The 40444-nt window shown below is 66.4% G+C and carries 41 protein-coding genes; 19 read left to right on the top strand and 22 right to left on the bottom strand.

What is annotated here, in order from left to right:
* Positions 1-121: 121 nt before the first annotated feature.
* The 3 genes from VB777_RS11655 (at position 122) to ald (ending at position 3724) form a co-directional block, all read left to right on the top strand.
* Positions 122-715 (top strand): nicotinate-nucleotide adenylyltransferase, encoded by a 594-nt coding sequence (locus VB777_RS11655; protein WP_197156819.1) that lies wholly within the window; start codon positions 122-124, stop codon positions 713-715.
* Between the two features lie 116 nt (positions 716-831).
* A complete protein-coding gene (locus VB777_RS11650) occupies positions 832-2517 on the top strand; it encodes an NAD+ synthase (protein ID WP_197156820.1) in 1686 nt (561 codons plus the stop codon).
* A 67-nt stretch (positions 2518-2584) separates the two neighbouring features.
* Positions 2585-3724 carry an alanine dehydrogenase gene (ald, locus tag VB777_RS11645; RefSeq protein WP_197156822.1) on the top strand — a complete coding sequence of 380 codons (1140 nt, stop codon included), beginning with the start codon at positions 2585-2587 and terminating at the stop codon, positions 3722-3724.
* Between the two features lie 7 nt (positions 3725-3731).
* On the opposite strand, the gene VB777_RS11640 is transcribed toward ald, so the two are convergent.
* The 13 genes from VB777_RS11640 to VB777_RS11580 all read right to left on the bottom strand — a co-directional run bounded on the left by VB777_RS11640 (position 3732) and on the right by VB777_RS11580 (position 13596).
* Positions 3732-4793: a DUF3326 domain-containing protein gene (locus VB777_RS11640; protein ID WP_323249101.1), complete on the bottom strand. Its 1062-nt coding sequence runs from the start codon at positions 4791-4793 to the stop codon at positions 3732-3734.
* The gene (locus VB777_RS11635) at positions 4787-4975 is read right to left on the bottom strand and encodes a hypothetical protein (protein WP_322758421.1); all 189 of its coding nucleotides are present in this window, start codon (positions 4973-4975) and stop codon (positions 4787-4789) included. Before VB777_RS11635 ends, VB777_RS11640 begins: the two co-directional genes overlap by 7 nt.
* 11 nt (positions 4976-4986) lie before the next feature.
* On the bottom strand, positions 4987-5349 hold the full coding sequence (locus VB777_RS11630) for a 2Fe-2S iron-sulfur cluster-binding protein (RefSeq protein WP_197156826.1): 363 nt from the start codon (positions 5347-5349) through the stop codon (positions 4987-4989).
* Positions 5333-6010 (bottom strand): putative 2OG-Fe(II) oxygenase, encoded by a 678-nt coding sequence (locus tag VB777_RS11625; RefSeq protein ID WP_370594779.1) that lies wholly within the window; start codon positions 6008-6010, stop codon positions 5333-5335. The genes VB777_RS11630 and VB777_RS11625 overlap by 17 nt, the downstream gene beginning before the upstream one ends.
* A 350-nt stretch (positions 6011-6360) precedes the next feature.
* Positions 6361-7314 carry a F0F1 ATP synthase subunit gamma gene (locus tag VB777_RS11620; protein ID WP_197156829.1) on the bottom strand — a complete coding sequence of 318 codons (954 nt, stop codon included), beginning with the start codon at positions 7312-7314 and terminating at the stop codon, positions 6361-6363.
* A gap of 13 nt (positions 7315-7327) precedes the next feature.
* Entirely contained in the window at positions 7328-8845 is a 1518-nt protein-coding gene (gene atpA / locus VB777_RS11615; protein WP_197156831.1) for a F0F1 ATP synthase subunit alpha, read from the bottom strand.
* Between the two features lie 60 nt (positions 8846-8905).
* Complete coding sequence (gene atpH, locus VB777_RS11610; RefSeq protein ID WP_197170596.1) at positions 8906-9454, bottom strand: ATP synthase F1 subunit delta; 549 nt, start codon at positions 9452-9454, stop codon at positions 8906-8908.
* Complete coding sequence (locus tag VB777_RS11605) at positions 9454-9978, bottom strand: F0F1 ATP synthase subunit B (RefSeq protein ID WP_197170597.1); 525 nt, start codon at positions 9976-9978, stop codon at positions 9454-9456. The genes atpH and VB777_RS11605 overlap by 1 nt, the downstream gene beginning before the upstream one ends.
* On the bottom strand, positions 9975-10448 hold the full coding sequence (locus VB777_RS11600; protein WP_197170598.1) for a F0F1 ATP synthase subunit B': 474 nt from the start codon (positions 10446-10448) through the stop codon (positions 9975-9977). The genes VB777_RS11605 and VB777_RS11600 overlap by 4 nt, the downstream gene beginning before the upstream one ends.
* A gap of 127 nt (positions 10449-10575) precedes the next feature.
* A complete protein-coding gene (atpE, locus tag VB777_RS11595) occupies positions 10576-10824 on the bottom strand; it encodes an ATP synthase F0 subunit C (RefSeq protein WP_010315318.1) in 249 nt (82 codons plus the stop codon).
* Positions 10825-10997: 173 nt separating this feature from the next.
* Positions 10998-11726 carry a F0F1 ATP synthase subunit A gene (gene atpB, locus VB777_RS11590; RefSeq protein ID WP_197156839.1) on the bottom strand — a complete coding sequence of 243 codons (729 nt, stop codon included), beginning with the start codon at positions 11724-11726 and terminating at the stop codon, positions 10998-11000.
* Between the two features lie 87 nt (positions 11727-11813).
* Positions 11814-12260, bottom strand: coding sequence for an ATP synthase (locus VB777_RS11585; RefSeq protein ID WP_231598006.1), 447 nt, complete (start codon positions 12258-12260; stop codon positions 11814-11816).
* A 79-nt stretch (positions 12261-12339) separates the two neighbouring features.
* The gene (locus VB777_RS11580) at positions 12340-13596 is read right to left on the bottom strand and encodes a class I SAM-dependent methyltransferase (RefSeq protein WP_323249094.1); all 1257 of its coding nucleotides are present in this window, start codon (positions 13594-13596) and stop codon (positions 12340-12342) included.
* A 217-nt stretch (positions 13597-13813) separates the two neighbouring features.
* On the opposite strand from VB777_RS11580, the gene VB777_RS11575 reads away from it, so the two are divergent.
* The 7 genes from VB777_RS11575 to VB777_RS11545 all read left to right on the top strand — a co-directional run bounded on the left by VB777_RS11575 (position 13814) and on the right by VB777_RS11545 (position 22216).
* Complete coding sequence (locus tag VB777_RS11575) at positions 13814-16834, top strand: phycobilisome rod-core linker polypeptide (RefSeq protein WP_323249092.1); 3021 nt, start codon at positions 13814-13816, stop codon at positions 16832-16834.
* Between the two features lie 519 nt (positions 16835-17353).
* Positions 17354-17839, top strand: a complete 486-nt coding sequence (locus VB777_RS11570; RefSeq protein ID WP_197156845.1) for an allophycocyanin — start codon at positions 17354-17356, stop codon at positions 17837-17839.
* Between the two features lie 42 nt (positions 17840-17881).
* Positions 17882-18370 carry an allophycocyanin subunit beta gene (gene apcB / locus VB777_RS11565; protein WP_197156846.1) on the top strand — a complete coding sequence of 163 codons (489 nt, stop codon included), beginning with the start codon at positions 17882-17884 and terminating at the stop codon, positions 18368-18370.
* Positions 18371-18404: 34 nt separating this feature from the next.
* Positions 18405-18605 (top strand): phycobilisome linker polypeptide, encoded by a 201-nt coding sequence (locus VB777_RS11560; protein WP_197156848.1) that lies wholly within the window; start codon positions 18405-18407, stop codon positions 18603-18605.
* Between the two features lie 249 nt (positions 18606-18854).
* Entirely contained in the window at positions 18855-20018 is a 1164-nt protein-coding gene (locus VB777_RS11555; protein ID WP_231605678.1) for an FtsW/RodA/SpoVE family cell cycle protein, read from the top strand.
* A 48-nt stretch (positions 20019-20066) separates the two neighbouring features.
* A complete protein-coding gene (locus VB777_RS11550) occupies positions 20067-20807 on the top strand; it encodes a cytochrome c biogenesis CcdA family protein (RefSeq protein WP_323249089.1) in 741 nt (246 codons plus the stop codon).
* On the top strand, positions 20807-22216 hold the full coding sequence (locus VB777_RS11545; RefSeq protein ID WP_197156851.1) for a cytochrome c biogenesis protein ResB: 1410 nt from the start codon (positions 20807-20809) through the stop codon (positions 22214-22216). The genes VB777_RS11550 and VB777_RS11545 overlap by 1 nt, the downstream gene beginning before the upstream one ends.
* On the opposite strand, the gene queF is transcribed toward VB777_RS11545, so the two are convergent.
* Positions 22204-22644 carry a preQ(1) synthase gene (gene queF, locus VB777_RS11540; RefSeq protein ID WP_323249105.1) on the bottom strand — a complete coding sequence of 147 codons (441 nt, stop codon included), beginning with the start codon at positions 22642-22644 and terminating at the stop codon, positions 22204-22206. The two genes, VB777_RS11545 and queF, sit on opposite strands and share 13 nt — an antisense overlap.
* Before the next feature lie 244 nt (positions 22645-22888).
* On the opposite strand from queF, the gene VB777_RS11535 reads away from it, so the two are divergent.
* A complete protein-coding gene (locus VB777_RS11535; protein ID WP_197156852.1) occupies positions 22889-23227 on the top strand; it encodes a P-II family nitrogen regulator in 339 nt (112 codons plus the stop codon).
* A gap of 223 nt (positions 23228-23450) precedes the next feature.
* On the opposite strand, the gene VB777_RS11530 is transcribed toward VB777_RS11535, so the two are convergent.
* Positions 23451-24305, bottom strand: a complete 855-nt coding sequence (locus VB777_RS11530) for a TlyA family RNA methyltransferase (RefSeq protein WP_322758417.1) — start codon at positions 24303-24305, stop codon at positions 23451-23453.
* 536 nt (positions 24306-24841) lie between these two features.
* On the opposite strand from VB777_RS11530, the gene VB777_RS11525 reads away from it, so the two are divergent.
* Both VB777_RS11525 and purB read left to right on the top strand, forming a co-directional pair.
* A complete protein-coding gene (locus VB777_RS11525; protein WP_323249086.1) occupies positions 24842-25360 on the top strand; it encodes a hypothetical protein in 519 nt (172 codons plus the stop codon).
* Positions 25314-26609 carry an adenylosuccinate lyase gene (gene purB / locus VB777_RS11520; protein ID WP_197156856.1) on the top strand — a complete coding sequence of 432 codons (1296 nt, stop codon included), beginning with the start codon at positions 25314-25316 and terminating at the stop codon, positions 26607-26609. Before VB777_RS11525 ends, purB begins: the two co-directional genes overlap by 47 nt.
* A gap of 28 nt (positions 26610-26637) precedes the next feature.
* Here the strand turns inward: purB and rfbC are convergent, their stop codons facing one another.
* From rfbC to VB777_RS11490, 6 genes are all read right to left on the bottom strand, one after another.
* A complete protein-coding gene (rfbC, locus tag VB777_RS11515) occupies positions 26638-27210 on the bottom strand; it encodes a dTDP-4-dehydrorhamnose 3,5-epimerase (protein WP_197156857.1) in 573 nt (190 codons plus the stop codon).
* 154 nt (positions 27211-27364) lie between these two features.
* Positions 27365-28441, bottom strand: coding sequence for a dTDP-glucose 4,6-dehydratase (gene rfbB / locus VB777_RS11510; RefSeq protein WP_197156859.1), 1077 nt, complete (start codon positions 28439-28441; stop codon positions 27365-27367).
* A gap of 114 nt (positions 28442-28555) precedes the next feature.
* Positions 28556-29446 (bottom strand): dTDP-4-dehydrorhamnose reductase, encoded by an 891-nt coding sequence (gene rfbD / locus VB777_RS11505; protein WP_323249084.1) that lies wholly within the window; start codon positions 29444-29446, stop codon positions 28556-28558.
* 53 nt (positions 29447-29499) lie between these two features.
* Positions 29500-30402, bottom strand: coding sequence for a glucose-1-phosphate thymidylyltransferase RfbA (gene rfbA / locus VB777_RS11500; protein ID WP_197156862.1), 903 nt, complete (start codon positions 30400-30402; stop codon positions 29500-29502).
* Between the two features lie 218 nt (positions 30403-30620).
* Complete coding sequence (locus VB777_RS11495; RefSeq protein WP_197156864.1) at positions 30621-33482, bottom strand: DEAD/DEAH box helicase; 2862 nt, start codon at positions 33480-33482, stop codon at positions 30621-30623.
* A 9-nt stretch (positions 33483-33491) separates the two neighbouring features.
* Positions 33492-34538, bottom strand: coding sequence for a bile acid:sodium symporter family protein (locus VB777_RS11490; protein ID WP_322758412.1), 1047 nt, complete (start codon positions 34536-34538; stop codon positions 33492-33494).
* A gap of 91 nt (positions 34539-34629) precedes the next feature.
* Between VB777_RS11490 and VB777_RS11485 the strand changes: the two genes are divergently transcribed.
* From VB777_RS11485 to bioA, 5 genes are all read left to right on the top strand, one after another.
* Positions 34630-35856: an aminotransferase class I/II-fold pyridoxal phosphate-dependent enzyme gene (locus tag VB777_RS11485; RefSeq protein WP_416223867.1), complete on the top strand. Its 1227-nt coding sequence runs from the start codon at positions 34630-34632 to the stop codon at positions 35854-35856.
* A complete protein-coding gene (locus VB777_RS11480) occupies positions 35853-36653 on the top strand; it encodes an alpha/beta fold hydrolase (protein ID WP_323249081.1) in 801 nt (266 codons plus the stop codon). The genes VB777_RS11485 and VB777_RS11480 overlap by 4 nt, the downstream gene beginning before the upstream one ends.
* Positions 36650-37459 (top strand): methyltransferase domain-containing protein, encoded by an 810-nt coding sequence (locus VB777_RS11475; RefSeq protein ID WP_323249079.1) that lies wholly within the window; start codon positions 36650-36652, stop codon positions 37457-37459. Before VB777_RS11480 ends, VB777_RS11475 begins: the two co-directional genes overlap by 4 nt.
* Before the next feature lie 84 nt (positions 37460-37543).
* A complete protein-coding gene (gene bioD / locus VB777_RS11470; RefSeq protein WP_323249077.1) occupies positions 37544-38272 on the top strand; it encodes a dethiobiotin synthase in 729 nt (242 codons plus the stop codon).
* Positions 38273-38551: 279 nt separating this feature from the next.
* Complete coding sequence (gene bioA, locus VB777_RS11465) at positions 38552-39868, top strand: adenosylmethionine--8-amino-7-oxononanoate transaminase (protein ID WP_323249075.1); 1317 nt, start codon at positions 38552-38554, stop codon at positions 39866-39868.
* Between the two features lie 15 nt (positions 39869-39883).
* Here bioA and VB777_RS11460 read toward each other — a convergent pair whose 3' ends face one another.
* On the bottom strand, positions 39884-40150 hold the full coding sequence (locus VB777_RS11460; RefSeq protein ID WP_197156874.1) for a DUF3143 domain-containing protein: 267 nt from the start codon (positions 40148-40150) through the stop codon (positions 39884-39886).
* Between the two features lie 62 nt (positions 40151-40212).
* On the opposite strand from VB777_RS11460, the gene VB777_RS11455 reads away from it, so the two are divergent.
* The coding region (locus VB777_RS11455) for a hypothetical protein (protein WP_323249073.1) at positions 40213-40444 on the top strand (232 nt) is incomplete at its 3' end.

Below are 40444 nucleotides of genomic sequence, written 5' to 3'. Positions count from 1 at the left end.
CCCTGCTGCAGCGCCTCTGCGGCCAGGATCCGGAAGTGCGCCGCTGGTTGGCCAGCTGGCAGCAGGCTCCCGTCGCCCTGCCACCGCGGCCTGCCAGCCTGCTGCCCTGAGCCGGCCACCGATGCCCGCCGTTGCCCTGTTCGGCACCAGCGCCGATCCACCCACCCTCGGCCACCGCGCCCTGCTCGAGGGGCTGCTGACCCTCTACCCAGAGGTGGCGACCTGGGCCAGTGACAATCCCCTCAAGCACCATGCGGCCCCGCTGCCCATGCGGGCAGCCCTGCTGGAGGCCCTGGTGGCAGCGATCGGCGATCCGCGGCTGCACCACCGGCAGGAGCTCAGCAGCCCCTGGACGATCGAAACCCTGGAGCGCGCCGCCCGGCAGTGGCCCCAGCACGAACTGGTGTTTGTGGTGGGGAGCGATCTGGCTCCCCAGATCCCCAGCTGGAAAGCCGCCGATGCGATCCTGCGCCGCTGCCGCCTGGCGATCGCCCCGCGCCGGGGTTGGCCGCTCACGGCGGAGCAGCAGCAGGCGCTGCGAGAGCTGGGGGCGGAGCTGGAGCTGCTGCCTCTGGAGATTCCCGCCACGGCCAGCTCAGCGGTGCGCCGCTGCCCCGATCCGGCCCAGGTTCCGCCGGAGCTGCACCCCCTGCTGCTGCAGCACAATCTGTACGGCTTCCAAGGGGGTGGTCCTGCGGCAGGCCGAATCGGCTGATGCAGCCTGATCGGGCTGCAGATGCACCAGCCTGATTGGGCTGCAGATGCAGCAGCTTGAGTCGACTGCGACCACTTCCGCCTCCTTCCCTTCCCCTCACGCCGTTCCCGCTGCCGATGCGTCTTGCTCTGGCCCAGATCGATCCCCTGGTGGGCGACCTGCGAGGCAACGGCGCCCGCATCCTGACGGCCTGCCGGGAGGCGGCGAGCGCTGGCGCCGAACTGGTGCTGACGCCGGAACTCTCGCTCTGGGGCTATCCGCCCCGCGACCTGCTGCTGCGCGCCAGCCTCGTGCAGCGCCAGGGCGAAGAGCTCGACCGACTCGCCGCCTCACTGCCCGCGGAGCTGGCGGTGCTGGTGGGGGTGGTGGAACCGGTGGAGGATGCAGGGGTGCCGGGCCTCTACAACAGCCTGGCCCTTGTGGAGCCGGGCCAGTGGCGCTTCGTGGCCCGCAAACGGCTGCTGCCCACCTACGACGTCTTTGACGAGCAGCGCTATTTCCGCAGCGGCACCAGCGCCGCCGTGCTGGAGCTGGTGCGCAGCGGCCGCCCGTGGCGCCTTGGGCTGACGATCTGCGAAGACCTCTGGGTGGACGAGCAGCTGCAGGGCCACCGCCTCGCCGGCGCGGATCCGATCGCGGCACTGCTGCCGCATCGGCTCGATCTGTTGCTCAACCTCTCGGCCTCCCCCTTCGGCCAGGAGAAGGTGGCCCTGCGGCAAACCCTGGCCTCGCGCGCCGCCAGGCGCCTGGGCTGCCCGGTGGTGTACGTGAACCAGGTGGGCGGCAACGACGAACTGGTGTTCGACGGCGTCAGCTTCGTGGTGGATGGCGAAGGGACGCTGGTGGCTCGCCTGCCCTGCGCCCGTGAAGCCCTCGGTTTCTGGGACGCCGCTCGCGACCAGGCCAGCGCCATCGCGCCGTTGCCCGAGCGGCTGGAGCAGATCTTCCGCGTGCTGGTGCTGGGGGTGCGCGACTATGCCGGCAAGTGCGGCTTCCAGCGGGCGCTGCTGGGCCTGAGCGGCGGCATCGATTCGGCCCTGGTGGCAGTGATCGCCGCCGCGGCCCTCGGCCCCGAGCAGGTGCGGGTGCTGCGGATGCCCTCCCCCTGGAGCTCCGCCGGGTCCCTCAGCGACGCCACAGCCCTGATCGAACGGCTGCACCTGCCCAGCAGCACCCTGCCGATCGCTGCGCTGATGGACAGCTTCGACACGGTGCTGACCCCAGCGCTGGGAGAAGCCCCTCGCGGGATCACGGCGGAGAACCTGCAATCCCGCATCCGCGGCACGCTGCTGATGGCCCTGGCCAACCAGGAGGGCCGGCTGCTGCTCTCCACCGGCAACAAATCCGAACTGGCGGTGGGCTATTGCACCCTCTACGGCGACATGAACGGCGGCCTGGCCGTGATCGGCGATCTCTACAAGAGCACCGTGTTTGCCCTGTGCGCCTGGCTGGACAGCCCCGCCGCAGGCCCCTGCCGCCGTGATCTGGGCCTGCCCGAGTGCGGCGAGCTGGTGGGCAGGGCCATCCGCGACAAGCCCCCCAGCGCCGAGCTGCGGCCCGACCAGCGCGACAGCGACTCCCTGCCGGACTACGCCGTGCTCGATCCGCTGCTGAAGGCCTACATCGAGGAGCTGCGCACCCCCGAGCAGCTGATCGCTGCCGGCACCGATGCCGCCCTGGCCGAACGGGTGCATCGGCTGCTGCGTCTGGCCGAATTCAAGCGGCGCCAGGCTGCACCACTGCTGAAAGTGAGCGCTCGGGCCTTCGGCAGCGGTTGGCGGATGCCGATCGCCGCACGCTGATCCCGTCACGAATGCGTGGCAGTTCCGCCCCGGCCCCGCCAATCTGGTGCAAGCCCTGCAGTGGTCCATGACAGCACCCGGCCTGACGGCCCCGATGGCCAGCATCGGCGTGCCTACGGAAATCAAGCAGGACGAGCAGCGGGTGGCGCTCAGTCCTGATGGGGTGCGCGAGCTGGTGGGCCAGGGCATGGAGGTGCGGGTGCAGGAGGGCGCCGGGCTCGGCGCCGGCATCGCCGACGATGACTACGCCGCGGCCGGGGCCCTTCTGGTGAGCTGCGAGGACGCCTGGGGCGCCCATCTGGTGGTGAAGGTGAAAGAACCGCAACCGGAGGAGTTTCGCTATCTGCGCAGCGACCTGGTGCTGTTCACCTACCTCCATCTGGCCGCCTATCCCGAGGTGGGCGAGGCCCTGCTGGAGGCCGGTACCACCGCGGTGGCCTACGAAACCGTGCAGCTCGAAGACGGCAGCCTGCCGCTGCTGGCGCCCATGAGCGAGATCGCCGGGCGCATCGCCGCCCAGGTGGGCGCCCATCTGCTGGAAAAGCCCCACGGTGGCCGCGGCGTGCTGATCGGCGGCTGTACCGGCGTGCGGCCGGCGCGGGTGGTGGTGCTGGGGGCCGGAACGGTGGGCTGGCATGCGGCACGGCTGGCGGCGGCGATGGATGCGGAGGTGTTCCTGCTGGATCACTCGCCCCAGCGCCTGCGCCGGCTGGAGGCCGACCGCAAGGGCCGCCTGGTGAGCCTGGTGAGCAGCCGCGGCCTGATTGAGCGGTTGGTGCCGGGGGCGGACCTGCTGATCGGCGCCGTGCTCACCCCCGGCGGCCGGGCCCCCACCCTGGTGGAGGAAGACCTGGTCCAGCGCATGAAGGCCGGCTCGGTGATCGTGGACGTGGCGATCGATCAGGGGGGCTGCATTGCCACCAGCCGCGAGACCACCCACACCGAACCGGTGGTGACGATCCATGGCGTGCAGCACTACGCCGTGGGCAACATGCCCGGCGCGGTGCCTTTCACCTCCACCGAAGCCCTGGTGAGTGTCACCCTGCCCTACATCCTGGTGATGGCGGGCCGCGGGCTGGCCGAGGCGGTCACCGACCGGCCCGAGCTGCTCTCGGGTCTGAACACCGTCAATGGGGCCGTCTGCCATCCGGGAGTGGCCAAGGCCCTGGGGGTGTCGCCGCGCCACCCGATGGCCTGTCTGCGCTGAGCTCCGTTCAAGCGAGGCGCCCCAGGGGCCGGCGCAGGCTGGCAGGGTCGATCCCCTCCCGCAGAGCCAGCACCAGACCAGCCGCTTCGGCGTAGGTCGTCACCTCCAGCACCTCAAGGCCCAGCGCCGCCCCGTCGACCGCCAGCACACAGGGATTGCCGCGCACGGCGATCAGCGGCACTCCCCGCTCCGCGCAGGCCAGCACGGCCTCTCCCCCCAGGGCCGCCGCCGGCGCCACCACGGCACCGATGTCTCCGGAGCGGATCAGGCCGGCCGCCCTGGAGGCAGCCGGTTCGCTCACCAGATCGGGGGCCCGGCTCAGGCCCACCAGAACGCAGGGCAGGAAGGTGTGGCCCAGCTCCTCCGCCGCGGCCCGCGGATCAAGGCTGGGATCGAGCGGCAGCGGCGCCAGGGCCGGAGCGTGGGCGCAGGGGCAACCCAGATGACGACTGAGCAGATGGCTGATCACGGCCTCGGCACCGGCCAGCCCGTCGACCCCCGCCCCCTGGCGGTAGGCCGCCAGGGCCTCACTCTCGGGCTCATCGGGGAAACGGGCCACCACGGCGATCGCCGTGGCCCCGGCCGCCACCAGCTGCTCTCCCGCCCGCAGCAGCAGATCCGGGCGCACCAGGCTGCCCCAGCTGGCACCACTGGGGCCAAGCGACAGGCTCACGTGCAGCGGTGCCTCGGTGGTGCGCACCGGGCCGATCGCCAGGCCAAGGCTGGCGCGGCAGGCATCGGCCGCCTGCAGATGGCGCTGACGCAGGGGCTCCTCGATGCCGGCATCCAGCAGCAGACCCACCCGCCGCGACGGGACCGGCGCCAGGGCCAGCTCACCGGCAGCGAAGCGATTCAGGCTCCAGCCCTCCACGTAGTGCAGCCGTGGATCGCTCCAGTAGAGCGCCGCCGCGTTCATCACGTTGGGATGGGTGATCAGGCAGCCACTGGCGGCGGCGAGCAGCCGGGCCGCCGGCAGGCCATCGCCCGCGTAGCCGCCCACGGCACAGCCCACGCCGGTGGGGATCACCAGAAGGGTGGGCAGCGGCGGCGCCGCACAGCCGCTCAACACGGCGGTTTGGTGCTCAACAGCCAAACCCCTTCGACCCTCAGCCCCCGATCAGGATCCACCGCCGTGATCGCCCAGCGCAGGGGCTCGGCGCCGCCGGGTTGGTCGGCCAGGGCGGCCCGGATCTGTGGCAGCAGAGCACCGGGCGCGGGCTTCAGCCACAACTCCAGTGGCTCGAGGCGCATGGGCGCAGCACTCACTTCTGAAACTGACCGAACTGAAGCTCGTAGAGCGCATCTTCCTGGCCGGCGAGCAGATCGAGGTCACTGCGGGGGAATGACACACACAACAGGGCATAGCCCTGCTCCTGCAGCTCCATCTTCACCCCCATGGCATCGGGCTGGTGCACACGGCCGCTGCGGAGCAGGGCTGCACAGGTGGTGCACACCCCCGAACAGCAGGAACTGGGCAAGGGCACGCCCGCTGCTTCAGCCGCGGCCAGCACGGTCTGGTCGGATCGGCACGGAAAACTGTGTCGCGTGCCGTCGATCTCGGCGGTGACGCTGAAGCTGGAGGAATCGGACACGAGCGGGATCGGACGGTCAGGCGCGCAGCCCATCTTCCCCGATGGCCTGCCACTGGCTGGGATGGGGCGCCAGGTACTCCGGCGGCCTGGAGCCAGGCGCGGCGGGCGGTGCGGTGAGCACAAAATCAAGACTGATCGAAAAGCGGTGATCGTCGGGCTCGTGGTTCTCCAGCACGGCGTGATCCAGGCAGGAGGGGAACAGCAGCAGCAGACCGGCTCGCGGCGCCACATCCAGCCAGGCCGCATTGAAGGGAGAGGCGACGCCGATCGGGCCGCCATGGCCCACCGCCAGGCCGGGCACCAACTCGTTCACCTGGCGGACCGGGAAGAGACGCAGACAGCCATGCCGGCCACTGCCATCGCCATTGAGGTAATACACAGCACTGAGGTGTGCATTGGGATGGTGATGGCGGCCCACCACCTGCCCGGTCTCGCTCACCACCGGCCAACAGCGCTGCAGATGCAGCGCCACCGCGGAATCGCAGAAGCCCAGGGCGCCGAGATAGGTCTGGGCATGGGCTGCGATCTCCGCCACCAGCGGCGCAAAGACCGGGTGGCGGTGCAACTGCCACACCCCATTGAGGTCTCCGGTCCAGGCGCAGCCGGGATCGGGGTTGGAGGCAGACTCACCGCGCAGCTCACAGATCGCCTGAATCTGCAGAGCCGTGTCGAGCGGATCGACCGCTCGCTGCACCTGACCGAGCGCCGTGGGGAAGAGGGCTTGGATCTCCAGGCCTCCCAGTGGGGTCGCCCCATGTTGTGGGGATCCAGCATGAGGGCCAGATCCTGAAGCCACACCACCGTGCTCCCTCATCAACGAGACCTGTCGCACACGCCCGGATCCTGCCAAGCCCCACGTTCGGACTGCAAACAGACGGGCACAGAAAGCCTCCGGGCACAAAAACATCGCTCAAAAAGCCGTTTCCGAGATTCGGAAACGGCCAGCTGAACAGCAGTTGCGGGACAACGAATGCGGGCCTGCAGGTGCCAACGAGCCGAGAGAAGATCTCCGCTCAGAAGGCAACTGATCTGGCCGTCAACAGATCAGGCCATCGCCACGGAGCCACCGACCACCTCGAGGATCTCCTGGGTGATCGCCGCCTGGCGGGCTTTGTTGTAATCCAGCGTCAGGCTCTTGGCGAGGGCCTTGGCGTTGTCGCTGGCGTTGTTCATGGCCGTCATCCGGCTGGCCAGCTCAGACGCCGCCGCCTCCTGCAGGGAGCGGAGCAACTGATTCTCCAGATACAGAGGCAGCAGGGCATTGAGCAACTGCTCCGGGCTCTGGTCGAAGACGATGTCCGAGGGGATCTCGGGCTGATCGTTGGCAACACCGCCGGCATCCACAGCCACGGTCAGGCGACCCTCGCGGGTGGTGAGACGGAAGATCTCGTCCTCGGGGGTGGCGATTCCCTGGGGATCCAGTGGCAACAGGGTCTGCACCACGGGCTTGGAACTGACCAGGTTGATGAACTTGGTGAAGATGATCTCGACCCTGTCGGTACTGGCAGAGAGAAACTCAGCCAGTACTTCAGTTGCGATACCACCGGCTTCGCTGGCGTTGGGAACCTGCTCGAGACCGGTGAAGGTGGCCCGGATCGGGTAGCTGCGGTTCTGGAAGTAGGTGATCGCCTTACGGCCGATCAGCACCAGATCCACGCTGTAACCCTGCTGCTTGAGCTCAGCGAAGCGTTGCTCGGTGCGTTTGATGATGTTGGCGTTGTAGCCACCGCAGAGACCACGGTCACCCGTCACAGACAACAGCGTGATTGTACGCAGATCGCGGGATTCGAGCAGGGGCGAATCGGCATCCTCGAAGCGCATGCGCGACTGAAGATTCTCCAGCACCCGTGCCAGGCGATCAGCAAACGGACGGCTACGCAACACCTGCTCCTGGGCACGCCGCACTTTGGCGGCCGCCACGAGACGCATGGCCTCGGTGATCTTGCGCGTGTTCTTGACCGAACTGATGCGGTCGCGGATTTCCTTGAGATTAGCCATCAGTACGCCCTCCTCAGACGGTGGCGAGCATGGACGATTTGACCTCGTTGATCGCATCCTTGAGCATGGCTTCAGCTTCGTCGCTGAGCTGCTTCTCGGTCTGGATCTTGGAGATGTACTCGGGCTTGTTGGTCTTGAGATACTCGCGCAGTTCACGGCAGAACTGCACCACCGATTCCACCGGAACCTCGTCGATCAGACCCTTGACGCCGGCGTAGACCACCGCGACCTGTTCAGCCAGGATCAGGGGGCTGAACTGGGGTTGCTTGAGGATCTCGCGCAGCCGCTTACCGCGAGCCAGTTGCTTCTGGGTGGCGGCGTCGAGATCCGAGGCGAACTGGGAGAAGGCAGCCAGTTCGTCGAACTGAGCCAGCTCCAGCTTCAGGGTGCCGGCGATCTTCTTGATGGCCTTGGTCTGGGCGGCTCCACCCACCCGGCTCACGGAGATGCCCACATTGATGGCGGGCCGCAGACCGGAGTTGAACAGGTCGGAGCTGAGGAACACCTGACCATCCGTGATCGAGATCACGTTGGTTGGGATGTAGGCAGACACGTCGCCGGCCTGGGTCTCGATGATCGGCAGGGCGGTCATGCTGCCCTTGCCCATGGCATCACTCAGCTTGGCGGCGCGCTCCAGCAGACGGCTGTGGCAGTAGAAGACGTCGCCGGGATAAGCCTCACGACCGGGGGGACGACGCAGCAGCAGCGACATCTGGCGATAGGCCTGGGCCTGCTTGGTGAGGTCGTCATAGATCACCAGGGTGGCCTTGCCCTTGTACATGAACGACTCGGCCAGGGCCGCGCCGGTGTAGGGAGCCAGGTACTGAAGAGCTGCTGCTTCAGAGGCGCTGGCCGCTACCACGATGGTGTAATCCAGGGCGCCCTTCTCGCGCAAAACCTCAACCACGTTGGCGACGGAGGCGGCCTTCTGGCCGATCGCCACATAGACGCAGACGACGTCCTGACCCTTCTGGTTGATGATCGTGTCAATGCCGATCGCCGTCTTGCCGGTCTGACGGTCGCCGATGATCAGCTCACGCTGGCCACGACCGATCGGGATCATGGCATCGATGGCTGTGATGCCGGTCTGCATGGGCTCATGCACCGACTTGCGCTGGATGATCCCAGGCGCCATCGATTCGATCAGACGGGTCTCGGTGGTGGCGATCTCACCCTTGCCGTCGATAGGCTGACCCAGGGAGTTCACCACCCGACCCAGCATCGCCTCGCCGACGGGTACTGCGGCGATCTTGCCGGTGGCCTTCACCGTGCTGCCTTCGCGGATGCCGAGCCCCTCGCCCATCAGCACAACGCCGACATTGTCGTCCTCCAAGTTGAGGGCAATGCCTTCGGTGCCGTCCTCAAATTCCACCAACTCGCCGGCCATCACCTGTTGGAGGCCGTAGACGCGGGAAATCCCGTCACCAACCTGCAGAACGGTTCCGACGTTGCTGACCGAGACGGATTTGTCGTAGTCCTCGATCTGCTGCTTGAGGATCGCGCTGATCTCGTCGGGGCGGATGGAAACCATGGGTGGAAATCCCCGGCAGGGGACACGAGGGGAAAAAGGCGGAAGGAGAAACGGGGGGAGCTAGCTCACCTTGGCCAGGGCCAGACCGAGGCGACGAACCTGTCCGGACAGGCTGGCGTCGATCACCTGCGAACCGACACTGACGGTGAAGCCGCCGATCAGAGCGGGATCGACCTTCTGGACGACCTCAACCTGCTCGGTGGCCGCCACGGTTTTGATCCTGCTGGTGATCTGGGCCAGCTGCTCGGCAGCCAACGTGGTGGCCGAGGTGACCGTCGCCAGGGCGATCCCGTTCTGCTGGCGGTAGAGGTCAAGCAGACGCTCCAGCACTGCATCCAGAACTTCGATGCGCTGGCGATCAGCCAACAGCTTGAGAAGATTCAGAAAGGTGGGCGTCACCTGCTCCGCGAACAGAGCCTGGAGGGCACCCTTCTTGGCTTCGATCTCGATGACCGGCGAGGTCAACGCCTGGCGCAGATCATCGGATTCATTCCAGAGCGCCAGGATCTGACGGGCCTGGTCCACAACCTGTTCCAGTTCGTTGTGGGCTTCCGCCACCTGCAGGAAGGCTTCTGCGTAGGGCGTGGTGATGGAGTTGAGCAGCGGCATCAGGCGTTACCCATCGATTGGATGGCCTGCTCGATGAAACGGGCCTGGGCCTGGTCATCGAGCTTGCCAGGAAGGCTTGAGAGGGCCTTGTCAATGGCCAGCTGGGCGGCCTGGCGTCGCAGCAGGGTGGTGACCCTGGCCGCTTCGGACTCGAGATCATTGCTGGAGCTCTGCTTGATCCGCGCCATGTCCTCGATGGTGCGCTTCTCGATCTCGAGGCGGATCGACTGGGCACGCTCCTTGCCTTCAGCGCGGATCTGATCGGCCTTCTTCTGGGCCTGACCAAGATCCTGCTGGGCCGTGGCAAGCGAGGCCGTGGCCTTGGCCAGGCGCTCCTCTGCGTCCTTGAGATCAGAAAGGATGAGGGCCCGACGGCGCTCAAGGATGCCACCGAGGAAGCTGGGGAGGAACTTCCAGAGGCAGGCGATCACGATCGCCAGGTTGATGATGTTGGATTCGAAGATGTTGAAGTTGAGGCCGAAGCCTCCCTCCGAAGCCATCACCAGGGGAAGGGGAAGATTCATTTGGTGGCAGCCAGCAGACGTTCGACGATCAGATCACCGAGTTGGTCGGCATCTCCCTGAAGCTGTGTCATGGCCGATTCCCGCTGGGAATCAATCTCACGACGCGCCTGTTCGCGCGATGCGTTGGCTTCGGCCGTCGCAGTGGCCAGGGCGTCGCGATAGAGGCGATCGGATTCCTGTTCAGCGTCGAGGATCAGCTTCTGGGTGTGGAGACGGGCCTCCTTGAGCTGCTCCTTCAATTCAGTCTCCAGACGCTCCACCTGGGCCAGCTTCTGCTTGGCCTCGGCACGACTGGTACTGATGTAATCCTCTCGCTCTTCCACGACCCGACCGACCGGGCGGAAAAACAGGGCATTGAGAATGAAGGTGAGGACGACAATCTGCACTGCCATCAGCGGCAGAGTGGCGTCGAGGTCGAACAGACCTCCTTCGGGTGCACCTGCTTCGGCAAGCAGAAGCCAGCTGGTCATGGGGCGGGAGTGGCGAGCGGACGTCCGGAGAAAAACCGGAGGGAGAACGCGGAGCGAACGGACAACGATGCGGACGAGGCCCAGGAAACCATCGGTTCCAGGGACCTCGGATCACATCCAGTTCCGATCAGCCGGCGAAGGGGTTGGCGAACAGCAGCACCAGGGCCACCACGAGGCCGTAGATGGTGAGAGCTTCCATGAAGGCCAGGGAAAGCAGCAGGGTGCCGCGGATCTTGCCTTCAGCTTCAGGCTGACGAGCGATGCCTTCGACAGCGCCGCCGGCAGCGGTGCCCTGACCGATACCGGGGCCGATGGCGCCAAGGCCGACGGCGAGACCAGCGGCCACGACGGACGCAGCGGAGGTGATGGAATCCATGGTGGAAGGGGGGATGTGGAGCGCTGGGGTAGCGCTGGTTGAACCTGTCGCCAGCGGACGTCTCCTCCTTGGAGACGGGCCCGGACTGCAACCGGACCTGCGAGCAGGAGATTTAGCAGATCGGCTGAAAGGAGCGGCACGTTGCCGTGCGCTCAATCCAGGCCGAGGGAGCTTCAGTGATGCTCTTCGTGAACAGCCTCGCCGATGTAATAAGCGGCGAGGGTGGCGAAGATCAAGGCCTGAATCGCACTGGTGAACAAGCCCAGGAACATGGCCGGCAGAGGAACGACCAGCGGCACAAGAAAAGCGAGCACCGCAACCACCAGTTCATCAGCCAGGATGTTGCCGAACAAACGGAACGAAAGGCTGAGGGGCTTGGTGAAGTCCTCGACGATCTTGAACGGGAGCATGATCGGAGTCGGCTCCACGTAGTACTCGAAGTACCGGAAACCCTTGCGGCTAAGGCCTGCATAGAAGTAGGCCAGTGAGACCAGCAGAGCCAGGGCGATCGTGGTGTTGATGTCCGCCGTTGGGGCGCCGAGCTCACCACTGGGCAGATGGATCAGCTTCCAGGGGACCAACGCACCACCCCAGTTGCTCACGAAGATAAACAGAAAGAGGGTGCCGATGAAGGGAAGCCAATCGCGGTAAGCCTTTTCACCGATCTGCTCGCGGGTGAGATCGCGGATGTAGTCCCACAGGAACTCCAGCAGGTTCTGGGTTCCCTGGGGATCGCGGCTGAGCTTGCGGGTTCCGGCAACCACGAGGGCCAGCAGCGCGCCGATCACGACCCAGGAGCTCAGGAAAACCTGACCGTGGATCTTGAAATTCCCCAGCTGCCAATAGAGGTGTTGACCAACCTCCAGTTCGGCGAAAGGGAGAACAAGTGGTAAGGCGACCATCTGGCTGGTGGGTTTCGGTGCCGCGCAGGCGGCGTTTCGGAAAACGACGGCGGAGCCGTCAGGCTTGAGCTAGTTCGGTCATGATCTTCAGCTGTCGAAGACAGCATTCAGAAGAATGGCCGGCTTGTAGAGCAGAAAGCCGATCAGGGCAGGCAGCAACTGCAACTCGGGCAGGCGCGCCGCAGCGAGCACAAGCACCACAGGCACCAGAAGCTGAAACTTGCCCACAGACTTCGATCCATTCCCGACTCGCTCAACACTGCGAGCAAGAAGCCGCAGGTAAAGCAAGCCGGCCATGGCGCCTACCAGCAGACTGCCGGCAGTGGCCAGATCAAAGCGGAGAGAGGTGATCACAACAGCCACTGCCGAAACGAGCAGCGTGGCCAGGATCAGGCGCTGCCGAAGCCGCGCGTAATCGTCCATTCCGTTGGAAGCCTTGGCCTCCGGGGCATCGGACGTGAGAACAGAGGCCTCGACACCGGCTGCGGGATGTCCCGGATCCGTGTCCTGAGGGACGGAGTCGTGAAGAGACACCGTCTCAGGGTGAGAATCCAGTGAGTCCTGCAAGCCCGCCGAAACTCTGTTATGGCGCGCGGAATCTATCACGAGGGCCTCAGTCGCCAGGCAGCAGCAGCAGCAGGCGCTGCTCCAGCAACAGCCTGGCCGTGCTCAGCAGTTGGGCGCGGGACCAGTCCGGCAGCAACCGCTCCAGGGGCTGCTCCGGACCGGCCGCCTCAAGGGCCTGGAGCAGCAGAACACCCTCCTCCGAGAGGTCAAGCGGTGCCATGTCCGAATCCAGCAGGCTGGTACCAGGCCAGCCCCAGAGGCACGGGTTGCGCACGCCGCGGGCTTGCAGCAGAACCGTGTCATCGGACCAGTCCGGTCGGAGGATCGGCCCCTTGGAGAGAAAGAACTCAAAGTGGCTGATGTCGGGATCCAGCTCCTGCACCAGTTGCCATTGCTGCCGTTCACTCAGGGCACGGGCTCGCTCGAGCAACTCGCCCTGCAGCAGCCTGGCCGGATCCCAGACGGCCGGATTGGAGAAGCCGGCGAAAGTCAGATCCGCCGAGGCCACGAAGGCGAAGAGACGATCCAGGTCGTAACTGGTCTCCTGCGGGTGCAGGTACATGTCGGCGAAGTTGGCATCGGCGGCCGTGTCCATGGCCCAGCGCTGCTCGTGATGGCGGCGCAGGCGATTGGAGGCAGGCAGGTCGGCGAACAGCTGCCGGCCGAGCCTCAGTCCGTCGGCGCCGCTGCCCGCACCCAGCAGGCCGAGGGCGCGCTGGGTGCGGTGGATCTCCCAGCGTCCGCCATCGGCATAGAGAAACAGGTGCAGGAGCCCCCCGGGCTTGAGCCGTGAGGCCAGGGCCGCCAGGCCTGCCGCCGGCTGGCGCAGATGGTGCAGCACCCCCACGGAATTGATGTAGTCGAAGCTGCCTTCGTCGGCCAGGTCCAGCAGGCTGCGGTTCTCGATCCGCACCTGGGAACGCTCGCCGCCGCCGGAGCGACGCAGCCGCTCGCGGGCCACGGCCAGGGCACCGCTGGAGATGTCCACCGCCAGGATCTCGGAGCCGGGGTTGAGATGGGCCAGGTAATCGGTGCTGACACCCGTGCCGCATCCGGCGTCCAGCAGCCGCAGCGGTCGCCCGCCCGCAGCCGCAGCGGGCAGGGCCCCGGTACAGGCCGCATAAGCCGCGTTGACACACCAACGCCAGTTGTATCCAGGCGGCGGGCCGTCCTGGAGCGGATCGCCCGGGTAGGGAAACCGGTCATAGAAGGCACTCACCACCGGGGTGGCGGCATCGGTGCTGGCACCGGGAGCGGCATCGGTGGCAGCCGGAGGAACCGATGGCGAGCCTGCGGAGGTCATGCGGAGAGCCGGGGGGTGGGGCCGAGCTTTTCATGGCGTCCAGCCCGGACGGAAGGGATCGCATCGGGTTCGTCACGGGCCGGAGGGGCGCCGTGAGCGCCTCTGGACATCCGTCCCTCCATGGGGTCGAACCACGGGGCTGCAAACATTTGTTCATGGGCTCCCGAACGCCCGCAAGGCCAGCCGTAAGTTGTCCCAGCCCGGCTCGCTCTCGTTCATGACCGTGACCGCCAGCAGCGGCAGCACCAGGGTCACACCCCAGCTCTACGACACCCTGCCGCTCTCCAGCGTCCGTCAGGCGGAGCAGCAGGACCGATTCCCCGACGGCGGGGAACTCGACAGCCTGATCACCTTCTTCCAGAGCGGTCAGACCCGCGTGGCTGTGGCCCGGCGCATCGCCGCCAATGCTCAGACGATCGTGGCCAAGGCCGCAAACCGCATCTTTGCGGGCGGCACGCCCCTCTCCTATCTGGATGCGCCCCTCAGCAGCGGAGGCGACGAGACCCCTCTCGCCGCCGACCAGGCCGCTTTTCAGCGTTCCGTGCAGACCTTCACCGGTGCCGGAGCCGCCGCCAGCCGAGGCAACCTGATCCGTCGGCTGCTCGACGGCGCCGGCGGCGACGCCGACGTGCGCGTGATCCTGCCGACCGGTTTCAACCCGATCTCGGTGGCTGTCTACGGCACCGAGCGGATGAAGAAGTCGGTCCGTGACATGGCCTGGTTCCTGCGTTACGTCGGCTATGCCGTGGTGGCCGGAGATCCCAGCATCCTGGCGGTGAACACCCGCGGCCTGCGGGACATCCTGGAGAAAGCCTGTTCGCTGGCGGCCACGAATGTGGCCCTGCAGGAGATGCGAGCCGCCGCCGCCGGCCTGTTCAAGGGCGAGCCGGAGGCCCGCCAGCTGGTGATCGATTACTTCAACGTGCTGCTCAAGGAGCTTGAGGTGCCGACGCCCTCGGCGCGTCAACGGCTCGGCAGCCCCGAGAACCAGGGACTGCAACTGCCCGCCATCTATGCGCTCTCCGCCGAAGGTGCGCAGCGCTTCAACATGAAGCCCGGCATGAGTGGTGCCCAGAAAGCCGAGGTGATTCGCGCCGCCTACCGCCAGGTGTTTGAGCGCGACATCGTCAAGGGTTACAGCCAGGTGGTCTGCCCTGTGGAAGCAACCCAGGTGCGGCAAGGCCAGATCTCGATGCGCGAATTCATCCGTGCCCTGGGCCGCAGCAAGGAATATCGCCAGCAGTTTTATGGCCGCTTCTCCAACAGCCGTGCGGTTGAACTGGCATTCCGCCACTTCCTCGGCCGGGGCCTGAGTTCCAAGGAGGAATTCACCCGCTACTTCGACATCGTCAGTGCCCAGGGTCTGAACGGCCTGGTCGATTCGCTGATCAATACCCAGGAGTACGCCCGCGTCTTCGGCGAAGAGACCGTGCCTTACCTGCGCGATCTGGGCGAGGAAGCCCAGGAGAGCGCCGGTTGGGGGTCGAACCGGAAGCTGTTCCGCTTCAGCGCTCCGTTTGAAGGAGCGCCGCAGTACATCACCCTCTACTCGTCTTACCGCCAGCCCTTCGGCGATCAACACGCCTACGGCGGTGGTAACGATCCGCTCGGTCTCAACTACGGCGCCATCTTCCCGTCCGGCACGGCCAACGTGGCCACGCGTCCGGCTCCGTATGGTTATGACGCGCGCCGCATCCTGATCGGCAATGGCATGAGCCAGCCTGGTCAGATGGACAGCCCTCAGTTCCGCAAGGCCAAACCTCGTCGGGTCGGGCCCAAGGTGGTGCGGCTGCAGCAGATCGCCACCGGAGGCAATTCCGTGCCCCTGCGCGGTGGACAGCCCAGCATCCGCGGCACTGAATCCAGCACCCAGGCCGTGATCCGGGCGGTCTACGTCCAGATCCTCGGGACCACGGGCTATGCCGGTGAGTCCACCAAGGTGGAGGAGATCAAGCTCGAAAACGGTGACATCAGCCTGCGCGAGTTCATTCGCCAGGTGGCCCGCTCGGATGCGTTCCGGCGCCGTTACTGGAGCGGGCTCTACATCACCAAGGCCATTGAGGTGATGCATCGCCGCATCCTCGGCCGGCCCACCTTCGGCCGCTGGGAGATCAACGCCTACTTCGACACGGCCGCTCGCAAGGGTTTCTACGGCGTTGTCGACGCCATGATCAATTCCCCTGAATACAGCCAGAGCTTTGGTGAAGACACCGTTCCCTACGAACGCTTCATCACAGCGGCCGATGTCAATGCTCGCCGTGTTCCGGCCCTCAGGCGAGCCTTCAATGCTGCCGCGGTGGCTGATCTCACGCTGGCCAGGCGCCCTGACGTGGCACAGCCCCAGCGCCTGCAGACCGTGGGCGATCTGGTGCCTCGCAACCTGCCCGGTCGCCGCCAGGTGATCGTCGGTGGCTGGAGCGCCACTGTGGCCGGCGGTGAAAGCATGGCCAGCAGCCGTGTGGTCGAAGGCCCTGAAAGCATCCGCAAGGATCCGGAACCCACCCGTCGCTGGAGCCAGCCACGTTGGCAGCCCGGCGGTGGTGTCCCGATGCCCTGGCGCAGCGGCGTCGTCCCCGGCCCCGTCAAACCCCTGGGGACACCAAGCGTTGGAGGTCCGAGCTGGTCTGCCACGGTGTCCACCACGCTGGTGGCTTCGCCCGCACGCCAGCCCGGTGCGGCGATGCGACAGGCCCTGCGCCCTGGCCGTCCCCAGGGGTACGGCCGTCGCCAAAGCCTCGGCATGCCTGTGGTGCTGACCAGCCTGCGCAGCGAAGACAAGCTGCAGCAGGTGATTGAGGCCAGCTACCGGCAATTGCTCAATCGTGTTCCCTTCTCTGCCGAACGGCTTGGGGATGCGGAATCCCAGTTGCGGGATGGCCAGCTGAGCGTCGCCGATTTTGTCGGCCAGATCGCCTCCAGCAGCCTGTTCCTGGATCGGCTCAACCGCATGGCCCCGCTCCGAGCTGCCGCGGCCGCGCACCTGGCTCTGCTGGGCCGCGCCGCCCAGCCCGAGGAATCCAGTCGTTTCCTGGCTACCCGAGTGCGCAGTGGTCTGCTCAGCGCTGTGGAGGCTCTGCTCTCCAGCGACCATTACGCCCAGGCGTTCGGTCGCGACACGGTGCCCTACATCCGAGGATTGGACACCAGTGACGGCATCCCGCTGGAGACCGTGAACCGCACGGCAGCCCTCTATGCCGGCAATGCCGGCCTGACTCCAGCGCCGAAAGGGGCGATCTGAGCGAGCCTCCTCACTACTGAGATCGGCTCTCGGCCCCTGCCCTTTTTCTCGTTTCATCAGAAGCGCCTTTTGCACAGGAGGGAACCGGGGCAGACCGACCAGACGAGCGGACCAGGAGGCAAAGACCAGTTGGCCCACCCCTTGCAGGGGGTGGGCTTTTCTGTGCCCTTGAAAAAGGGAAGAGCATGCGATGACGAATTCAAGCCAGATTGCTGTCGAGAAGAAACACATCCATGCACACACGCATATCAACAACTCCGCCGAAAGCCCTTACGGGCCAAGGGATCTGCGAAATCAAGCCGCCGTGAAGAACTGTTACCGGGACCCGGAAACACTGGGAGGCTTGCCGCAGAATGAGCGGGCGGTCAGGCAATCTGGCCGCACCCACATGGCTGCGAATCTCAGACCAGCAAGGCCCCTGAACCCGGTCTGCCCTGAATTTCTGCCGTGTGGACTCCCAACCCACCCACCGGATACCGGTCTCCTCTCAGGCGACCGCTTGTTTCGAGGCAGAACTGCATGAGCATCGTCTCCAACTCGATCATCAACGCGGACGCCGAAGCCCGCTACCTCAGCCCTGGCGAACTCGACCAGATCAAGGCTTTTGTAGGCGGCGGTCAGCGTCGTCTACGCGTAGCCCAGGTCCTCAGCGAGAGCCGTGAGCGCATTGTCAAGCAGGCCGGCGGCCAGCTTTTCCAAAAGCGCCCCGACTGCATCTCCCCTGGCGGAAGCGCCTATGGCGAGGAGATGACCGCCTCCTGCCTGCGCGACATGGATTACTACCTGCGCCTGGTGACCTACGGAATCATCGCGGGTGATGTCACACCGATTGAAGAAATCGGCATCATCGGCGCCCGTGAAATGTATCGGTCCCTGGGCGTCCCCCTCGATGCCATGGCGGAATCCGTGCGCGAGATGAAGGCCGTCGCCGCCAGCATGCTGACGGGCTCCGATGCCGAAGAAGCTGGCACCTACTTCGACTATGTCGTCGGCGCCCTCTCCTGAGGCTGCATCCGTCCTTCATCCACCGCTTCACACTCAGGATTCATGCAAGACGCGATCACCAACGTCATCAACCAAGCTGACGTCCAGGGGCTTTACCTTGACGGCTCCTCCATGGGCCGCCTGGAGCAGTACTACGCCAGCGGTGAGCTGCGCGTCCGTGCCGCCGCCACCATCAGCGCCAACGCCTCCGGCATCATCAAGGAAGCCGTCGCTAAATCGCTGCTCTATTCGGACATCACCCGTCCGGGTGGCAACATGTACACCTGCCGTCGGTATGCAGCCTGCATCCGCGACATGGATTACTACCTGCGCTACGCCACCTACGCCATGCTGGCCGGTGACACCTCCATTCTGGATGAGCGCGTTCTCAATGGACTGAAGGAGACCTACAACTCCCTGGGTGTGCCCATCGGAGCCACCGTCCAGGCCATTCAGGCCATGAAGGAATCCACTGCTGCACTGGTGGGTCCCGACGCCGGCCGTGAAATGGGCGTGTACTTCGACTACATCAGCTCCGGCCTGGGTAACTGATCCCTGCTGCGGAACACCCTCGCGAGGATCCCCCATGCGTCTGTTCAAGATCACAGCCTGCATCCCCTGCCCCGAAAAGGCACGCAGTCAAAGGGAACTGCAGAACACCTACTTCACCAAGTGGGTGCCCTTCGAGAGCTGGTTCGCTGAACAGCAGCGAATCATGAAGCAGGGGGGCAAGATTCTGAAGGTCGAACTGGCCACCGGTCGTCGTCAGCAGAACGTCGGCAACTGAACACCAGGACCGGCACCATCCCTTTCACTCAGCCTCAGCCCGGCCAATGCCGGGCTTTTTTCATGGTCCAGGAACGGCTTTGATGGACAGATCTGTAGTCATGCTCTCGACAAACCGGGGGGTGGCCCGGCTGAATGGGGATCCTGCATCGCTGAAACGTTGACCGGTTCCCGTTCCAGAGCATCCCGCCGCAGCAGCGGCGAGGGTGGCAGTGGCGGCAGCTCCCTTCCAAGTGCTGCCGCCACTCGGATCGGCCCACGCGGGTTGCTCCCCCTGCCATGGTCCCAGTGGCCAGCGGAAGCGCGTCTGGTGCTTGGTTTGGTGGCCCTCTGGAGTCTGGTGGGAGTGTTGGTGCTCACCTCGGCCAGCTGGTGGGTTGCAGAACGGGAAATGGGAGACGGCGCCTTCTATGTCAAACGCCAGGTGATCTGGATGGTGGCCAGCTGGGGGCTTCTGTACCTCGGCATCTGCACCAACCTGCGCCGCTGGCTGCGACTGGCCGCTCCGGCCCTGCTGATCGGTGGTCTGCTGATCGCCGCCACGCTGGTCGTGGGCAGCACGGTGAACGGGGCCAGCCGCTGGCTGGTGATCGGGCCTCTCCAGATTCAGCCCTCGGAACTGGTCAAACCCTTCGTGGTGCTCCAGGGCGCCGCCCTTTTCTCGCACTGGCGCCGCATCGGGGCCGATCAGAAGCTGCTCTGGATCGGAGTCTTCGGAGTCCTGATCCTCCTGATCCTCAAGCAGCCCAACCTCAGCACCGCTGCCCTGCTGGGCCTGCTGCTCTGGTTGATCGCCCTGGCAGGTGGCCTTTCGCTGCAGCTGCTGGTCGGTGCCGCTGCTGCAGGAGGCCTGGTGGGCACCGCCAGCATCCTGGTGAACGAGTACCAACGGCTTCGCGTCACCTCCTTCCTGGATCCCTGGAAAGATGCCCAGGGCGATGGGTATCAGCTGGTGCAAAGCCTGATGGCGATCGGCTCAGGCGGGGTGCTGGGCGAGGGCTACGGTCTCTCCACCCAGAAGCTGCAGTACCTGCCGATTCAATCCACTGATTTCATCTTCGCGGTATTCGCCGAGGAATTCGGCTATGTGGGATCAGTGGTCTTGCTGCTGTTTCTGCTGCTGTTCGGTTTCGTGGGGCTCCGCGTTGCCCTGAGCTGCCGCAGCAACCAGCAACGGCTGGTGGCGATCGGTTGCACCACCCTGCTGGTGGGCCAGTCGATTCTCAACATCGCCGTGGCCAGCGGCGCCATGCCCACCACCGGTCTGCCGCTGCCGATGATCAGCTACGGCGGCAACTCGCTGCTCTCCAGCCTGCTGGTGGCGGGCCTGCTGATCCGCTGTTCCCTGGAAAGCAGCGGCCTTGAAGCCCCGCGTCGCAGGCGGCGGGAGCGTCAACCTGCCCCGATAGGCTGAGATCAAGATCCGTAGCCGAGGCGGGGCAGCCCCGCCCTTTCCACCCGTATGACCAGCCTCGGGCTGACTCTGGCCGACTGGGCTCGTGCCAGTGAAGATCTGCTCAGCCACTCCCTCGAGCAGCCCGGGCCCTTTACCCTTGCCCTTGTCTTCGGAGCGGGCCTGCTGACCAGCCTGGGGCCCTGCTCGCTGTCGTTGCTGCCGGTCACCCTCGCCTACCTGGCAGGGTTCGGTGCGCCATCGGCCAACCCGCTGGCCCGGCCAGCTCTGCCGGTTCTGCGCAGCGTCAGCTTTGCCAGCGGCATCGTGGCGTCCCTCGTGTTGCTGGGCCTGGCCAGCGGTCTGCTGGGCCGTCTCTACGGCCAGTTGCCCAGTCAGCTGCCCCTGTTGGTGGCGGTGGTGGCCCTGGTGATGGGCCTGAATCTTCTTGGACTGGTGAAGCTGCCGATGCCGGCCGGGCCTGATCCGGATCGCTGGCGCCGTCGTGTGCCGGCTCCGCTGGCCCCCCTGGCTGCCGGCCTCGCCTTTGGCCTGGCTGCCACCCCCTGCACCACGCCCGTGCTGGCGGTGCTGCTCACCTGGATGGCCCAGAGCGGCCGTCCCCTGGCCGGCATGCTCATGCTTACCTGCTTCGGAGCCGGACAGGTGCTGCCGCTGCTCCTGGCGGGCACCGCCGCGGCCAGCCTGCCGGGCCTGCTGCGGCTGCGGCGCATCGGTCAGTGGATTCCGACGATCAGCGGCGTGCTGCTGATCACCATCGGCGGTCTCACCCTGCTGAACCACCTCTGATGACCAGCAGCTCCGCCACCTCCTCGGGTCCGACCCGAACCCTGCAACGCCTGATCGCTGCACTGGCCGATCTGCGGCTGGCGATCGCCCTGCTGGTGGTGATCGCCATCGCCAGCGGCATCGGCACCGCCATCCCACAACAGGAAAGCGCCGAGCTGTATCACCGGATCTACGACAACCAGCCCTGGCTGGGGCTGCTGGACGGCGACGGCGTCCTGCGCCTGCAGCTCGATCACGTGTATTCCAGCAGCTGGTTCCTCGCCTTGCTGGCCTGGCTGGGCCTGGCCCTTCTGTTGTGCAGCTGGCGGCGCCAATGGCCGGCCCTGCAGGCGGCCCTGCGCTGGATCGATTACCGCTCGCCCCGGCAGCTGAGCAAGCTCAGCCTGGCGGAAACCGTGAGCCTGGCCCAGCCGCAGCAAGGCCTTGATCGCCTGGCCGATCTACTTGCCCAGCAAGGCTGGCAACTGCAACGTCATCCAGACCGCCTGGCGGCCCGCAAGGGGATCCTGGGACGGATCGGCCCCCTTCTGGTGCATGCGGGCATGGTGGTGCTGATGGTGGGCGCCGCCTGGGGCTCCCTGGGGGGGCACCGGCAGGAACAGTTCCTCGCACCGGGAAGGGAACTGGAACTGCTCGACAGCCGAGGCCGCAGCCAGCTCACCCTCGCCCTGGATCGCTTCGCGATCGAGCGCGATCCAGCCGGCCGCCCGGAGCAGTTCCGCTCTCAACTGCGCCTGCTCAACCCCGCCGATCCAACCACCGGCGAGCCCAGTGTCAAGAAGGCCGAGATCAGCGTCAACCATCCGCTGCGCTACCGCGGCATCACCCTGTATCAGGCCGACTGGGCCCTGGCCGCCATCACCGTGCAGCTAGGCCGCAGCCCTCTGCTGCAACTGCCGCTGCAGAGCTTCCCGCAACTGGGTGAACAGATCTGGGGCCTGGTGCTGCCCACCCGTCCGGATGGATCAGAGCCGGTGCTGCTCAGCCTCAGCAGCGAGGACGGACCGGTGCAGGTGTTCGGGCCCGACGGCCAGAGCCTGGCCCAGCTGGTGCCCGGTGGCCCCGCTCAGGAGGTGAAGGGACTGCCGGTCCGCGTGGTCAGCGTGTTGCCGGCCAGCGGCATCCTTCTGAAACGAGACCCTGGTGTGCCGCTCGTCTACACGGGCTTCGCCATTGCCCTGGCCGGCGGCGCTGCCAGCCTGATCGCCACCCGGCAGCTTTGGGCCATCGCGGAATCCTCAGAATCGGCAGACAGCATCGAAAGCTCAAACGGGCTCAGCAGCGACCGTCCAGGCCGTCTGCACGTGGCCGGACTTTGCAACCGAAACCTCACGGCCTTCTCTCAGGAGCTGCCGTCCCTGCTGGCCCAGCTGGACCTGGAGAGGTCCACCGGCGCTCAGCAGGCCTGACGGTTGCCATGGGACACCCGCACCACGGTGTGGACATTGCCTCGGGGGTTGAAATCGGCCAGGAGCTCCATCCAGACCGGCTCGGCCGCAGCCACAAGGTCGTCGAGGATGCGGTTGGCCACCTCCTCGTGGGAAATGGCGCGATCGCGGTAAGCGTTCACGTAGAGCTTCAGGGCCTTGAGTTCCAACACCCGGGGGCCGGGCTGGTAGAGCAACCGCAGCACGGCGAAATCGGGATAACCGGAAAAGGGGCAAGTGCAGGTGAACTCCGGCAGCTCGATCGAGACCTCATAGGTCCGCCCCGGGCGAGGGTTTTCAAAGCAGATCAGCTCAGCCTCGGCAATCGCCCGCTCGCCGTAGCGAGGGGTACGTGTCTGGTTTTCCGGGGAGGGGGTTGCGGCACTGCCGGCAGCAGAGCCACTGGCGATCGCATTGGACGAGGCGGCGGTCACGGGGCTCAGGCGGAGAAAGACAGACTCCTTCACTGGGCCTGTCAGGGGTTTCGGATGATACCGATGCGACCCGCCCGGTCGCGACCCACGCGAGGCCACGCCCCAGGTCACGCCCGTAGCCGTTGCTACGACGAACCCACCAAAGCTCGGGTCTGATGGACAGGTTTCCTCCTCTCCGGGGCCTTTCCTGAGAGACTTCAAACAGCCCCAAGCAGCTTCCATGAAAAAAGTCGAGGCCATCATTCGTCCCTTCAAGCTTGAGGACGTCAAGATCGCCCTGGTCAATGCCGGCATCGTCGGCATGACCGTGAGTGAAGTCAGGGGTTTCGGCCGGCAGAAGGGTCAGGTGGAGCGTTACCGCGGCTCTGAGTTCACAGTGGAGTTTCTGCAGAAGCTCAAACTTGAAATCGTGGTGGATGACGGCCAGGTGGACACCGTGGTGACGGCGATCCAGGATGCGGCTCGTACCGGCGAGATCGGCGACGGCAAGATCTTCGTGAGCACGATCGATTCTGTGATCCGCATCCGCACCGGCGAGCGGGACAGCGGCGCCATCTGATCCCCTGGGACCAGCACGGCCGCTGGGCAACAAGCTCAAGTCAGCCCTTCAGCCATCTGAAGGGCTTTTTTGTTTTCTTTCCTCGCGAGAGTTCCAGCCTCTGCGGGGATCCGACCGCATCCCATCGTGGCGGATCTATCGGACGCGCCAAATGGCTTCAGTCCGCCAGGAGACCTTCATCCGCACCGGCCAAGGCAACGCTCCTTGAGGTTTCGGCCCCCCTTCAGGTTGTGGAGAGAGTGGCTGACACCACCTGCTCCAAGGCCGTTCGACGCTCCTGCTCGGTGCCCGCCAGCAGAGCTGCGGGATCAGAGCTCCCGCCATTGGCCACAGGGGCTCCGCATAGCCATAACAAATATTCATGATTACCAGCCGGTCCCGTGATCGGCGAAGCCACCAAGCCAAGAGGACGCAGGCCCTCCCGAGCAGCCGCGGTGATCACCCGATCAATGGCGTCGGCATGGGCTAAGGCATCACGCACCACCCCACCCTTGCCAACCCGTTCACGGCCAACCTCAAATTGCGGTTTGACGAGCACCACAAGTTCAGACGTGGGGCTCAGGAGACGACCCAATGCCGGCAACACCAGCGAAAGCGAGATGAAGGAGACATCCGCCACCGCCAGATCCGGCCAGGGATCCTCTGGTGCATACAGCTGATCGGGATGGAGGTGGCGCAGATTGGTGCGCTCCTTGAGCACCACCCTTGGATCTGTGCGCAGGCTCCAAGCCGTCTGGCCATAGCCAACGTCCACGCCGTACACCCGCGCGGCTCCGTGCTGGAGAAGGCAATCAGTAAATCCACCGGTGGAGATGCCCCCATCAAGACAGACACGCCCAGCCACCCGGATCGGAAAGTTTTCCAGGGCAGCTGCTAGCTTCTCGCCGCCACGGGACACATAGCGTGGAGGCTGCTCCACTTCCAGAGCGCGATCCAGTGCAACCGGCAGACCAGGCTTGTCCAGGATCTGGCCACCGCTGCGAACCCGTCCGGCACGAATAAGCTGCTGCGCCTGCTGGCGTGTAGCAGCAAGGCCCCGTTGCACAAGCTCCTGATCCAGCCTCTGCTTACCTGCCATGGATCGCGACCAATTTCGATAACGCCAGGCAGCTTCGTTGGAGGAATGCGCCCTCTTCAAGCATACGACCTCAACTGCTTGACACACTCAAAGACCGGCACGACAATCCGTCCCATTTCAATAGCGCACCCTGAATTCAAGAATTCAGGAATTCTTTCCCAGGTCAACTACGACAAGAGCAACCGCGCGTTGCATCCAGTCCTTTCCAAGAGATCTTAACGCCTCCTTCCACTCCTTACGCCCATGCCATCGACAGATTAGCATGATTAACACGAAAGAAAGGTGAAGACGACCTTGCAGCCTCTGTGAATTCGCCTGCCCATGCGAGCCAACTTCTCCGATCAACCTTTCACCCATGCATGGCCAGGAAGACACAGCCAGCTCCATGGATGGCAATGAATCAGGCCTGTAGCAATCTTCAAGATTTCACCGACATTCAACTCCCTGGATGAAAATTCTATTTCACAACCATTCCAGGAGCATTGTCGTGATTACTCTCCGCTGACCCGTTTCGACATTTCATCAAAAGCGCAGGCATGGCGGCCATTATCTTCACATTTGCCCGTCTGCCATTCCACATGATCCTCAGAGAGAATTTTTTGCATGCCGTGGTGATGAATCTGCCGCCTGGAAAGACGAGCATTGACCAAAGCGGCGACAGAGGCACAACCAGATTCTCCAACGCTCCAGGAACCGAAAGCCGCACTGGCAGCAGTAAAGAACCGAATACCATCGTCCTCGAAGATCGAGTCAACCTTGGCAAGTCAGGCAACTCCATCCCTGAAGCAAAGCATCACTCTGGTGAGAACGTCCCTGTTCCACGACATCGTGAACGGCATCGGCGCGACTTCACCACACCTTCCCCCTTTGAAACCTCTGGATGTTCCATGTCATCGCTGCCGAAAAACCCTCGTGATTCTTGCTCACAGCCAGCCAATGAAGGGCATCATCGGCTGGCTGTCGCCCGCTTCGCCATAGATTGGGACGGTCGTCGCCACGCGCTGGCCCTTGATCGAGCGTTACACCCTGCCCGCCATGGGCCAGATCTGGAGTGAAGAGGCGAAATTCCAGAGCTGGCTGGATGTGGAGATCGCCGCTACTGAAGCCAATCATCGCCTCGGTCGCGTTCCTGCCGAAGCCCTCGCCACCATCAAAGCCAGAGCTCGCTTTGAGGTGCCCCGCATCCTCGAAATCGAGGCGGAGGTGCGTCACGATGTGATCGCCTTTCTCACCAACGTGAACGAGCACGTGGGGGATGCCGGCCGCTACATCCATGTGGGGATGACCAGCTCCGATGTGCTCGACACCGGCCTGGCCCTGCAGCTCAAGGCCTCTGCTCAGCTGCTGCGTCAGGAGCTGGATGCTCTGGCCTGCGCCCTTCGGGCTCTGGCCCAGGAGCACAAAGACACCGTGATGATCGGCCGCTCCCACGCCATTCATGGCGAGCCGATCAGCTTCGGCTTCAAGGTGGCGGGCTGGCTGGCGGAGGTGGTACGCAACCAGGAGCGGCTCGAACGTCTCGAGCAAGTGGTGAGCGTGGGCCAGATCAGCGGCGCCATGGGGACCTACGCCAACACAGATCCCCAGGTGGAAGCGATCACCTGCGAGATCCTCGGCCTGGTGCCCGACACGGCCAGCACCCAGGTGATCGGCCGCGACCGCCACGCCGAATACGTCCAGACCCTAGCCCTGGTTGGAGCGGCCCTGGAGCGCTTCTCCACCGAGATCCGCAACCTGCAGCGCACGGATGTGCTGGAGGTGGAGGAGAACTTCGCCAAGGGCCAGAAGGGCAGTTCCGCCATGCCCCACAAGCGCAACCCGATCCGCAGCGAGCGCATCTCCGGCCTGGCCCGCGTGCTGCGCAGCTACGTGGTGGCCGCCCTGGAGAACTGCGCCCTCTGGCATGAGCGCGACATCAGCCACAGCTCGGTGGAGCGCATGATGCTGCCCGATTGCTCGGTCACCCTGCACTTCATGCTGCGGGAAATGACCGACGTCGTGAAGGGGCTGGGGGTCTACCCGCAGAACATGGCCCGCAACATGAACGTCTACGGCGGCGTGGTGTTCAGCCAGCGGGTGCTGCTGGCCCTGGTGGCCTCAGGACTGAGCCGCGAAGAGGCCTACCGGATCGTGCAGCGCAACGCTCACACCGCCTGGAACACCGAAGGTGGCAATTTCCGCGCCAACCTCGAGGCCGATGCTGACGTGACAAGCCGCCTCAACGCGGAGCAGCTGGCCGCCTGCTTCGCCACCGACCTGCACCTGGCCAACCTGGGGGTGATCTGGGAGCGGCTGGGGATCTGAGGGCTGCAGCGATTGAGCACGCAGCTCCTCAGGCCTTCTGGCCTGAAGCCGGCAGCAGCGCCGGATCCTGGCCCGCCAGGGTTGGATTGGCCAGGTCCTTGACCGAGAGCTGCATCTCCACCCCTGGCGGCAGGTCGGGCCAGACAATGCCAACGGTGGGATCGTTCCAGGCGATCCCCTGTTCCGATGCCGGATGGTAATAATCCGAGCAGAGATAGCAGAAATCAGCCAGCTCACTGAGCACCAGGAAGCCATGGGCGAAGCCCGGCGGCACCCAGAGCTGCTGGTGGGTCACGTCGTCGAGCACCGCACCCACCCACTGGCCGAAAAAGGGAGAGCCGCGGCGCACATCCACCGCCACATCGAACACCGCCCCGCGGGAGCAGCGCACCAGCTTGCCCTGGGTCTGCACCAGCTGGTAGTGGAGACCGCGCAGCACCCCCTGGCGGCTGCGGCTCTGATTGTGCTGCACCAGCGGCGGAATTCCGGCCTGATCCAGCACGGTCTGGCGTGCCGTTTCCACAAAAAAGCCGCGGGCATCCCCGAAGACCTGCGGCTGCAGCAACAGCACCTCGGGGATGGACTGGGGAATGATCTGCATCACGGTGAAACGCAGCCGGGGTAGAGAAGAGAACCGAGACAGGAAAGAACAGAACTGCAATGCGTCCAGACAAGAACGGTCCAGGACAACAACGAATCCAGAGGGAGACAACATCAGGGAACCCCAGGGCTGGGGAATCCCGAAGCCTCAGGGCTCAGGCTCCCAGGGAGGCTCCGTACTGCGCTTCCAGGTAGCCGCTGTACTCCGGCGAGAGCAGCGGCTCCCACCAGCCACGGTTGGCCAGGTACCACTGCACCGTGCGCCGCAGGCCTTCCTGCACCGTCACCTGGGGCTCCCAACCCAGCGTGCGGCGAATGTGGGAAGAATCAATGGCGTAGCGACGGTCATGGCCGGGGCGATCCGCCACGAAGCGAATCAGCTCGCGGCAGGGCCGCACCGGCAGATCCGGCGCCAGCTCCTCCATCAGGTCGCAGAGGAGAGACACCAGATCGAGGTTGGCCACCTCGTTGTTGCCGCCGATGCAGTATGTGCTGCCAGGCTCGCCGGCCAGCAGCACCCGCTCCAGGGCCCGGCAGTGGTCGTGCACGTACAGCCAGTCGCGCACATTAGAGCCATCGCCATAGACCGGAATCGGCCGGCCGAGCAGGATGTTGATGAGCGTGAGCGGGATCAACTTCTCAGGAAAGTGATAAGGCCCGTAATTGTTGGAGCAGTTGCTGACCAGCACCGGCAGCCCGTAGGTGTGCTGCCAGGCCCGGGCCAGGTGATCGCTGGCGGCCTTGCTGGCGGCATAAGGCGAGCGGGGCGAATAAGCGGTGGATTCGCTGAAGGGAGGATCCTGCGGCTCAAGGCTGCCGAACACCTCATCAGTGCTCACATGCAGGAAGCGCCAGTGCTCGGGTGAGCCGTTGGCCAGCCAATGGGCCCGGAAGGCCTCCAGCAAGGTGAAGGTGCCGCCCACGTTGGTGCGCAGGAAGGCACCGGGGCCGCTGATCGAGCGGTCGACGTGGGATTCAGCCGCCAGATGGGCCACATGGCTGATGGCCTGCGCCTGGAGCACCTGGGCCACCAGCGCCGCATCGCCGATGTCGCCATGCACGAAGTGAACCCGGCCCGCATCGATCAATGGCGCAATCGTGGCGCGGTTGCCGGCGTAGGTGAGGGCATCAAGCACCACCAGTCGATCCTGTGGATGGGCGACGGCCCAGTGATGCACCAGGTTGCCGGCAATGAAGCCGGCACCGCCGGTGATCAGCAGATGGCGGGTCATGGGGAAGACAACAACACAGAAGCTTTGCGGTCGAGACAAAGGGTGGTGGCAGTGCCATCCAGCGGACCTGGTGCGGCAGGGAGCCTCATCGCAGCCAGGTCATCGCAAGCCCCCTCATCGCCAGGCCTTCAGGCAATGCCGCAGATCCTCGTGCCAGTTCGGCAGGGGAAGACCAAAGGTCGCCTCGAAGCGGGAGCCATCCAGCCGTGAGTTCGCCGGTCGGGCCGCTGGGGTTGGATAGGCACTCGACGGGATGGCACTGAGGGCGGGGGCGCGCTCCAGCAGGCCGAGGTCCACCGCCTCCGCGAAGATCGCCGCAGCAAAATCGTGCCAGCTCACGGCGTGTTGGCCGGCGTAGTGATAAGTGCCCCAGGGCAGCCCTGTGGCGATGGCTGGCTCGGCCAGGTGCAGCAGGGTGCGGGCGATCGCTTCGGCACTGGTGGGGCCACCGATCTGGTCATCCACCACAGACAGGGCCGGACGATCCCTACCCAGCCGCAGCATCGTGCGAACGAAACTGGAGCCCTGGATGCCGAACACCCAGCTCACCCGCAGCAGCAGGTGGGGACCACCGGCCGCCCGTAGCGCCTCCTCCCCGGCCAGCTTGGTTGCGCCATACACCCCCAGGGGGCCGGTCGGATCATCTTCCCGCCAGGGCGACTCACCACAGCCGTTGAACACATAATCGGTGGAGAGGTGCATCAGGGGTAGATCCCGCGCCGCACAGGCCTGGGCCAGCACACCCACACCAACGGCATTCACCGCGTGGGCGAGCTCGGGCTCACTTTCGGCCCGATCCACCGCCGTGTAGGCGGCGGCATTGATCACCAGGGCAGGCGCCAGCTGATCGAGCATCGCTTCCAGCTGCAGGGCCAGTTTGTCCGAAGGAGCCGCCAGATCGATCGCAGGCCGCCCTCCCGCCACCAGGGAGCGATCGGGCAGCAACACCGGTGCCAGGGCCTGCAGGGCGCTTGCCACCTGGCCGCTGCGACCGATGAGCAGCACCGGGGCCGAAGAGAACGAGGTCGTTCGAGAAGAGCTGGCAGGAACAGGAGTGCTCATGCGCAGCGCTCCGCCAGGAGGCCTTCGAGATAGGCGCCATAGCCGCTTTTGTGGAGCGGTGCCGCCAGCTGTGCCATCTGGTCATCACTGATCCAGCCCTGCCGCCAGGCCACTTCTTCGGGGCAGCCGATCTTGAGGCCCTGGCGTTTTTCGAGGGTGCGGATGTAGCTGCCCGCCTCATGCAGGGAATCACAGGTACCGGTGTCCAGCCAGGCCATGCCGCGGCCCAGCAGTTCCACCTGCAACTGCCCCCGCTCCAGATACAACCGGTTCAGGTCGGTGATCTCCAGCTCACCACGCGCCGACGGCCTCACCTGATGGGCCAGCTCCACCACCTGGGCGTCATAGAAATACAGACCGGTCACGGCGTAGTTGGAGGCTGGCACCGCCGGCTTTTCCTCCAGGGAGGTGACACGGCGCTGGGCATCGAACCCCACAACGCCGTAGCGCTCCGGATCCGCCACCCGATAGGCGAACACCGAGGCACCATCACCTCGAGACGCTGCAGTCTGCAGGGAAATCGAGAGATCGTGCCCATAGAACAGGTTGTCGCCCAGAACCAGGGCCGCCGGATGCCCGTCCAGAAAGGTCTCCCCGATCAGGAAGGCCTGGGCCAGGCCATCGGGGCTGGGCTGCTCGGCGTAGGAGAAGCGCACACCCCAGCGGCAACCATCGCCGAGCAGATCCTGGAAGCGAGGCAGATCATGCGGGGTGGAGATGATCAAAATGTCCTGGATGCCCGCCAGCATCAAGGTGGTGAGCGGGTAATAAATCATCGGCTTGTCGTAAACCGGCAATAGCTGCTTGCTCACCGCCTGGGTGATCGGATGCAGGCGTGTGCCACTGCCACCGGCCAGGATGATGCCGCGGCGACCAGAGGACTTGAACGAACCTGACAAGAATTCACGAGTGCTGGCGATACTTTCCCACAGGCGTGTGGTCGATCCCTGGCCTCCTGATCCACCAGGATGGATTCTGAGCCAGTGAGCTGGGATTCATCTGAAGGGTGTCGTCTAGGCAGGGTCTGGATAGCCCAGGAATATGCTTGAACCAAGGATTGAGAGTCGTGTCCCAGTCTTGACGGCAGTTTCTCGGCAGGCGGTTGTCCAGAGGATCCCTAGAGGGTAGGGCTGTCCCCAGGAGCCACAACCACAGCCTCACTTGCTACCGCCGACCCAGATCCAGATCCCGCCGGGGCGGCAGCCTGTTCCACCAGATCCTCGATTTCGCAGACGGGGAAGCGGTTGATCGCCTGCAGGGCACGGCGGGAGTTGCGGCGCAGCTGCTCGCTGATCGCCTCGCAATAGGGAATCTGGGCGAGCAGATCCACCGTGCGGCGCAGGATGCGCACCACGTCGCCTTCATCGAGGGAGGTGCTGGCGATCACATCGGTCCAGCTGGCCCCTCGGGCCCAGGCCTCCACCAATCCCGTGAGTTCGGGCTCCCACCAGACCGGCACCACCACCTTGCCGCGCTCCTGCTGGCGCTGCAGCTCCCGCCGCAGGCCGCGCAGGTCGTGCAGGGCTTCCTCCACCGCCGGTGGCGGAGGGAAGGCGCACCAGAGATCGGGGCGATTCACCTCCGTGGAGATCGCCTCGAGCACTGCGGCCAGCTCGGCGGGGTCGAGCCCATCGAGATGGCCACTCATCAGAGCGAGCCCCAACCAGAGCTCGTTGTCGCCCCGCAGGGCCGCCACGGTGCGGCCCACTTCCGTGGGCTCCAGCCCCTCCGCTCCATCCAGCCCCCCGAAGAAGCGCAGGATGTCGATCAGGGCCAGGAACGTATCCCAGTGGCGGTTGGAGCGGTGATGCAGCAGCGTCTGGCGCTCCTCGATCTCCACCGCGAGCTCCTCCATGCGGCGATGGTGCTGCTTGAGCCGCTTGCGGTCGCCCCACCGATGGGCCGGATGCAGCTCCAGCTCCTGCTCGAGCTGCTGCACCAGCCGCGCCTGCTCCTGCACCTCACCGGCCAGGTCGAACTGGGGGGTGCTCATGTCGTGGCGACGGGCCATCGAAGCCACCGCCAGGGCCAGACCACCGCTGGCCTGGTCGCCATGGCGCAATTCACCCTGATGCTGCAGCTCCGGTGGATCCAGCTGGCTCACCTGCAGGCAGCTGAGCTCGGCATGCAGGCTCACCACGGCATTGCAGGGGAGCAGCAGCCACTGGTTCTCATCGGTGAGGCAGAGCAGCAGGGGGAACTGGCCGGGTCCGGGCACCTTCCGCACGATCACCGCCGGTGTGACCCGACCCCGCAACTGGGGTGCCCGCAGGCTCACCAGGGTGCCCTCGCTGGAGAACTGCAGCGCCAGGGTGAGTTCGTGCACCAGGGTCTCCTCGGCCTGGTGCTGCAGGATCCGCAGCAGGCGGCGCTCCTCGCGCAGGCGGCCGCGCTGCTTCTCATAGTCTTCGAAGTCGTCCCAGGGCACATCGCCGCTGCCGGCCTCCAGGGAGGCGAGCTGGGCCCCCAGTTCGGCAATGCGGGCCTCGTCGTCCGCCAGGTCGAGGGTGGCGAGATACCGCCCGAAACTGCGTTCCACCAGCTCCCGCGCCTTGGCCAGGTCGTAGCGCTGCAGCAGGTTGAGCACCATGCCGTAGCTGGGGGTGAACTGGCTCACCAGCGGATCGGCCGGGCTGGTGGCCAGAGCCCCCGCTTCCCGCACCCCCTCGAAGCGGCTCTGCACCGTCACCACATAGCCCTGCACATCGAGGCCGCGCCGGCCCGCCCGGCCTGCCATCTGCAGGAACTCGCTGCCCATCAGCGGGCGGTGGCCCCGCTCGGTGCGCTTGGACAGCGAGGAGATCACCGTGGTGCGGGCCGGCATGTTGATGCCCGCCGCCAGGGTTTCGGTGGCAAACACCACCTTGATCAGGCCTTGCTGAAACAGATCCTCGATCAGCTCCTTCCAGGCCGGCAGCACACCGGCGTGGTGGGAGGCGATGCCCCGCAGCAGCGGTTCGTCGTGCCCCTCCCGCACCGCCTCCGGCGTAGCGGCCACGTAAGCCTCAAGGCGCACCGCAATCCGCGCCTGTTCCTCAGGGGTGACCAGGCAGAGCCTGCCCATGTCGCGCACGCCCTTGTCGCAGCCGCGCCGGCTGAAGATGAAGTAGATCGCCGGCAGCATGTCCCGCTCAGCCATCTGGGCCACCACGAACGCCAGGGGCGGCGCCTCGGGCTGGGGCGGTCGCGGCGGCTTGGGACCCTTGCGGCGGGTGGTCTTGGGAGGCCGCCAGACCTTGCAGTTGGGGTGCAGCCCCGTTCCTTCGTCGTTGAGCAGGGGGTGGAGACCCTTGGCACTGCAGAAGCTGAAGGCCAGCGGCACCGGCCGGAAATCGCTGTGCACCAGGCGGGTGGGGCCGTGCACCCGCTCGATCCAGTCGGTGAGCTGGCCGGCATTGGCCACCGTGGCGGAGAGCGCCACCAGCTGGATCGGCGGCGGGCAGTGGATGATCGATTCCTCCCAGACGGTGCCGCGCTGGGAATCATTCATGTAGTGGCACTCATCCAGCACCACCGCCTCGACATCCGCCAGGGGGTCGTCGTCGGGATGGTCGATCTCCGCGTAGAGCATGTTGCGGAAAATCTCGGTGGTCATCACGACGATCTGGGCCTCGCGGTTGAGGCTCAGATCGCCGGTGAGCAGACCCACCTTCTCCGCCCCGAACTGATGGCGGAAATCACGCAGTTTCTGATTGGAGAGGGCCTTGAGAGGCGTGGTGTAGAAGACCTTCTGGCCATGGGCCAGGGCGCGGTGGATGGCGTACTCACCCACCAGGGTCTTGCCAGAACCGGTAGGGGCACTCACCACCACCGAATGCCCCTGATTCAGCGCATCAATCGCCTCGAGCTGGAAGGGATCGAGCGAAAAGGGAAACAGTTGGTCCAGCGCGGGCACTGTCGGAGAGTGACCAGCCTGAGAAAGACCATCCTGGGAGGGACCAGCCTGGGGCGAATCAGCGCGTTGGCCGGGGCTTGGCATGGGCGGATCCTAGGGGCGGGCTGGCCCGGATCCGCTGCGGGAACGCCACCAGGCGGCCAGCAGGCTGCCCAGCACCGCGTGCACCACAGCCGAGATCGCACCGGGCAGGGCTGTGAGTGGGCTGGTGAAGGCCGAGCGGGCCAGCACCACCGCCAGGCCCGAGTTCTGCATCCCCACCTCGATGCTCACGGTGCGGCGCACCGCCAGGCCCGCGCCCCAGCTGCCATAGCCCGCCAGGGCAGGAATCCAGTAGCCCAGCAGGAAGCCGCCGCCATGGAGCAGCAGCGCCGCCAGCAGCAGCAGCGGCCCCTGGGCCAGCAGGTTGTCGCGCTGGCTCCCCACCACGCTGGCCACGATCAGCACGATCGCCACCACCGCCACCGGCGGCATGAGCGGCTCCACCCGCCGTGCCGCCCGGGGCGTCCAGCGTTTCAAGGCCACCCCGAGGGCCACCGGCAGCAGCACCACCTGCAGCACATCCAGCAGCAGCTTCCAGCCATCCACCGGCACGTAGCGGCCTGCCAGCAGGCTGGCCAACAGCGGGGTGAGTCCAACCGCCAGCAGGGTGCTGAGGGTCGTCATCACCACTGAGAGCGCCACATCCCCGCGCCCGATCAGCGTCACCACATTGCTGGCGGTGCCGCCCGGGCAGCAGCCCACCAGGATCAGGCCCACCGCCAGGGCAGGCTCCAGCCGCAGCCCCCAGGCCAGCAGCGCCGCCAGAGACGGCATCACCAGGTACTGGCAGATCACCCCCAGGCCCGCCGCTGCCGGCCGGCCCAGCACCCGCCGGAAATCCCCGAGCTGCAGCCCCAGCCCCATGCCCAGCATGATCACCGCCAGGGCCCAGACGATCGCCGGCCCCTTCAGCCAGGTGAACAGCTGCGGAAACGGCAGCGACAGCAGCACCGCCGCCAGGGTCCAGAGGGGAAAGAGCAGGGTGAACCGTTCCAGCAGCCTCAGGTGCGGCGGCAGGGCGGCGGGCGGCACAGCAGGTTGCGGCGGGGCTGCTTGCGGCGGTGGGGCCATCGACGGCAGATCAATCTTGCCGCCCATCCTGCTCAGCGGAACTGGAAGCACCAGTGCAAGACCCCGCATCAGAACAGGGGACAACGGGCGAGAGCCTGGCGCTGCTTAGGGTGGGTGGATGCGGCAGCCAGTGCCGGTGCCCGAGCCGATCAGCACAGCCCCCCACTGGCGTGAGCAGCTGATCGCCAGCCTGGCCGCCCTGCCGACCGAACGCCACCGCCGGATCCGCACCTTCCGGCCCGGCGGCAGCGCCGCCTCCTTGCAAGACGCGCACGCGAACGGCACCCCCCTGCTCGATCTGGCCAGCAACGATTACCTGGGCCTGGCGCGCCATCCTGCCCTGGCCCGGGCCGCAACGGCCTGCCTGAACGAGGAAGGCCTCGGTGCCGGCTCCTCACGGCTGGTCTGCGGCAGCCGGCCCATTCACGAAGCCCTGGAGCGGGCCCTGGCCCACTGGCTCGGCCGGGAACGGGTGCTGCTCTTTCCAAGCGGCTTCCAGGCCAATCTCGCCGCGGTGACAGCCCTGGCGGATCGCCACAGCCTGGTGCTGGCCGATCGGCTGATTCACCACTCCCTGCTGGTGGGCGTGCAGGCCAGCGGTGCCCGGCTGCAGCGCTTCCGCCACAACGATCTCCGCGACCTTGACAGGCGTCTGTTGGCGGCGCGCCAGGCCGATCCGGGGCGGCGCCTGCTGGTGCTGAGCGAAAGCCTGTTCAGCATGGAGGGCACCAACCCGCCTGTGGAAGCCCTGGCGCGGCTGTGCGGGCGCCATGGGGCCCTGCTGCTGCTGGATGAGGCCCATGCCCTGGGGGTGCTGGGACAGGGGGGCCGCGGCCTGGCCTGGGGACTGCCCGCTGTGACCCTGGTGAGCGGCACCTTCGGCAAGGCCTTCGGTGGGGGCGGCGCCTTCCTCGCCAGCGATGCCCTGGTGGGCGACTGGCTGCTGCAGCGCAGTGGCGGATTCCGTTACACCACAGCCCTGGCACCGCCCCTGGCGGCGGGGGCGCTCGCCGCGCTGGAACTCCTGAAGAACCGGGAAGCCTCTGGCCAGGAGGCCGGCCCGGCGCTGCTGGAGCGTGCCCGGCGTTGGCGCGATGGCCTTGCGGCTGCAGGCTGGCCCAGGCCCGCCGGCCACGGCCCGATCCTGGCGCTGCTGGTGGGAGACGACCAGGGAGCGCTCGACCTCCAGGCCCGCCTTGAAGCCGCCGGCCTGCTGAGCGTGGCGATCCGCCCGCCCACGGTGCCGGAAGGCCAGGCCCGGCTGCGCCTGGTGCTGCGCGAGGATCTGCCGTCGGGCAGCCTGCGTCGCCTGCTGGCGGCCCTCGGTTCACCGCCTGCACCATGACCCTCCAGGTGATCGCCATGCACGGCTGGGGCGGCGACAGCCGGGCCTGGGAACCCTGGCGGCAGCTGGCGGAGCAGCGGGGCTGGCAATGGCAGAGCGGCGAACGGGGCTACGGCTCCCTACCGCCACTGCAACCCACCTGGATCACAAGCGGCGCGGCCGCGGCCGGGCCCCGCGTGCTGATCGGCCACTCCCTCGGCCCCCACCGGGTGCCGGCGACCGTGCTGGCAGCCGCCGATCTGGTGGTGCTGCTGGCCAGTTTCGGGTGCTTCGTGCCGGAGGGCCGCGATCGCCGGCGGCTGCAGCGGGGGCTGGCCGGTATGGCGGCGCCGCTGCAGGCCCACCTGACCAGTGGCAAGGAGAGCAGCGAGCGTGCCGTTCAGAGCATGCTCGCGGCCTTTCTGCAGCAAGCGGCCGATCCTGCTGATGCAGCCCTGCTGCCCCCCGGACCGGAAAGCGACCCGATCACCCCCGCAGGCTGCCGGCGCCTGCTCGATGACCTGGAACGACTGGAACACTGCGACGGCCTGCCGACCGGATTTCCCGCTGCGGCCCAGGTACTGATCGTGGAGGCGGAGGCCGATCGGATCGTGGTGCCCGCCGCCCGGACCCTGCTGTGCGACGCCCTTCCCACAGCCGCGGTGGAGGTACTGCCCGGCGCCGGCCACAGCCTGCTGCAGACCAACGTGGTGCCGTTGGTGTTCAGCTGGCTGGAGGCCAGGCAGTGCCCGTGGGGCCAGGCAGGGGGGAGCGGTGCATCGGCCTCGGAGCCGGTACCGGCTGGGTCTGCCGAATGACGGATGCCGCGGCCTTCGGCACGACAGCGGCGACGCGATTCGGCTCGCAGGTGCGGCAGCGATTCGCCGGTGGAGCCAGCGACTACGACCAGGCGGCCCATCTGCAGCGCGCGGTGGCTTGGCGGCTGGCACACCACTGCCGCGAGCTGCCGCTGCCGCCAGGCCCCAGAGCAGACCTCGGCGCCGGCACCGGGCTGCTCAGCCGGGCCCTGCTGGAGCAATGGCCCTCGTCTTACGGCTCGCCCCGGCTGCAGCAGATCGATCTCTGCCCCGAACTGCTGGCCCGCAACCCACTGGCCAACGGCCAGGAGCAGCGGGGCTGGGATCTGGAGCGCGGGCTGCCAGCGGAGGTAGAGCCGGCGGCCCTGCTGGTCTCCAGCTTCGCGCTGCAGTGGCTGGAGCACCCGGCGGAGCAGCTGGAAAGCTGGTGCCACAGCCTCGTGCCAGACGGCTGGCTGGCCCTGGCGGTGCCCACCAGCGGCAGCTTTCCCCAATGGCGCGCCGCCGCCGCAGCCGCCGCCGTGCCCTGCACGGCCCTGATCCTGCCGAACGCAGCGGAGCTGTTCGCCGCGACCGAGCGTGGCGGACTGGTGCTGCGGAACTCCCAGGTGCTCCACTTTCAGCGGCCGTGCGTCGACGGGCGCGAGGCCCTGGGACGGATGCGCACCCTTGGCGCCGGAGCCAGCCGCAGCGCGCCACTGTCCCCGGTGCAGCTGCGACGGCTGCTGCGCCACTGGAAGCAACCCGGCCTCACTTGGGAGGTGTTGCTGCTGCTCGGCTCTCGCCCCACTGCCGGGGGCAGCTGACGAGGGCAGCTGACGGGGGGCGCTGAGCAGAATCACGCGTGCTGCTGCGGTTCTGCACGCAGTGACGCTGTCTTCGTCAACACGATGTCCGCCATCCACCGCCACGACCCATCCAGCACCGACCCAGGCACGGCCAGCGAAACAGCGAACTACGACGCCGAAGAGAACCGCAGTGGCCTGGTGATCTGCGGCACCGACACCGACGTGGGCAAGACGGTGGTGAGTGCCCTGGTGGTGCAGGGCCTGGGGGCCCGCTACTGGAAACCGGTGCAGAGCGGCCTGGACGGCGAGGGGGATCGGGGCCGGGTGCAGGATCTGCTGCATCTGCCCCCGGAACGGCTTCTGCCCGAGGCCTACCGGCTGCAGGCACCGGTCTCACCCCATTGGGCCGCCGAGCGACAGGGCCTCACGATCGACCCCGAGCGGCTCAGGTTGCCCGCCGGCGCGGGAGCCCTGGTCGTGGAAACCGCCGGTGGTCTGCTGGTGCCGCTGCGCCGCGACTGGCTGCAGATCGAGCAGGTTCAACGCTGGGGGCTGCCGGTGCTGCTGGTGGCCCGCAGCGGCCTGGGCACCCTCAACCACACTCTGCTCTCGCTCGAAGCCCTGCGGGCCAGGCGGATCCCGGTGCTGGGGCTGGTGCTGAACGGCCCCCTCCATCCCGACAACCCCCGCACCCTCGAAGAACTGGGGGGTGTGCCGGTACTGGCGGAGCTGCCGCCGCTCGACCCCCTGGAGGCCAGCGGCCTGCAACGACAGTGGCAGCGTTCCGAGCTGCCCCGTAAGCTGGCCCAATGGGCAAGAAACACCTCTTGATCAGCGGTGCCGTCGCCGTTCTTTGCGGAGCCATCCTGGTGCTCTTCACCGACATTGAAGTGCGGACTGTCCGCTGGTTCAGTTGCGGACCCCTGAGCACCAGCGGAGAAAAAAGTTCTGAAGTCTGCCGCTGATCCCACGGGTCCCTCCCGCTTCCAGGCAGACATCCGCATCCAGCGGTCGAGGATCCCAGTCAGCCATGACATCAGGGAATGAGGAGGACCACCATTCGGTTGTGCTTTGAATTCCTGGCAGCACAGCCGCACCATGCCGATCCGGATGAACGGAACCCAACTCCCTGAGTGTCTGGATCCGGTGGCCTCTCCTGGATCTTCCTGGCATCCCAATCTCTGGCATCCCACCACTCAGGTGGCCACGGCCGAGCCACCGCTGCGGGTGGTTGCCGGCAAAGGCGTCTGGCTGGAACTGGAGGATGGTCGTCGCCTGATCGACGCGATCAGCAGCTGGTGGGTGACCCTGCACGGTCACGCCGAACCGCGCATCGCCACGGCGATCGCCACCCAGGCCGTCACCCTCGAGCAGGTGATTTTCGCCAATTTCCGCCACCCCCCGGCCGAACGGCTGGCCGAACGGCTCAGCGCCGTCACGGGGCTGGAGCGCCTCTTCTTCTCAGACAACGGCTCCACCGCCGTGGAGGTGGCCCTCAAGATCGCCTGGCAGTGGTGGCACAACCGCGGTGAGCAGCGCTCCCAGCTGATCGCCTTCAGCGGGGCCTACCACGGCGACACTTTCGGGGCCATGGCGGTGGGGGAACGCTCCGCCTTCTCAGCAGCGTTCGAGCCGTTGCTGTTCCACGTAGCCCGCGCCCCCTGGCCCGCCACCTGGTGGGCTGACGCCACGGTGGAGGCCCGCGAGCAGGAGGCCCTGCAGCAGCTCGACAGCCTGCTGGAAACCCCGACCGCCGCCGTGATTCTCGAGCCGCTGGTGCAGGGGGCCAGCGGCATGGCGATGGTGCGGCCGGCCTTCCTGCAAGCCGTGGAACAGCGAGTGCGGCAGGCCGGCGCCCTGTTGATCGCCGATGAGGTGCTCACCGGCTTCGGCCGCTGCGGGGCCCTGTTCGCCAGCCAGCGGGCCGGCATCCAGCCCGACCTGATGGCCCTCTCCAAGGGCCTCACCGGTGGCTTCCTGCCGATGGGGGTGACCATGGCCCGCGAAGCGCTGTTCGAGGGATTCGTGGGGGAGCAGCCGCAGCTCACCTTCTTCCATGGCCACAGCTTCACCGGCAATCCGCTCGGCTGCGTCGCCGCCCTGGCCAGCCTCGATTTGCTGGAGGAGAACCCCGATCGCTACCGGGGAATCGAAGAACGCCACCGCCCCCATCTGGAACGGCTGGCGGCCCATCAGCAGGTGAAGCGGCCCCGACTTCTGGGCGGCATCGCTGCCTTCGATCTGGGGGCCGAACCGGCCAGTTATTTCAATCCGGCCGGCAAGGAGCTGGCACGGCGAGTGCGGGAGCACGGGGTGTTTCTGCGGCCCCTGGGTTCCGTGGTGTATCTGATGCCGCCCCTGTGCATGGAGGCGGCGGAACTGGACGCGTGCTACGCCGCCATCGCCACGGCGCTCGACGAGGGCTGAGCCTGCGGGTGCCCTTCAGGGCCCAGCCAGGATCGCCGCCTCCACATCGGCGCGGGGCAGTCCGTAGGGGAAGTGCCGCACGCTCTGCTGACCCTCCTGGTGCCAGGTCACCTTGAGTTCGTCAACTTCCAGCACGATCTGGGCGCTCCAGCGGGGCTGGTGCAGATCCCACTGGGATGGATCCGTCCGCGACTGGCTCCCGCCCAGCTGGCGCAGCCACTCCTCCAGTCGGGGCAAGGGGTGCTTGTAGAGAGGGATCTCGGGAGGAATCGGGCTCGCCATCGTCGTGAAGGGCTGCGGCGGTGCCCTCAGTCTGCGACGCAGGTCGCTCGCCAGGCTGCGCTGTGGCTGCTTTGACCGGTGGGAGTGGGGCCGCCTCCACCCACCAGCTGGGGCGCTGGATCATCTCCACCCCCCGGGCCCAGGCCAGCCCCAGGCCCAGCACCAGACTCAGCACCAGGGCACACCCCAGCAACAGCAGGGCGAACCACTCACCCCCGGAGAGAGGACGACGCACCGGCACCGGTCGGGGCGTGGCGCGCGACGGGGCCGCCGGTCGGCTGACGGGCGCCACCG

The organism is Synechococcus sp. CCY9202 (genome assembly GCF_034931685.1).
Lineage (GTDB): Bacteria > Cyanobacteriota > Cyanobacteriia > PCC-6307 > Cyanobiaceae > CBW1002.
The sequence above is the reverse complement of the archived record's forward strand: the minus strand, read 5'-3'. Positions and strand labels throughout refer to the sequence as shown.

Excerpts from the sequence above, each read along its gene's own strand:
- VB777_RS11655 (WP_197156819.1), top strand. The coding sequence starts at position 122 with ATGCCCGCCGTTGCCCTGTTCGGCACCAGCGCCGATCCACCCACCCTC.
- VB777_RS11650 (WP_197156820.1), top strand. The coding sequence starts at position 832 with ATGCGTCTTGCTCTGGCCCAGATCGATCCCCTGGTGGGCGACCTGCGA.
- ald (WP_197156822.1), top strand. The coding sequence starts at position 2,585 with ATGACAGCACCCGGCCTGACGGCCCCGATGGCCAGCATCGGCGTGCCT.
- VB777_RS11635 (WP_322758421.1), bottom strand. The coding sequence starts at position 4,975 with ATGCGCCTCGAGCCACTGGAGTTGTGGCTGAAGCCCGCGCCCGGTGCT.
- VB777_RS11630 (WP_197156826.1), bottom strand. The coding sequence starts at position 5,349 with ATGGGCTGCGCGCCTGACCGTCCGATCCCGCTCGTGTCCGATTCCTCC.
- VB777_RS11620 (WP_197156829.1), bottom strand. The coding sequence starts at position 7,314 with ATGGCTAATCTCAAGGAAATCCGCGACCGCATCAGTTCGGTCAAGAAC.
- atpA (WP_197156831.1), bottom strand. The coding sequence starts at position 8,845 with ATGGTTTCCATCCGCCCCGACGAGATCAGCGCGATCCTCAAGCAGCAG.
- atpH (WP_197170596.1), bottom strand. The coding sequence starts at position 9,454 with ATGCCGCTGCTCAACTCCATCACCACGCCCTACGCAGAAGCCTTCCTG.
- VB777_RS11605 (WP_197170597.1), bottom strand. The coding sequence starts at position 9,978 with ATGAATCTTCCCCTTCCCCTGGTGATGGCTTCGGAGGGAGGCTTCGGC.
- VB777_RS11600 (WP_197170598.1), bottom strand. The coding sequence starts at position 10,448 with ATGACCAGCTGGCTTCTGCTTGCCGAAGCAGGTGCACCCGAAGGAGGT.
- atpE (WP_010315318.1), bottom strand. The coding sequence starts at position 10,824 with ATGGATTCCATCACCTCCGCTGCGTCCGTCGTGGCCGCTGGTCTCGCC.
- atpB (WP_197156839.1), bottom strand. The coding sequence starts at position 11,726 with ATGGTCGCCTTACCACTTGTTCTCCCTTTCGCCGAACTGGAGGTTGGT.
- VB777_RS11580 (WP_323249094.1), bottom strand. The coding sequence starts at position 13,596 with ATGACCTCCGCAGGCTCGCCATCGGTTCCTCCGGCTGCCACCGATGCC.
- VB777_RS11575 (WP_323249092.1), top strand. The coding sequence starts at position 13,814 with ATGACCGTGACCGCCAGCAGCGGCAGCACCAGGGTCACACCCCAGCTC.
- VB777_RS11570 (WP_197156845.1), top strand. The coding sequence starts at position 17,354 with ATGAGCATCGTCTCCAACTCGATCATCAACGCGGACGCCGAAGCCCGC.
- apcB (WP_197156846.1), top strand. The coding sequence starts at position 17,882 with ATGCAAGACGCGATCACCAACGTCATCAACCAAGCTGACGTCCAGGGG.
- VB777_RS11560 (WP_197156848.1), top strand. The coding sequence starts at position 18,405 with ATGCGTCTGTTCAAGATCACAGCCTGCATCCCCTGCCCCGAAAAGGCA.
- VB777_RS11550 (WP_323249089.1), top strand. The coding sequence starts at position 20,067 with ATGACCAGCCTCGGGCTGACTCTGGCCGACTGGGCTCGTGCCAGTGAA.
- VB777_RS11545 (WP_197156851.1), top strand. The coding sequence starts at position 20,807 with ATGACCAGCAGCTCCGCCACCTCCTCGGGTCCGACCCGAACCCTGCAA.
- VB777_RS11535 (WP_197156852.1), top strand. The coding sequence starts at position 22,889 with ATGAAAAAAGTCGAGGCCATCATTCGTCCCTTCAAGCTTGAGGACGTC.
- VB777_RS11530 (WP_322758417.1), bottom strand. The coding sequence starts at position 24,305 with ATGGCAGGTAAGCAGAGGCTGGATCAGGAGCTTGTGCAACGGGGCCTT.
- VB777_RS11525 (WP_323249086.1), top strand. The coding sequence starts at position 24,842 with ATGGCGGCCATTATCTTCACATTTGCCCGTCTGCCATTCCACATGATC.
- rfbC (WP_197156857.1), bottom strand. The coding sequence starts at position 27,210 with ATGCAGATCATTCCCCAGTCCATCCCCGAGGTGCTGTTGCTGCAGCCG.
- rfbB (WP_197156859.1), bottom strand. The coding sequence starts at position 28,441 with ATGACCCGCCATCTGCTGATCACCGGCGGTGCCGGCTTCATTGCCGGC.
- VB777_RS11495 (WP_197156864.1), bottom strand. The coding sequence starts at position 33,482 with ATGCCAAGCCCCGGCCAACGCGCTGATTCGCCCCAGGCTGGTCCCTCC.
- VB777_RS11490 (WP_322758412.1), bottom strand. The coding sequence starts at position 34,538 with ATGGGCGGCAAGATTGATCTGCCGTCGATGGCCCCACCGCCGCAAGCA.
- VB777_RS11485 (WP_416223867.1), top strand. The coding sequence starts at position 34,630 with ATGCGGCAGCCAGTGCCGGTGCCCGAGCCGATCAGCACAGCCCCCCAC.
- VB777_RS11480 (WP_323249081.1), top strand. The coding sequence starts at position 35,853 with ATGACCCTCCAGGTGATCGCCATGCACGGCTGGGGCGGCGACAGCCGG.
- VB777_RS11475 (WP_323249079.1), top strand. The coding sequence starts at position 36,650 with ATGACGGATGCCGCGGCCTTCGGCACGACAGCGGCGACGCGATTCGGC.
- bioD (WP_323249077.1), top strand. The coding sequence starts at position 37,544 with ATGTCCGCCATCCACCGCCACGACCCATCCAGCACCGACCCAGGCACG.
- bioA (WP_323249075.1), top strand. The coding sequence starts at position 38,552 with ATGAACGGAACCCAACTCCCTGAGTGTCTGGATCCGGTGGCCTCTCCT.
- VB777_RS11460 (WP_197156874.1), bottom strand. The coding sequence starts at position 40,150 with ATGGCGAGCCCGATTCCTCCCGAGATCCCTCTCTACAAGCACCCCTTG.